Origin of the sequence: Dysgonomonas sp. UBA7710 (assembly GCF_002482385.1) — a bacterium.
In the GTDB taxonomy this organism is placed as follows: domain Bacteria; phylum Bacteroidota; class Bacteroidia; order Bacteroidales; family Dysgonomonadaceae; genus Dysgonomonas.
On record NZ_DLFW01000047.1, the window covers coordinates 20,405 to 78,075 of the forward strand.

37 protein-coding genes and 1 pseudogene (1 of these 38 cut by a window edge) are annotated in these 57,671 nt (G+C 40.6%); 27 read left to right on the forward strand and 11 right to left on the reverse strand.

Features of this window, described 5'->3' with window-relative positions; genetic code table 11:
- The first annotated feature begins 104 nt into the window (after positions 1 to 104).
- Positions 105 to 1,082 carry an adenosine kinase gene (locus tag B3317_RS15890; RefSeq protein WP_291113374.1) on the forward strand — a complete coding sequence of 326 codons (978 nt, stop codon included), beginning with the start codon at positions 105 to 107 and terminating at the stop codon, positions 1,080 to 1,082.
- A 140-nt stretch (positions 1,083 to 1,222) separates the two neighbouring features.
- Here B3317_RS15890 and B3317_RS15895 read toward each other — a convergent pair whose 3' ends face one another.
- The gene (locus tag B3317_RS15895) at positions 1,223 to 1,801 is read right to left on the reverse strand and encodes an FISUMP domain-containing protein (RefSeq protein ID WP_291113376.1); all 579 of its coding nucleotides are present in this window, start codon (positions 1,799 to 1,801) and stop codon (positions 1,223 to 1,225) included.
- A 463-nt stretch (positions 1,802 to 2,264) separates the two neighbouring features.
- On the opposite strand from B3317_RS15895, the gene B3317_RS15900 reads away from it, so the two are divergent.
- The 4 genes from B3317_RS15900 to B3317_RS15915 all read left to right on the forward strand — a co-directional run bounded on the left by B3317_RS15900 (position 2,265) and on the right by B3317_RS15915 (position 6,765).
- A complete protein-coding gene (locus tag B3317_RS15900) occupies positions 2,265 to 2,981 on the forward strand; it encodes a helix-turn-helix domain-containing protein (RefSeq protein ID WP_291113378.1) in 717 nt (238 codons plus the stop codon).
- Between the two features lie 539 nt (positions 2,982 to 3,520).
- Complete coding sequence (locus B3317_RS15905; protein WP_291113380.1) at positions 3,521 to 4,738, forward strand: hypothetical protein; 1,218 nt, start codon at positions 3,521 to 3,523, stop codon at positions 4,736 to 4,738.
- 39 nt (positions 4,739 to 4,777) lie between these two features.
- Positions 4,778 to 6,130 carry a dihydrolipoyl dehydrogenase gene (gene lpdA / locus B3317_RS15910; protein ID WP_291113382.1) on the forward strand — a complete coding sequence of 451 codons (1,353 nt, stop codon included), beginning with the start codon at positions 4,778 to 4,780 and terminating at the stop codon, positions 6,128 to 6,130.
- Between the two features lie 98 nt (positions 6,131 to 6,228).
- Positions 6,229 to 6,765, forward strand: a complete 537-nt coding sequence (locus tag B3317_RS15915; RefSeq protein ID WP_291113385.1) for a DUF4251 domain-containing protein — start codon at positions 6,229 to 6,231, stop codon at positions 6,763 to 6,765.
- A 16-nt stretch (positions 6,766 to 6,781) separates the two neighbouring features.
- Here B3317_RS15915 and B3317_RS15920 read toward each other — a convergent pair whose 3' ends face one another.
- Complete coding sequence (locus B3317_RS15920) at positions 6,782 to 7,651, reverse strand: NAD kinase (protein ID WP_291113386.1); 870 nt, start codon at positions 7,649 to 7,651, stop codon at positions 6,782 to 6,784.
- Between the two features lie 376 nt (positions 7,652 to 8,027).
- Between B3317_RS15920 and B3317_RS15925 the strand changes: the two genes are divergently transcribed.
- The 22 genes and pseudogenes from B3317_RS15925 to B3317_RS16030 all read left to right on the forward strand — a co-directional run bounded on the left by B3317_RS15925 (position 8,028) and on the right by B3317_RS16030 (position 42,257).
- Positions 8,028 to 8,762, forward strand: coding sequence for a pyridoxine 5'-phosphate synthase (locus B3317_RS15925; protein ID WP_291113388.1), 735 nt, complete (start codon positions 8,028 to 8,030; stop codon positions 8,760 to 8,762).
- Positions 8,763 to 8,786: 24 nt separating this feature from the next.
- The gene (locus B3317_RS15930; protein ID WP_291113390.1) at positions 8,787 to 9,629 is read left to right on the forward strand and encodes a TonB family protein; all 843 of its coding nucleotides are present in this window, start codon (positions 8,787 to 8,789) and stop codon (positions 9,627 to 9,629) included.
- Positions 9,630 to 9,635: 6 nt separating this feature from the next.
- Positions 9,636 to 10,178: a DJ-1 family glyoxalase III gene (locus B3317_RS15935; protein WP_291113392.1), complete on the forward strand. Its 543-nt coding sequence runs from the start codon at positions 9,636 to 9,638 to the stop codon at positions 10,176 to 10,178.
- 66 nt (positions 10,179 to 10,244) lie between these two features.
- Positions 10,245 to 10,925 (forward strand): DedA family protein, encoded by a 681-nt coding sequence (locus tag B3317_RS15940; RefSeq protein WP_291113394.1) that lies wholly within the window; start codon positions 10,245 to 10,247, stop codon positions 10,923 to 10,925.
- A 105-nt stretch (positions 10,926 to 11,030) separates the two neighbouring features.
- The gene (locus B3317_RS15945; RefSeq protein ID WP_291113396.1) at positions 11,031 to 12,332 is read left to right on the forward strand and encodes an NAD(P)/FAD-dependent oxidoreductase; all 1,302 of its coding nucleotides are present in this window, start codon (positions 11,031 to 11,033) and stop codon (positions 12,330 to 12,332) included.
- 390 nt (positions 12,333 to 12,722) lie between these two features.
- Entirely contained in the window at positions 12,723 to 13,568 is an 846-nt protein-coding gene (locus B3317_RS15950; protein ID WP_291113398.1) for a hypothetical protein, read from the forward strand.
- A 477-nt stretch (positions 13,569 to 14,045) separates the two neighbouring features.
- The gene (locus B3317_RS15955; protein ID WP_291113400.1) at positions 14,046 to 17,432 is read left to right on the forward strand and encodes a SusC/RagA family TonB-linked outer membrane protein; all 3,387 of its coding nucleotides are present in this window, start codon (positions 14,046 to 14,048) and stop codon (positions 17,430 to 17,432) included.
- A 12-nt stretch (positions 17,433 to 17,444) separates the two neighbouring features.
- Positions 17,445 to 19,319 (forward strand): RagB/SusD family nutrient uptake outer membrane protein, encoded by a 1,875-nt coding sequence (locus tag B3317_RS15960; RefSeq protein ID WP_291113402.1) that lies wholly within the window; start codon positions 17,445 to 17,447, stop codon positions 19,317 to 19,319.
- A gap of 98 nt (positions 19,320 to 19,417) precedes the next feature.
- Positions 19,418 to 20,908 carry a glycoside hydrolase family 10 protein gene (locus B3317_RS15965; protein ID WP_291113404.1) on the forward strand — a complete coding sequence of 497 codons (1,491 nt, stop codon included), beginning with the start codon at positions 19,418 to 19,420 and terminating at the stop codon, positions 20,906 to 20,908.
- Entirely contained in the window at positions 20,908 to 21,270 is a 363-nt protein-coding gene (locus B3317_RS15970) for a hypothetical protein (RefSeq protein WP_291113406.1), read from the forward strand. Before B3317_RS15965 ends, B3317_RS15970 begins: the two co-directional genes overlap by 1 nt.
- A 590-nt stretch (positions 21,271 to 21,860) precedes the next feature.
- Positions 21,861 to 25,049 carry a SusC/RagA family TonB-linked outer membrane protein gene (locus B3317_RS15975; protein ID WP_291113408.1) on the forward strand — a complete coding sequence of 1,063 codons (3,189 nt, stop codon included), beginning with the start codon at positions 21,861 to 21,863 and terminating at the stop codon, positions 25,047 to 25,049.
- Between the two features lie 46 nt (positions 25,050 to 25,095).
- Positions 25,096 to 26,919: a SusD/RagB family nutrient-binding outer membrane lipoprotein gene (locus B3317_RS15980; protein ID WP_291113410.1), complete on the forward strand. Its 1,824-nt coding sequence runs from the start codon at positions 25,096 to 25,098 to the stop codon at positions 26,917 to 26,919.
- 135 nt (positions 26,920 to 27,054) lie between these two features.
- Positions 27,055 to 28,221, forward strand: coding sequence for an exo-beta-N-acetylmuramidase NamZ family protein (locus B3317_RS15985; protein ID WP_291113412.1), 1,167 nt, complete (start codon positions 27,055 to 27,057; stop codon positions 28,219 to 28,221).
- A gap of 45 nt (positions 28,222 to 28,266) precedes the next feature.
- Positions 28,267 to 29,730, forward strand: a complete 1,464-nt coding sequence (locus B3317_RS15990; RefSeq protein ID WP_291113413.1) for a sodium:solute symporter — start codon at positions 28,267 to 28,269, stop codon at positions 29,728 to 29,730.
- 39 nt (positions 29,731 to 29,769) lie between these two features.
- The gene (locus B3317_RS15995) at positions 29,770 to 30,630 is read left to right on the forward strand and encodes an ATPase (protein WP_291113414.1); all 861 of its coding nucleotides are present in this window, start codon (positions 29,770 to 29,772) and stop codon (positions 30,628 to 30,630) included.
- 85 nt (positions 30,631 to 30,715) lie between these two features.
- Positions 30,716 to 31,537: an N-acetylmuramic acid 6-phosphate etherase gene (gene murQ, locus B3317_RS16000; RefSeq protein ID WP_291113416.1), complete on the forward strand. Its 822-nt coding sequence runs from the start codon at positions 30,716 to 30,718 to the stop codon at positions 31,535 to 31,537.
- 99 nt (positions 31,538 to 31,636) lie between these two features.
- A pseudogene (locus B3317_RS16005) lies at positions 31,637 to 32,821 on the forward strand (serine hydrolase domain-containing protein); the annotation flags it as partial.
- Positions 32,822 to 32,836: 15 nt separating this feature from the next.
- Positions 32,837 to 34,708, forward strand: a complete 1,872-nt coding sequence (locus B3317_RS16010; protein WP_291113417.1) for a PQQ-binding-like beta-propeller repeat protein — start codon at positions 32,837 to 32,839, stop codon at positions 34,706 to 34,708.
- A 29-nt stretch (positions 34,709 to 34,737) separates the two neighbouring features.
- Positions 34,738 to 37,740 (forward strand): xanthan lyase, encoded by a 3,003-nt coding sequence (locus B3317_RS16015; protein WP_291113419.1) that lies wholly within the window; start codon positions 34,738 to 34,740, stop codon positions 37,738 to 37,740.
- A 239-nt stretch (positions 37,741 to 37,979) separates the two neighbouring features.
- Positions 37,980 to 39,185: a C40 family peptidase gene (locus tag B3317_RS16020; RefSeq protein WP_291113421.1), complete on the forward strand. Its 1,206-nt coding sequence runs from the start codon at positions 37,980 to 37,982 to the stop codon at positions 39,183 to 39,185.
- A gap of 128 nt (positions 39,186 to 39,313) precedes the next feature.
- Positions 39,314 to 40,459, forward strand: a complete 1,146-nt coding sequence (locus tag B3317_RS16025) for a dipeptide epimerase (RefSeq protein WP_291113423.1) — start codon at positions 39,314 to 39,316, stop codon at positions 40,457 to 40,459.
- A gap of 355 nt (positions 40,460 to 40,814) precedes the next feature.
- On the forward strand, positions 40,815 to 42,257 hold the full coding sequence (locus B3317_RS16030) for a transglutaminase-like domain-containing protein (protein WP_291113425.1): 1,443 nt from the start codon (positions 40,815 to 40,817) through the stop codon (positions 42,255 to 42,257).
- Between the two features lie 141 nt (positions 42,258 to 42,398).
- On the opposite strand, the gene B3317_RS16035 is transcribed toward B3317_RS16030, so the two are convergent.
- The 9 genes from B3317_RS16035 to B3317_RS16075 all read right to left on the reverse strand — a co-directional run.
- Positions 42,399 to 43,970 carry a calcineurin-like phosphoesterase family protein gene (locus tag B3317_RS16035; RefSeq protein ID WP_291113427.1) on the reverse strand — a complete coding sequence of 524 codons (1,572 nt, stop codon included), beginning with the start codon at positions 43,968 to 43,970 and terminating at the stop codon, positions 42,399 to 42,401.
- Between the two features lie 17 nt (positions 43,971 to 43,987).
- Entirely contained in the window at positions 43,988 to 44,485 is a 498-nt protein-coding gene (locus tag B3317_RS16040; protein WP_291113429.1) for a hypothetical protein, read from the reverse strand.
- A 29-nt stretch (positions 44,486 to 44,514) separates the two neighbouring features.
- On the reverse strand, positions 44,515 to 45,966 hold the full coding sequence (locus tag B3317_RS16045) for a SusD/RagB family nutrient-binding outer membrane lipoprotein (protein WP_291113431.1): 1,452 nt from the start codon (positions 45,964 to 45,966) through the stop codon (positions 44,515 to 44,517).
- Positions 45,967 to 45,984: 18 nt separating this feature from the next.
- Positions 45,985 to 49,182, reverse strand: coding sequence for a SusC/RagA family TonB-linked outer membrane protein (locus B3317_RS16050; RefSeq protein ID WP_291113433.1), 3,198 nt, complete (start codon positions 49,180 to 49,182; stop codon positions 45,985 to 45,987).
- A 174-nt stretch (positions 49,183 to 49,356) separates the two neighbouring features.
- Positions 49,357 to 50,844 carry a UxaA family hydrolase gene (locus B3317_RS16055; protein ID WP_291113435.1) on the reverse strand — a complete coding sequence of 496 codons (1,488 nt, stop codon included), beginning with the start codon at positions 50,842 to 50,844 and terminating at the stop codon, positions 49,357 to 49,359.
- Between the two features lie 366 nt (positions 50,845 to 51,210).
- Positions 51,211 to 51,630 (reverse strand): HIT family protein, encoded by a 420-nt coding sequence (locus B3317_RS16060; RefSeq protein WP_291113437.1) that lies wholly within the window; start codon positions 51,628 to 51,630, stop codon positions 51,211 to 51,213.
- A gap of 72 nt (positions 51,631 to 51,702) precedes the next feature.
- Positions 51,703 to 53,145, reverse strand: a complete 1,443-nt coding sequence (locus B3317_RS16065) for a tagaturonate reductase (RefSeq protein ID WP_291113439.1) — start codon at positions 53,143 to 53,145, stop codon at positions 51,703 to 51,705.
- Between the two features lie 27 nt (positions 53,146 to 53,172).
- Positions 53,173 to 54,396, reverse strand: a complete 1,224-nt coding sequence (locus B3317_RS16070) for a DUF4861 family protein (protein WP_291113441.1) — start codon at positions 54,394 to 54,396, stop codon at positions 53,173 to 53,175.
- A 141-nt stretch (positions 54,397 to 54,537) separates the two neighbouring features.
- Positions 54,538 to 57,671, reverse strand: partial view of a hybrid sensor histidine kinase/response regulator transcription factor gene (locus tag B3317_RS16075; protein ID WP_291113443.1) — the 3' portion only. 1,288 nt of this gene lie beyond the right edge of the window; 3,134 of the gene's 4,422 nt are visible here — the last part of the coding sequence; its start codon lies off the right edge, out of view; the stop codon is at positions 54,538 to 54,540.

A 57,671-nucleotide genomic window follows, 5' to 3' on the forward strand; every position in this document is an offset into this window, starting at 1 on the left:
CTAACCGACTGAGCTAAGGAAGAGTGTTTTTCTCTCAAAAGTGACGCAAAAATAGGCCTTATTTCTGAATTATGCAATATCTTTACACAAAAAATTAAAGAAGAATGACAAAAGTATTAGGAATGGGCAATGCCCTTGTGGATGTTTTAGCAGTAATAGAAAACGATAAGATACTGGAACTCCTCGAATTACCGAAAGGGAGCATGCAACTTATCGACGAAATGAAGCTGGAAATAATATCTAAAGAAATTAATAAACTTAACAAAAGTATTGTTTCCGGCGGCTCCGCTTCCAATACAATAGTAGGACTTGCCAATCTTAATATCGAAACAGGGTTTCTCGGTCGCATAGGCTCCGACTTCTATGGTACATATTATAAAGAAGACCTGAAGAAGCATCATGTAAAGTCACATCTGACCGAAGTGAATGAAGCTTCGGGCGTAGCATCTACATTTATTTCCAAAGACGGAGAACGTACTTTCGGCACTTATCTGGGAGCGGCAGCATTACTCCATGCTGATGAGTTGGAAGCAAATGATTTCAAAGAATATGATTATTTCTATATCGAAGGATATCTGGTACAAAGCCACGACCTGATAAAGAAAGCCATCGTACTGGCAAAAGAAGCCGGAGCAAAAATCATTCTGGATATGGCCAGTTATAATGTTGTGGAAGCCAATCGTGATTTCCTGCTCGAAATTATACCTCGATATGTGGATATCGTTTTTGCAAATGAAGAAGAGGCAAAAGCCCTGTTCAGCCTCGAACCTGAAGAAGCTGTTTCTGAAATAGCGAAGCAGGTAGATACAGCGATTGTAAAAACAGGGGAAAAAGGCTCGTGGATCCAACAGGGAGATGAAAAAGTATTCGTTCCCGCACTTAAAGTAAATTGCGTGGACACAACAGGAGCAGGCGACCTGTATGCAGCAGGTTTTATATATGGCCTAATACATAACTGCCCGCTTTCCGCTTGCGGACGGATAGGGACATTACTCGCTGCAAATGTAATAGAAGCTATCGGAGCTAAAATAGAAGAAAACAAGTGGAGCCAATTACATCAGGAAATTAAGAAATTAATATAGAATAACAGCATTATGAAGGATACACTGGAAAACAAAGTCCAGTCCGTGTCATATTTGATAGAGCAAAAATGTTTACTATGCAACACACAGACGGGACGTCTGCGCGGGCAGAGTATTTTTACTCATACTTTTTTCAAATGTTACCTTTTCCGTTTTACACATCTTATGCTCATTTTCAGCCTGTTGTCTCCTACGCCGACATTAATGGGGGAGCCACACTGAAACATCATGCGCCCAACGTAAGTCAGAAAATCCACAGTTTTACCATTATCAGCCTTGGCCCAGTAGGACCCTATTAAGCCTTCCCCTGACACCTTACCATTCAGGGTTATTATCCCGGCAGCCGGAAAGACCAGCTTGCTGCGATCATCATCCGCTTTGAATACCAATTCCTTTTTAGTATAATTAAAATCAGATCTGCCAATACCAGATAAAGAATCCAGCGCCATAAAATGCGCCAATGTTGGCAATTGCCATCCTTCTGGACAGGGGTTAACGGTTCCTGGCCAGGAAAAAAGCTCTTCTCCGGGAACTTCATTATTTTTCAGGTTTACAGGCGCCCACCAATAGCCTCCAACCTTTACCGCTATATAATCCCCCGAATAGTTATGATAAATGTACATATTATCCAATACACCGATTAAATTTTTACCGTTATTTGATTGACAATAAATACAAGGCACAAATAATAAAAACAGATAAAAAAGCGAATATTTCATAATTTGGAATTTTACAACTGCTTAATAAAGCAACAAAAATCAGATTAATTGAATGTCAATGATAGAATGATAATTAATTCAATATGAACATAATAAGTTTAATTAATGCAAGGTGCCGGTTATATGTTACTATTATAAGTATCATACAAATATATTGTGCAATTTTGTAGAATTTTTGAATTTTTACCCGGGCCCATAAATTTTTTCATATCTAAGTATCGCAGCAGGGGCAATAAGCCGTCGGCGCGAGCATTTTGTTGTATCATTCTATAAGTAGCAAACCCGCTAACGCGGACTTCCAGTTACGTGTCTTGTTCGATAGAGCAAAAATGTTTGCTGCGCAACACACAGACGGGACGTCTGCGCGAGCAGAGGTTATGTCAGCATAACTAAAAATTTATCAAAACCAAATATCTTTATCTATATAAGAAACTGATTATTAACATTAATATTTAAGTATCTTATGAAGTATAAAGAAAAAACGGCATCGGAGATTATCCGGATGATAGAACAGTACCTTTGTAGCATTTCCGAAATATGCAAAACATTCAAGATCAGCCGGAAAACATTTTACGAATGGAAGAAATCGAAGCCGGAGTTTGGCGAAGCGGTAGAAGAAGCTATTGACCACCGGGAAGATGTGATGATAGCCTCTGCACGGATTGGACTGAAACAATTGCTCGAGGGATACATGCAGAAAAAGGAGAAGATCACCTATGTTCCCGATAAGAACGATCCGGCGAATGATGTGGAAAAATGCCGTGTGGTGGAAAAGAAATTCTGCCCGCCGAGCATCCGCGCTATAAAGTATGTCCTCGACCGGGAGGAAAGAAAAAAAGACAAAGACCGTTTGCTGGCATCGGAACGCCGTCCGCTGGTCATAGAAGTACAGGACGAGGAAACAAGGCGACAACTGATGATATTGAAAGGGAACGGTTTCCGTTCGGGCGGGTCGCTCAATCCGGAAGTAGTGGCGGCCGTGGATAAGAAACTGGAAGAGGAGAAAAAAGTGAAAAGTGAAGAACTGAAAATGGAAAGTGAAGAATTAAAAGTGGAAAATGAAAAATTAAAAAATGAACAGGATAAATTGCAGGCACAGCCGGCTGCCGCTCCGGTAGAGAAGCCCAAGGTGAATCTTTATCCGTTTCTGCCGCCGGGATATACATCGAGAACGGATTGAGAAAGGGGTAAATAATAAGTGAAAAACGAAAAGTGAGGAACGAATTGAAAATCGACGGAGCCAAAAGTGAAGAACGAAAAATTATACGAGATACAAGTTGTTAACTGCTAACTGTTGACTGTTAACTGAAAAGTTACCTTTTTTATAAGTTACGGGTTGGCTGGCGCCCTGTTTTGTTTCACGCAAAGACGCAGAGACGCAAAGTTTTTACATCTTAAGAGTCGTTGACTGATGACTGAAAATACTGTTACTTTTGTTACCTTTTTGGGAATAGTTACAAGTAGACAAGACACGGGATACAAGTTGTTAACTGCTGACTGTTTACTGTTAACTGAAAAGTTACCTTTTTTAAGAGTTACAAGTTGGCTGGCGCCCTGTTTTGTTTCACGCAAAGACGCAGAGACGCAAAGTTTTTATATCTTACGAGTTGTTGACTGATAACTGTTCACTGATATTTCTGTTACCTTTGTTACTTTTTAACAATACATAATTAATAAGCATAAAATAAAGCCTATCTTTAAAGGATAAAATTTGAGATTATGAAGCGGACACTGTTTATATTCACCTTATCTTTCATCATATCTTTTCCTGCACTGGCCTGTACTACTGCCATTATTTCGGGTAAATGCACGGCCGATGGCCGTCCGTTGCTCTACAAGCACAGGGATACAGGCAGCCTGCAAAATAAACTGATGTACTTCTCCGATGGTAAATACAGTTATGCAGGCATTGTAAACAGTTCGGATAAGGCAGGCAAAGAAGTATGGGGAGGCTATAACTCCACCGGATTCGCCATAATGAATTCGGCTTCTTACAACCTCAACCCCGATGAAGCCGGTAGAGACGAGCTCGAAGGCGTGGTTATGAAACTGGCATTGCAACGCTGTGCCACTCTGGCCGACTTTGAACGCCTGCTCGATTCATTGCCGAAGCCGATGTATGTAAGCGCCAACTTCGGAGTGATAGACGCGCAGGGTGGCGCAGCCTATTATGAAACAGGAGATTATACATATAAAAAGTTCGACGCCAACGATACCAATACCGCCCCTCTGGGGTATATTGTCCGCACAAACTATTCTTTTTCCGGCGATAGGGAACGCGATAAGGGCATAAGCCGCTATCAGGCTGCCGAACCTCTGTTTTATCAGGCATCGTTATCAAATTCTCTCTCATACAGATTTTTATTGCAAGATGTATCCCGCCATCTTACACACGGATTGACAGGGGTAAATCTATATGACCTGATACCGGAGAATACCGTCAAACGGATGTTCGTACCCTTCAGGGATTTCATCCCCCGCTATAGTACATCATCTGTCATGGTTATACAGGGTGTAAAGGAAAAAGAATCCCCCTCCCTAACCACTATGTGGACGATACTGGGTTCACCGCTTACAGCTGTTGCAATACCGGTATGGCTGAATGAAGAGAACATCTGTCCTTCCGTACTTCTGGCTGACGAAACAGGCAATGCAAAACTTTGCGACTGGTCGCTCCAACTGAAAAAACAGCTTTTTCCCATCACGCGCGGAGAGGGTACAGACTATATAAATCTTACAGCACTAATTTCGGCAAATGGAAATGGTATTATGCAAAAGATTCAATCTCATGAAAACAAAATACTAAATAATGCTGACACACTACTTGATAAATGGAGAACCAATGGATATGATTCAAGAGATCTGAAAGATTTCTGCCATCAAACAGATTTATATATTACAGACCTGTACTCTATGACATTCGCTATCCGTAAATAAAAGAAAGATAATAATAAACCTTTAACTACCTAAATTACTATGCTGTACGACATTGCCATTATCGGTGGAGGCCCTGCCGGATATACTGCCGCTGAAAGAGCTGCTGCAAACGGTTTAAAAACTATTTTATTTGAGAAAAATACATTAGGCGGTGTTTGCCTGAACGAGGGATGTATCCCGACCAAGACACTGCTATATTCTGCTAAGACATTAGACAATATAAAAAATTCGGCAAAGTATGGTGTGTCTGTCGAAGGGCAGCCGGGCTTTGATTTAAGTAAAATAATCGCCCGCAAGCAAAAGACCGTTCGTAAACTGGTAGCAGGTATTAAACAGAAAATGGCTGCTCACGAAGTGGAAATTATCGGTGCGGAAGTGCATCTTATAGGAGAAGATAACAGCCGGAACATACTACTGGGCAATGATGACGAAACATACACAGCAAAATATGTCCTGCTCTGCACAGGCTCCGGGACAATAGTGCCCCCCATCAAGGGATTGGATACCAGTGGTTACTGGACATCGAAAGAAGCGCTGGATAACAAAGATGTGCCCCAATCGCTGGCAATCATAGGCGGAGGAGTTATCGGTGTGGAATTTGCCTCATTCTTTAACAGCCTCGGTGTAAAAGTCAGCGTCATAGAAATGCTGCCCGAAATACTCGGCGCTATGGATAAGGAATTGTCCGCCATGCTCCGTACCGAGTACTCAAAAAGAGGCATTGATTTCTACCTCGGTACAAAAGTCGTGGAAATAAGAGGCGGTGAGGTAATTATTGAAAAAGACGGGGAGCAATCATCTGTCGAAGCAGCACAAATACTGTTAAGCACAGGCAGGCGTCCGGTTACAGCAAACCTGAACATTGACAAGCTAAATATCGAGATGTACCGCAACGGAATAAAAGTGGACGAATTTATGAAGACATCGCATCCCCGCGTATATGCCTGCGGAGATATTACAGGTCATTCACTACTTGCCCATACTGCTGTGCGTGAAGGGGAAGTGGCCGTAAACCATATTCTCGGCAAAGCGGACAGAATGAGTTACAAAGCGATTCCCGGAGTAGTATATACCAATCCCGAAATAGCCGGAGCAGGACAAACCGAAGAAGAACTTACTGTAAAAGGTATAAAACATACTGTGCTGAAATTACCGATGGCATACTCAGGACGATTTGTGGCAGAGAACGAGTTGGTTAATGGAATGTGCAAATTAATAATCGGTGAAAACGAAAAGATCATAGGTTGCCATATGCTGGGTAATCCGGCTTCGGAACTGATTGTTATCGCAGGCATAGCCATAGAGAAAGAATTTACAGTTGAAGAGTTCCGTAAAATTGTATTCCCTCATCCTACCGTGGGAGAAATTATTCACGAAACCTTATTTATATAAAATTGAGGACCAACACTTTGATTCCAGATATAAAACTCTGCTAAAAAAGTAAACCATTTGTTCGGAGGTTTTGTTATATTCTAAAAACAGGAAAGATTATGAAAGCAATTGTATTTCTATTATCATCAATTATGCTAACCTTTGCAGGATGCAAAACCCAGCAGGACCCGCTCAAAGCTGCGGCCGAAGAAGCGGAACAGAGAATGTGGTATGAAAAGGCAGTGCAGGCGCTCAACGACAGGGAATTCGTATTGGAAGCCGAGCGTATCGATTTTAAATACGGACGCTTTGTTTATGTAACAGCCAATACGAATTTTATCTCCATGCACGGAGATAAGGCAACGATCCAGATGGCATTCAATTCCCCTTATGCCGGCCCTAACGGAATAGGCGGTATAACAGTGGACGGTAGAGCGTCGAACATAAAAATGCAAACAGACAAGAAAGGAAATGTAACCTTTAGCATGACAGTACAGGGAGTAGCCGTATCGGCGACTGTTACGTTACAGCTGACTAATGGTACTAACCAATGTAATGCAACCGTAAATCCTAATTTCAACAGCAATACAATAAACTTCAGGGGAGAATTGTATCAGGAAGCCGATTCGAATGTATATAAGGGTCGATCTTTATAGGGATATATAATAAGTCCTAGCTTTGTCGCGGATCAACACCCCACATGAGTTTGTTACGCAATGTGTTATAAAACGTATTCTCTTTGCGCTTTATAACCCTCAGAGTAAAATCGGCTTTCTTTATTATCAGTTTGGTTCCCGTGGTAAATATATTGGAACGTCCATCCAGTGAGATAAGGAAATTCTGGTTACGGCTTTCAACCTCCAGCGTAAGTACACAATCGTCTGTCACCACCAATGGCCTGTTACTAAGACTGTGAGGAGCAACGGCAGCTATCACAATATTAGCTGCTGTCGGAGTCATTACCGGACCACCTACACTCAATGAATAAGCTGTGGAGCCGGTCGGTGTCGCGACAATCAACCCATCCGCTTCGTATGATGTCAGGTATTCATCGTTAATATGGGCGTGCACAGTAATCATGGATGCCGTATCCTGCTTCAATATCGCGATTTCATTCAATGCATAGTTGAAGCCAAGATAATCTCTGTGTTCGGTAGACAATTGCAACTGGCTGCGATGCTCTATCCGGTAATTCCCGGAGAAGACGTCGGCAAATGTAGCTTCGAGATCTTTTTCTCCCACATCGGCAAGGAATCCCAGCCGTCCAGCATTAATACCTAATATCGGAATATTTTTCTTTCCAATAATAGAGGCTGTACGGAGAAATGTGCCGTCACCACCGATACTGATAACCAGATCGGCACTGAACTCATCATTTGCGATGGTACCTGCAATATCGTATTGTAGATAGAGTACGTCTTTAAGATAATTGTAAAATTTCTCCTGAAGATATATTTCAGTCTTATTGTCCAATAGAATTTTGAACAGTTTTTCTATCTGCTCTTTCTTTTGATGCTTGCTTCCGAATATGGCAATCTTCATTATCTTATAATTTTGAGGTCAAAGACCTATTTATTACTTTTATATCTGCAACAGCAGTAGCCGATTATGATTAAACAAGGTTGCATTAAATACTTTCTTTGGCTTACTTCTATGCCAAACAAATAAACAGTCAAGCTGTTAATAAAATGGAACTGATACGCACTATTTCACCAATTCGTATTACATTTGTATGATATATCATTGTGCAAAGTTGCTAAAAAGTTTTAACTTAATAATGATAGATTTTAGTATTTGATGTTTGAGAGATCGTATTTTAAGTAAAAGGAAGTATTTAATGATATAATCTAAAATTATAACTTACTATCATTGTTTTACTTAATAAATAATAAACAGGTCTGTGACCTTAATAGTTTTTATGACCAAGCTTAGTGTAAATATAAATAAAATAGCGACTTTACGTAATGCGCGTGGGGGAAATATTCCTGATGTAGTGAAAGTAGCCCTCGATTGTGAAATATTCGGAGCACAAGGAATTACCGTACACCCTCGTCCGGATGAAAGACACATCCGATTTAAAGATGTGTATGACCTGAAAGCCAAAATCAAAACCGAGTTGAACATAGAAGGCTATCCCTCTCAAAAGTTCGTAGACCTGATTACAACGATCAGACCCACACAAGTAACACTTGTTCCCGACAAACCAGATGCCATAACATCGAATGCAGGATGGGATACCATAGAAAATCAGCAATTACTGTCCGAGTTGATTGATGAATTCAAGGCTGTTGGTGTACGGACTTCCATTTTCACCGGAACGGATCTGAAGATCATAGAATTTGCTGCTAAAACAGGTACAGACCGTATAGAGTTATACACAGAGCCATATGCAAGTGACTATAGTAAAGATAAAGAGGCTGCAATTGCCCCTTTTATAGAAGCTGCTAAATATGCAAAAAAATTAGGCCTTGGCGTAAATGCCGGACACGATCTGAGCCTGGAAAACCTGCATTTTCTATATAAGAACATACCCTGGCTCGACGAAGTATCTATAGGGCATGCGCTTATCAGTGATGCTCTATATCTGGGATTGGAAAAAACTATAAAGTCTTATAAAAACTGTTTAAAAGAAACTCCCGAATTATTGGATTAAGATATGGAGGCACAAAAAGATAAAATGATAAGTATAATAGGAACGGCAGGTTTTCATCTGTTGATCATCCTGTTCCTGTTGTTTTACTATTTGAAACCATCGCCGGTCATACGTCATTCCGACGAATTGGGTGGAGTGCCCGTTATGTTTGGTAATGTAGCCAACGCAGGCGGTGATGATGAACCTTTTGGCAGAGGAAATGGGAATCAGGGTGCAGCGGAAGCAACCTCTCCGAATGTAGTGGAAGATCCTATTCCGATGGTAGAGAATACCACTGTCAAAACAAAACCGGCTGTAACCAATACGGAAAAAACAGCCGTCACTCAGGACTTTGAAGAAACGGTCGCTATAAAAGAAGCTAAACGGAAAGCCGAAGAGAAAAAACAACAAGAGGCGGCCGAACAACATAAAAAAGCCGAAGCCGAACGTGTCGCCCAACAAGAAGCAGCTAAAAAAGGCCAGATAAACAACCAAATGGCAGGTCTGTTCGGAAATGGAACAGGCAGTGGCAGCCGTGGTGAAGGAACGGGTGAAGGCACACAAGGCGTACCGACAGGGAATGCCAGCTATGGTAAAACATCCGGTGTAGGAGGCTGGGGCTCTTTCGATCTCGGAGGACGCAGTCTTGGTAGCGGTGGTCTTGTTAAACCCAACTATTCGGTTGACGACTACGGTACAGTAGTTGTCGATATACTTGTTAATGCTAAAGGTGATGTCGTAGAAGCGACAATAGGGAAAGGAACCAATACCCCGAATACCAATCTGCGCAATGAAGCATTAAGAGCGGCGAAGAGAACGAAGTTCAACGCGGTATCTTCCGTCATTAATCAAAAAGGAACAATCACATATAAGTTTAATCTAAATTAAATTGGTATGAAGACTATATTTATATTTCTCACAACCGGATTTGAAGATATTGAAGCGATTGCTACAATCGATATCCTGCGCCGGGCTGAATTGAATGTGAAATCGGTATCTCTGACCGACAGTAAACAGGTGATGAGTAGTCATCAGATATTGGTTACAGCCGACTTAATGTTCGACCAGGTAGATTTTTCCGAAGCAGAGCTGCTGATATTACCGGGTGGAACAACCAGGTTTAATGAGCATGAGAATATGAAAAAAGAGCTGTTGGCTTTTGCCAATAAGGGCGAAAAGGTAGCTGCAATATGCGCTTCGCCGATGGTATTAGGCGGCTTGGGATTACTGGATGGCAAAAAAGCAACCTGTTATCCCGGCTTCGAACAATACCTGAAAGGTGCTACCCTGCAAACAGATAAATCTGTTGTCGTAGACGGAAACATCACAACAGGCCGCGGTCCCGGACTTACAATTGACTTTGCACTGAATCTGGTAGAACAACTAGCCGGTAAGGAAAAGCGTGATACCGTAGCTGCCGGATTATTAGTAAAATAAAACAGGAAATGATGGGATGTCTGTTCCATCATTTTCATTATCTCAAATATAACTCAAACTTAGAAAATGGAATTTTTACATGAAGTATGGAACTTCTTCCTCAATCTGCTAAGAGACACCGGCGGCACGCTTGATATGCTGGTAACCGACTATGGAGTATGGGTTTATGCCATATTGTTTTTGATTATTTTTTGTGAAACAGGATTGGTTGTCACTCCTTTTCTTCCGGGTGATTCTTTATTATTTCTGGCAGGAGCGATAGCTGTACGACCCGACAATCCTCTCCATATCTATTTTCTCATTGCCATACTTATAGTTGCTGCAATCATCGGCGATGCAGTTAATTATACCATAGGACGTTTCTTCGGGCAAAAACTTTTCAGCAACCCGAAATCCAAAATATTCAAACAGGAGTATTTGGAAAAAACAAACCAGTTTTACGCAAAGCATGGAGGTAAAACCATTATACTAGCCCGTTTCGTACCGATAGTGCGCACATTTGCGCCTTTTGTTGCAGGTATGGGCAGAATGAGTTATAAACATTTCTTCTCCTACAATGTTATAGGAGGTATAGCATGGGTTGTTATTTTCTGCACCCTGGGTGCCCTCATCGGACGTTTAGAATGGGTTGAAAAGAATCTTGACAAAGTAGTTATTCTTATTGTGATAGTATCCATTCTACCGGCAATATACGAGGTCATAAAAGCTAAGTTAGGAGCAAGAAAGGCTGCAAAAGCCAAAGGATAAAGATATATATACATCTTAAACTATTACCACTGACACTGACAGGAGCCTGAGTGCTCCTATCGTGATAGTGGTTTTTTATTTAATAAAACCATAAACTAGCATTGTATGAACAATATAGCAAACATACCCGACAAAGGGACAAAAAAGAGGCTGGTCATCATCGGCGGTGGATTTGCAGGTCTGGAACTAGCCAAAAAGATAGACAAAAAACAGTATCAGGTCATATTGATCGACAAGAATAATTACTATCAGTTCCAACCTCTGTTTTATCAGGTAGCCACCGGAGGACTGGAACCCAGTTCTATTTCCTACCCTCACCGTAAGAATTTCCAGAAGAATAAGAACTTCCACTTCCGTATGTGTGAAGCTCAGAATGTTGACCCGGAAAACAAAGTAGTACAAACAAATATAGGTGATATTACATATGACTATCTGGTTATATCGACAGGCTGCGATACCAATTACTTCGGAAATGACAGTCTCAGAGAAAGCACTTTTGCCCTGAAATCGGTCTCAGAATCCTTGCTACTCAGAAACAGAATATTGCTTAGTTTCGAAGAGGCCCTTAGTACCGATAACGATGAAGAACTGAAAGAGATCCTATCATTTACCATTGTCGGAGGAGGCGCTACCGGCGTGGAGCTGGCTGGGGCATTGGCTGACATGAAGAAATCTATCCTGCCTAAGGATTATCCCGAAATAGATTTCACAAAGATGGAAATTCATCTTGTAGACGCCTCCCCCCGATTACTCTTTGCTATGTCGGAGCAGGCATCAGAAAAAGCTGCCGACACTCTGAAAAACCGGGGTGTAATCATCCATCAAGATATATCTGTAAAATCATATGACAGGCCATTTGTAGAACTCAGTGACGGGACTAATATCCGCACACGCAATGTACTCTGGGTTGCAGGAGTAAAACCAAATAGCCTGAAAGGGCTGGCCGAAACAGCATATAATCGCGGCCGGCTTGCCGTTAACGAATACAATCAGGTACAAGGCTATGATAATATATTTGCTATAGGTGACACATCCCTTCTTATATCGGAAAAAAGCCCCAAAGGACATCCGCAGGTAGCACAGGTGGCGTTGCAGATGGCAAAACGCCTCGCGAAAAACCTCAACAGTACAACTGACAGCAATAATTGGGAAAAATTCACTTATATAGATAAAGGCTCATTGGCTACCATCGGTCGCAATGCAGCCGTTGCGGATTTAGGCAAATTCCGGTTTGGAGGATGGTTTGCCTGGTGGCTCTGGCTGTGGGTACATATACTGTCAATTGTAGGTATGAGAAATAAAGTATCTGTTTTCATAGACTGGATATGGAGTTACCTCAACTACGATGTGTCTTTACGCCTGTTTATCAAACCGAAATTCAATAAGATGTATAAAGAAGAACTGTAAACAGTTCTTCTTATATGAATCTTATATTTATCATATTTATTCTAAAATGTAACAAAAATAACAGATCCGACTAAAGAGTAAAGAATTCTTTAGTCGGATCTGTTCTCTAAAACTTGACAAAGTTGACACATTTTTCAGTTTTTCAATTACTGATTTTATATTTTGTCTCTGCTACTTTTCTTTCTGCCCGGATAATTTTATCAAACATATCAAAGAACACTAAGCCATAACTTCTCCATATAGATAAAGTTTCTTTAAAATATACATATTATATTACCATATCCCGGCTATTCGATTTCCTTATATTATTTATATATTTGCATATAAGAAGATTTCTATTATTGATTTCAAAATACAGAGTTCTATTTTTTATATAAACACTATACGACAATGATACTTTTGGCTGAAAGCGGATCCACTAAAACCGAATGGTGTTTAGTTAGCAAAACAACTGTTTCCGAACACTCCTTCACTGACGGGATAAACCCATATTTCGAATCGAGAAAAGAAATCAGCCATACTATCAGATTACAGTTACCCGAAATATTTTTCAAAACAAAAATCCAATCCATATACTTCTATGGAGCCGGATGCTCATCTGTTGAGAAAAAAAGTGTAGTGAAGGCATCACTCGAGTCCCAATTCCGTACCCCCGCATTTGTAGAAAGTGACCTGTTAGGTGCCGCACGTTCACTGTTCAATAAGCAGGCAGGAATAGCTTGCATTTTAGGAACGGGTTCAAACTCCTGTTTCTATGATGGGGAAGAAATTACTAAAAACGTCCGTCCTCTGGGTTTCATACTCGGTGATGAAGGCAGCGGGGCTTTTCTCGGAAAAGCATTTCTTTCAGATTGCCTGAAAGGATTGGCTCCGGATGAATTAGTTACCCCCTTCTACAAAAAATACGGGATCGACCCGGAACAGATTCTGGATTATGTCTATAGTAAACCTTTCCCAAACAGGCTTTTGGCTGTCCTCTCCTTCTACCTTTCCGAAAATCTCGGACATCCTTATGTCTACGATTTAGTTTATAACAGTTTCAGGGCGTTCTTCGAAAGAAATGTCTTGCAGTATGATTGCCAGAATTACCCGGTACGTTTCTGCGGATCTGTTGCAAAAAAATATTCAAGTATGCTGAAGCAGGTCTCGACCGATCTGGGTATAGTTATTGACAGCATTACAGAAAATCCTGTTGAAGGATTAATTCAATATCACCGAAGCAATCTAAAATTCTAATTTATGTATATGACAATTAATAAAAGTTAAAACAGAATACCTTTTCTATTTTTCTCCTATTTATTCAAATATATTAATTTATATTTGTTAGCATAATATTATTTAGTAGTGCTAAGATAAAAATTAAGAAAGTACTAGTTCTGAATTACTTCATAAACAAAACATAGACCGTTGAAGTAAAAACACTCTCTATTTCAGTATGTGAATTTATATTAATTTAAGTATCTAAACATTAATAATTCTCCTCTGCGGATACACCGCAACAACATATTAGATCGGCATCACGAACCTTGTTTTATTGGCTATTATGCTATAAAAAACACTATTTAGATCACTATAATCCAGCAAATCTCTTTCAATTATTACTTAAATTAAACCTATGTTACTATGACCGCATTAAAACAAGCAAAAAAAAAGTTTTATAAAAAACTTTTATGTATCCTCTTTGCAGGATTAATACTATCCACCGCGGGGAGTATGAATGTGCAAGCAAGCCCCGGCAAGTCAAATGAGCCCTCAGACTTACTGCAAGCAGTGAGGACTGTAAAAGGAACAGTGAAAGACCGTACCGGAAACCCTTTAATAGGAGTAAGTGTTACTATCAAAGGTACAACCACCGGTACAATAACAGATATCGATGGAAAATATTCGATCAATGCAGCAGCTAACCAAACTATCAATTTCTCTTATATAGGATTTAAACCTATATCTATGCTTGCTAATCAAACCGAAATCGACGTAATTATGGAAGAGGATTCTCAAATAATGGACGAGATTGTCGTTGTTGGTTATGGCACCCAAAGAAAAGAAAACCTGACCGGGGCTGTGGCCTCTGTCGATGTAGGTAAAACATTGGATAGCCGTCCTATAGCAGATGTAGGTCGCAGTTTGCAAGGATCGGTTCCCGGATTGTCGATTGTGATACCAAGTGGGGAAGTTGGTTCTGACCCTATATTCAGGATACGTGGTCAGATAGCTTCTATCAATAGTACTGCAAGTAACAGTCCTTTGATATTGTTGGACAATGTGGAAATTCCGAGTATTACTTTAGTAAATCCGGACGATATCGAATCCATAAGTGTTTTGAAAGACGCGGCTGCTTCATCTATTTATGGTGCAAAAGCAGCTCTTGGGGTGATTTTAATTACAACAAAAAAAGGTGCTAAAACTGATAAAATAACCGTTCAGTATTCTAACAATTTTTCGTGGTCAAAAGTGGCTAAAGATATTGATATGGCTACATTGGATGGTCTTGAGTACGCCATGTTGGCGATCGAAAGGGTCGGTACTAACATGACGGGTGCCTTTTGGAAGCTGGACCGGACGAGTTATGAAAAGTCAAAGGCATGGATTGCAAAATATGGAAACAGTGTAGATTCAAACGACCCAATATTATATGGCAGAGACTGGTATGTTAATGGAGCTAATAAAATGGGAGTGCGTATGTATAATCCTTATGATTATATGATTGAAGAATGGACACCAACACAAACTCATAACCTGTCGGTTAATGGAATGTCGGGTAAAGTAAATTATAATATAGGGTTGGGCTATTTTGATCAGAAGGGTTTAATGAAAACAGCTAAAAAAGATGAATTCCAACGTTATAATGCTACTGCAAAAATAAGTTCTGAGATTAATAAATACATTACCATAAGAAGTGGATTTTTATTCTCTCAGCGAACCAAATATTATCCTTATATAACTAATTCTACAACTGCTGACCCTTGGTTATATCTATACAGATGGGGGCCGTTACAGCCATTCGGCACAGAAAATGGCAATCTTGTTAGAAGCCCCGCATCCGAAGCAGCTCAGGCAAATACAGCATCTCAGCAGACAAATTATCTGAATGTAAATCTTGGCGCCACTCTTAATTTTACTAAAGATTGGAATTTGGAATTTGATTATACATTTGCCAACAACGAATATTTGCAGGATAGACCGGGGACACGCTATACTGCAGCAGATTCTTGGTCGGCTGCGATACCTAGAACGGATGAAAACGGCAATCAGATCTATGTGAATGAAAACGGTGATATTGTTCCTGCCGGAACTACCGGAGCTATGCAAGCTTATCAATTACCTGTAAGTACTTATACTTCAAAAGGGGCTAATCCGGATCATATCTATCGTGAATCGGAAAATAAACAGCAACATACTTTTAATTTATACAGTACTTATAATTTGAATTTGGCAGATTTTCACCAGTTTAAGTTTATGGCGGGCTTGAATGCCGTAAAATCGAAGACAAAGAGCCATTGGGCACAAAAAACAGAATTACTGGATATTACTAATCCTCAGTTTGATATGGCTACCGGTACACAAACATCCGGAGGTAAGACCTATTGGGAGTCACAAGCCGGTTTTTTTGGCCGTGTTAATTACGCATTCCAACAAAAATACCTTTTAGAAGGCAATTTACGTTATGATGGAACTTCTAAATTCCCTACCGATCTGAAATGGCGTTGGTTTCCGTCTTTTTCTGCAGGTTGGCGTGCCAATGAAGAGGCATTTATGGAATGGGCGAAACCGACATTAAATTCTTTGAAGTTCAGAGGATCATGGGGAGTCATTGGTGACCAATCGGTATCATCTGGTTTGTATATGCCGACCTTAGCATATAGTACTTCTACCTGGCTTGATGGAACTACTAAATTCCCTTATTATGGAACTCCGTTACCCGTAGACCGATATATCACATGGCAAGATTTCGAAACGCTGGATTTTGGTGTGGATGTTGTTGTTTTTAATGGACTTAATATCACTTTTGATTGGTACCAGCGTTATACACGAAATATGATTACACCGGGTCTTACATTACCATACACATTTGGCGCTCCGGCTCCTGTCGGTAATTATGGAGAATTAAGAACAAGAGGCTGGGAAATAACCCTTGATTATAATCATAGATTTGCGAACGGATTAAGCATAAATGCTATGTTTACTTTATCTGACGCCGAAACCTATATTACCGATTATGATGAAAGCGCGATCAAAGGTACCGCTGCCGATTCATATTGGAAAGGGAAACGCTATGGCGATATCTGGGGATACAAAACAGATCGTTTATATCAGGCGGATGATTTTGAATATAATCCGGACGGTTCTTTTCAGACTATTATAGTGGATGGCAAAACTATGAATAAACTTAAAGGAGATAATCCTGTATATCAGCCATTCGTTCAAAATTCTGCTGATTTTAAATTCGGCCCCGGTGACGTTAAATACAAAGATTTGGACGGTGATGGGAAAATAACGAATGGCAGCAATACGGCCGATGAACCGGGCGACCTTGCTGTGATAGGCAATACAACGCCTCGTTATAACTATGGCTTCCGTGTGGGAGCCGATTATAAAGGATTCGATGTACAACTATTTTTCCAAGGTGTGGGTAAACGTGATATCTGGGGAGACGGAGCGTTAGCCATACCCGGCTATAATGTATCAGATGGAGCTATGTCCCAAGCGATTGCAGGTGATTTTTGGCGTGAAGACAGAACGAATGCTTTCTATCCGCGACCTTACAATATAGGTGCTGTAGCCGGAGGTTCCACGGCTTCTAATAATACCCACGTGCAAGATCGTTATTTATTGAATATGGCCTATTTAAGACTCAAGAACGTGACTTTTGGTTATAGTCTGCCTGCAAACATAATTAGAAAAGCGTATCTGACCAAAGCACGAGTGTATATGTCGATGGAAAATATACACACATGGGATCATTTAAGAGGTTTGCCTATTGATCCCGAAGTGATTAATGGTTATTCAATGTATAATACATCAAATTACAATTCTGGAAGAACTGGTGTTGGAGCGCCTATGTTTAAGAATGTATCGTTTGGTGTTCAGTTAACTTTCTAAAATTAAACAATTATGAAAATAATCAACATGACAAAGAAAGCAGCATTTACATTTGCTTTACTGTATATATTTCTTATATCCAGTTGTAGTGATTACTTGGATCGTCCGCAGCTGAATAGTCCGGATGATGGAACATATTGGACACAAGAGGGTAATGTGCGTCTGTTCGCAAATGAATTTTACACACAATTCTTTGTGGGATACAATTCGAGTTGGACTTTGGATTATTCACACTTCAAAGGATACGTTTTCAGCGATGATGTAGTTTCAAAAAATGTGCAGGCTTTATTCGAGACCAGCGTACCCTCTACATTGGGTAGCAATAGTAATACATCGAATGCGAATGGTGTACTGAGTGCTCCCGCGTGGCGTTCCCAATACGCCGGACCTACATGGTATTTCGGATGGATACGGAAATCAAATCTTATGATTAATCGTATAGAAACACGAATGCAAGGCATTCTTTCGCAGGAAGCGTCAAACCATTGGCTTGCAGTAGCACGGTTTTTCAAAGCGCTAGACTATTGTCGTTTAGTTAGTGTATTTGGCGATGTGCCTTATTTCGAACAAGAATTTACTACTGCAGATAAAGATATCATGTACAAAGACCGGACTCCTCGCAACGAGGTAATGGATAATGTATATAATGAGTTTAAATATGTGTTGCAAAATCTTCGCGAAAATGATGGTAATCAAACTTTAAACAGAGATGTAGCCGCTGCGTTTATATCGAGATGGATGTTGTTTGAAGGCACTTGGCAAAAGTATCACAATGGTGATCAAACGAGAGCTAAAAAATACCTTGAGTTCGCAGTAGAAGCTTCCGAAATTGTAATGAATTCAAGTAAGGGTTATTCAATAGCTACGGATTTGCGTACACTTTTTGGTTCCGACAATCTGGCAGGGAACAAAGAATGTATTATGTACAGGCATTATGATGCTTCCCAATCGGTAACACACTGTATAGCTTCTTATAACTGTAGTTATGAAGCTCAGGATTTGTCGGCAAACCTTGATGTAGTGAAGGCATTTATTTGCAAAGATGGAAATGTCTGGCAAAATTCGACGGTAACAGATGCGAAAAAATTTAACCTTGCCAATCTGATAAAAACACGTGATCCACGCTTTGAAGCTTCATTTTTTGATCAATTAAATGAAAGAGCGGCAGCTTTGCTCTTTACGGTAAAATTTGTAGACCGGGAAGGACCTAGGCTTACACCACCGATACCGGCCAAATATTATAGTAATACTAATACAAATGATGCTCCGGTTATTCGTTTAGGAGAAATTCTTTTGAACTGGATAGAAGCAAAAGCCGAATTGGCTACAATAGGAGGGGCAGCGATTACTCAGGCAGACATAGACAAATCCATAAATGTTTTGCGCAACAGGCCATTGGATCAGGAAGCCATTAACAAAGGGGTGGTTAAAACCGCTCCAATGAATCTAAGTGCATTACCTAACGACCCTGCACGCGATGCTGATGTCACTCAATTAATTTGGGAAATCCGTCGTGAACGCCGTATGGAATTGTATATGGAACCTGCTCGTTTATTAGATATCAAACGTTGGAAGAAAATAAATTATATGAAAGGTTCTGTTAAGCCAGACATCTTGAAAGGCATTTGGGTAGACATTCCTAATGAGATACCTTCGCTAGTTGCTGAAACAAAAAAAGGTATAACACAGGTCATGAAAGAAGATGGGACTATAGTTAAATTTGACGGTACCAATGCCGCTGCTATGGTCGGATATTATTTGCCTGAAGGAGTGAAAGACCGAGATGATTTTACAGATAGAGTATATTTGTCTCCTGTGGGAAAGAATCAGATCGACTTATATGCCGGTCAGGGTTATACATTGACTCAATCGCCGGGTTGGCAATAAAAACCCTATATATAATTAAAACACTTCCCCATCTCTTCAATGGGGAAGTGTTTTTCAATCTTTATAATTTAAAATATATACTTACTCACTTTGGATATATGCAAAAACTTGGTTTATTTTTAATTCTACTGATGTTTTCGGCCTATATTGCACATGCCCAAACAAATAAAAGAGCATTAAGAGGCGTGTGGATTGCTACCGTTGACAATATCGACTGGCCTGCTAAACAGGGACTTTCTTCGGAAGAGCAGAAGCAAGAGATGATCTTTTTACTTGATAAAGTAAAAGATTATAATATGAATACTATTATTTTTCAGATAAGACCTACAGCAGATGCTTTTTATAAATCCAGCTATGAACCTTATAGTCATTGGTTGACGGGAGTGCAAGGAGGGTATCCTGGATATGACCCATTACAGTTTACAATCGATGAATGCCATAAGCGGGGATTGAATATACATGTGTGGTTAAATCCCTATCGTATAAATAACGATACGGTTGCCTATAATACATATGCTAAAGATCATATAATCAATAAACATCCCGATTGGGTGATAAACTATGGCAAAGCAAAATACTTCGATCCGGGATTAGACGGAGTTCGTGAATTTACGTGTAAAGTAGTGAAAGATATTGTGAACAATTATGATATCGATGCCATCCATATGGATGACTATTTTTATCCATATAAAATATCGGGACAAGAATTTCCCGACTCCCTAACCTTCGTGAAATATCCAAGGGGTTTCGGGAATAAAGAAGACTGGCGGAGAAATAACGTCAATCTTATCATCAAAGAAATAAATGAAACTATAAAGTCGGTAAAACCCTGGGTTGAATTTGGAATCTCACCTTTCGCTATCTGGAGAAATAAGACAGAGGACCCGAGAGGATCAGAAACAAAGGCCATGACAAACTATGATGGTCTGTATGCCGATATACTGTTGTGGCAGGAAAAAGGATGGATTGACTATGTCCTTCCTCAACTTTATTTTAATATAGGATATCCAATTGCCGATTATGCAATATTATCTGATTGGTGGTCAAAATATAATTATGGGGCTAATGTTTATGCGGGTCTTGCTCCTTACAGGGTATCTAAAAAAGCGAAACAAAAAGAATGGCATAGCTCTAAAGAGCTTATTCTTCAGATAAACAGAAATATGGCGGACCCTAATATTAAGGGTGAAATCTATTTTAGCGCAAAGTCTTTATTTGATAAGCCGGAAGTAAATTTAGAAAAGCGTCTAGTGAAGAAAGAGTATAAATCATTAAGCATTTCGCCCGAAAATAACAGGATTAAGCGTATTGAACCTGAAAATCCGTTAAATGTTTCATTACAAACAGAGGACGAACACAACATTAGACTGAAATGGCAGCGAGGTAAAAATGCCAAACGTTTTGTTATCTATAAGTTTAAAAGAAATAAGCCTGTAAATAGAGACAACCCGGAAACGATTATTGCCGTGACAGGCCTGAGCGAAATCGTATTACTATATAAAAATAAGAAAGATTTAAAAAAATACCGTTATGGTATAACTAGTCTTAGCCCTTCTCATTCCGAGAGTTCTATTGTCTTTTTCGATTAATGAGAAAGGTAAATAAGCATAGTTTGCTTTTACCTTTCAGCGACGATCTCAACAGATGGGCAAAATTCGAATACTTGGACACAGGTACTTCAAACAATCCTAATAAAACAGTACTTGGCGCATGGATAGACAAAGCGGATTATCCGGGAATAGCCGCAGCCGTAAAACTGTTCGACCCCGAAAATCCGGTAGCGACCCCAACCAAGGGATACATAAGTTATTTCAGCATCAGTTCTCCGTTAAGATCTTTTGTGAAAGGAGATATAAAGTCTGAAAGGAATTATCTACGTTCCATACCGGCCGCTCAAATAACGATCTATAAAGACAAGGGATATACTTTAACCCAGAATCCGGGCTGGTAAATACACCCTTATATAATATGGAGAGACACGTCTTGTAGTAGGGCGTGTCTCTCTATTTCATGGAATATTCACCATTTTCTATTGCAAGAGTATACAAAAGATAACCATACGCATTCCCCTGCGGTCCATCACTCAATCCAGCGCGCACAAATAAATTAATTTTTGTATAAGACATCTAATAATAGTTAATTAAAGAATTCTTTTTTCATAATTCCTGCTTTATTTAAATATATTAATTTATATTTGTTAGTGCAATATCCTATAGTAATTGTAACATAAAACAGAGAAAGTACTTGGTTCTAAATTACTTCAATTGACAAGACAATCATCAGCGAAGTAAAAATCTTCTTTATTTTTAAATGTGAAAATACACTAATTTAAGTATCTAAACATTAATAATTCTATTGGCGGATATACCGCAAGACGCATAATATTGACATCACGGACCTTGTTTTATAGGCAATTATGCTATAAAAAACACTATTTAGCCAGACCTATTAAGTAAGCGCTTTCAATTATTATTTAAATTAAACCTATGTTACTATGACCGCATTAAAACAAGCCAGGAAAAGTTTTATAAAGAAACTTTTGTGTATCCTCTTTGCAGGATTAGTATTATCTACCGCAGGGAGTATAAATGTGCAGGCAAACACGGGAAAATCAGAAGATCCTACAGATTTGCAACAAACGGTAAAACTATAACAGGAACTGTTATAGATAGAAATGGAGAACCCCTGGTAGGCGTAAGCGTCACAATAAGGGGCACAATCACAGGGACAATGACTGATGGATCAGGCAAATATGCTATAACAGTACGGGACAACAATCAGGTACTGAATTTTTCATACATAGGATTTAAACCCCTTTCTGTTGCGGCAAAAAACAGTGTGATTGATGTTACTATGGAAGAAGATGCCCAGATGATGGATGAAGTTGTTGTAACAGCGATGGGGATAAAGAAAGAGAGAAAGGCATTAGGATACTCCGTGCAGGATATCAACGCTGATGAACTAATGAAAAACAAAAGTACAAACATACTTAATTCACTTAGCGGTAAAATAGCCGGATTGAATGTTACACAAAGTAGTGGTGCTGCCGGAGCTGGAGCAAGCATAATTATCCGCGGAGGAACATCGCTCGAACGCGATAACCAACCACTCTTCGTTGTCGACGGAATGATATATGACAATACTACCGATGCCGGAGGTAACAGTGCTTTTGATGGTGCCACACGTGTCAATTCAACTAACAGCAACCGTATTATGGATATAAACCCTGAAGATATTGAGAATATATCTGTATTGAAAGGGCCTGCCGCATCCGCTCTGTACGGCTCGCGTGCTGCAGCCGGAGTTATCGTAATCACAACGAAAAAAGGGCAGGAAGGACAAGTAAAAGTGAATGTAAATTCAAAGTTCAGTACTTCATGGGTGAATCGTTACCCGGAACAGCAAGACCGTTACAAAAGAGGCTATTATAATCAATCGGGAACTTTGGACGATTATACAATGAACTCATGGGGAGCTCCATTCAAAGAAGGAGAACAAGTTTATAATAACATGGAAGATTTCTTTCAAAACGGAAGTACATGGGACAATAATGTAAGCATATCAGGAGGTAGCAAAAACAGTAATTATTTTCTTTCCGCTTCCCGTTACGACCAAACGGGTATTATTCCTGAAACCGGATTTGAAAAAACAACATTCCGTTTTAATGGGGAACAAAAATATGGTATACTCACTACGGGAGCAAATGTAGCCTATTCAATAGGATCGGCAGATAAGGCGCTGACCAGTACAGGACTGACAGGCTCCGGTGGAACAGGTGCTATATCTTCCGTTTACAGATGGGCAAGAAGTGATGACATGAAACACTGGCTCAACGAAGACGGCACCAGATACCGTATGTTTGAAGGGCTTCAGCTTCCTGCTGCAGACGTAGATAATCCATACTGGATTGTAAACAGAAATCCTATTACGGAAAAAACGACCCGTTTTACAGGAACTATAAACGCAAAATTGAATATTGCCGAATGGTTTAACATTGCATATATAGCAGGTACAGACCGCTATACGACTAATACAAAAAGGATAATCGGCGCAAATGGCGGTGTAGACCTGATATATCAGAAAGGGATGTTATCTGAAAACGACAGAACTTATGAATATTTATCATCAAACTTCATGATGAATTTCACAAAGAAATTCGGGGATCTTGATTTCAATCTATTACTGGGACATTCCGTTGAAGATACCAAAGTAAAAACCAACAGATACAGAGCATGGAACTTTGTTACTGAAAACTTTTACAATATAAATAATACTGCGAATGAAGACCGCCGCATAGCTCAGGGAAACAGCAGAAAGAGACTGGTTGGAGCATACGGAGAACTCAGAGCAGGATACAAAAACATGCTTTATGCCACTGTTACAGGACGTAACGACTGGACATCGACACTTCCTATTGATAACAGATCTTACTTCTACCCTTCTGTTAGCGGTAGCTTCCTTTTCACAGAAGTGATGCCAAAGAATGATATCCTGTCCTATGGAAAGGTAAGAGCATCATGGGCCGAAGTAGGTAAAGATGCCGATCCGTATGTAACGAATACATATATAGACCCTCCATTCCAAACAATCGGTGGGACTGGTATACAAGATGCATGGACACATGGTAACGACATTCTGGTTCCTGAAAAAACAAGATCTACAGAGATTGGTCTCGAATTAGGCTTTCTGAATGGCAGATTAGGTTTCGACATGGCATACTATTCAAATAAGAGTATAAATCAATTGCTTAGTCCGAGAACATCCCAGGCCACAGGCTATATATTCATGACCACAAATGCGGGTGATATTACAAATAAAGGCTTTGAAATATCCATTAAAGCCGAACCGATAAAAACAAAAAATTTCTCATGGAACACAATGCTCAACTTAGCTAAGAACAAAGGGAAAGTTAATAATTTATTACCGGGAATAGACGTACTTTATGTAACTGACGTACAGGTAGGAAGCGCAAAAGCAGCTTCATTCAATGGCGGAAACTTCATGGGAATATCAGGTTCTAAATATAACAGAGATGAGGCCGGAAACATCATTCTCGATTGGGAAAGTGGTATGCCGACATCAGACGGAAAAGAAATATACGACATCGGTAACCGCGAACCTAAATTAACCGGTGGTTTTACCAATACATTCCGCTATAAAGATTTTGAACTGTCTTTCCTTCTCGATTTCAGAATCGGTGGAGATATCTACAACGGAACAGATTATTTCATGACAGGTATAGGTATGAGCAAAAGAAGTATGGATCGCGAATCGCTTACGTTATCCGGTGTAGCTAAAAATCCGGATACACAACAAATGGAATCGAAAACATACACCTTCCAGGCAAATAAATTCTATCTGAAAGGACAGGAAGTTGCCAGTGGAACAGCTAAAGCTGAAAGTGGTTACCAGATTATACAGAAATACTGGGATACATATTACAACTATGAATCGGCAAACTATATGACCAATACCAACTGGTTGCGTTTACGATCGTTGTCTTTGTCGTACTATATGCCTAGCAAGGTACTCAATAAAACTAAATTTATCAAAGGAATGTCGATCAATGTGACAGGCACAAACCTCCTGTTATTCACCAACTATAAAGGTATGGACCCGGAAACAAGTGCCGCAGGATCCGGAGCAGTCGGTTCCAGTAGCGTTGGTATAGACTACAATGGTGTACCTGCAACAGCAGGAATGTCTTTCGGTATTAACTTAACATTCTGATTTCATATCCGAATATATCTTATTATACATTTTAATAACACATACAATGAAAAAAATAATATATATCTGTTTAGGCTTATTATTGATAGGGATGAGTGCCTGCAATGATTATCTGGATATAAACGACAATCCTGATAACCCCAACAATACCGTGCCTACTCCCGATCTACGGTTAAGAGGTATTCTGCAAAACTTTGTAGACAGCTATGAATCATCGGGAACCAGAGGTTGCTGGTTTACAGGAAATATCGGAAAATCTTACGGGACAGCAGCGAATGATTATCTCATCAAATGGGATCCGCAATCAGCCTCTACCACATGGCCATATCAGGCATGGTTTATATATACAGCTGCCAATCTGAAACCATTGATTGAAAAGGCTACAGCAGAAGAAGCATGGTCATATGTAGGTGCAGCAAAACTGATACACGCATGGGGATTTATGACAATGACTGATGTATATGGTGAAATGCCCTATACTGAAGCCCTTACCAATGTAATCACTCCGAAATACGACAATGGGGAAACTATATTCTACGGATGTCTGGCTATGCTGGACGAGGCAATCGCCGAATTCCAGAAAGATCAGCCTGCAACTGCAACATCTTTTGCCAGTGGAGACTTGTGGAATGGAGGGGATAAGGATAAGTGGCTAAAACTCGCTTATGGTCTCAAAGCCCGCTGGCTGAATAACTTATCGAAAAAGAGTATATATGATCCTGACGCAATATTGGCTGCTTTGGACAAAGCACCTAAAAGCAACAGTGAAAGTACAATTATGCGTTACGTGAATTCCGCGAACGAAGATGAATCCGCTATACGGGCTTTACAACATCAGAATTTATCAAATACGACTTCACGTATTACAAAATGGTACCTCGACCTGTTGACAAATACCTTTACAGGAGGTAGCGGAGTAGTAGACCCTCGTACCGACCTACTTGTTCCAAGCGGACAATATATGATAAATAATGAATTGAAATATGTACGTGCCGTAGGTGTAGATTTTATAAAGAGTGATATCCGTACTAAATCGGGCCCTGTAGCTTTCGATATTTATTCCAGGACACAGGATATGAACGGAAATGTTTTCCCTGAAGCTAAAGATATTTGGTATAACGCCACCCAGCTGGTAGACAGAAGAGGTGACTCTATATACACACCTATCTATTCCGAATTACTATCATGGATCAAAGCTTCACCCGGAGATGTAAATGACGACCGGTATATAGCAAACCGGTATAATGGAAAAACAGCACGTATCATCTCAACAGGCACATTCTATACCCGTGCCGATGGTCCGGGTCACCTGCTTGCATATCCTGAGATGTGTTTTATCAAAGCCGAAGTTCTTTTCCGCAAAGGAGACAAGGGTGGAGCTTTAACAGCGTACAAAGACGGTATCAGAGCCCATATGGAACTAATGAATGATAAATTAAAAGATTATGACCAGAACGTATTCGGAAAGCAGGTGATACCGGCCACTGCCATCGATGACTTCCTGAAAAGTGCTGCTGTTGCACAAAGTGCAGCAGAACTGACTATGGCCAAGATTATGCAACAAAAGTTCATTGCCTGCTCATACTCGTTACAAAACTGGAACGATATGCGCCGCTTCAATTACAGTGCAGGGAATATCAAGGACTTTGGAGTTGTTTATATCGATTTCGATCGTCCATATGAATTCAACAGTTCCAGCAAAACCCATTTCCCGACAGACGACCCGAAGAACGAGCGTTATTGGATACGGAGATTTCAACATTGTACAATAGAGACAGGTTATAACTCTGAAAACCATGCCGCTTCAAACCCTGAGGCTAAGTTACCTACAGTGAATTCGCTTCCGGTATGGTGGGATACAGCCGATTAAAATTTGTTTAGCATACGATCTCGTTACTCAGATTAGTAACAGTACATCAGAACAAGGGGTGAACAGCCTGTGTTTGCCCCTTGCTTTTCTTCAACATCTGATTATTTTTGATTATAAACCGAATATCAATAAAAAATGAAAGTACTCAAATCATTAATTCTTCTGCTGTTTCTTTCTCTTTCCGGTTTTGCCCAAAGCAATAAGGTAATAGTAGGTGCAGAATCGACAAATGAATATTTCCCTATCCTGAAAAACAAGCGTGTAGCGATAATGTCCAATCACACAGGTATGGTCGGGAAAGAACATTTAGTAGATATATTGGTAAAAAACAAAATCAATATGATATGTATCCTGTCTCCTGAACACGGATTCAGGGGGAATGCCGATGCCGGAGAACACGTTTCGAGTTCTGTTGACGAAAAGACCGGAATACCGATACGTTCATTGTATGACGGAAAGGATCAAAAACCAAGTCCGGAGACAATGGACTCATTTGACATCCTTATCATTGACATTCAGGATGTAGGTCTGAGATTCTACACCTACTATATCACCATGGCCCGGCTAATGGATGCATGTGCCGAATATAACAAGAAAGTAATCGTTCTGGATCGTCCGAATCCGAACGGACACTATATAGATGGGCCTATTCTGGATATGAAACACAAATCCGGTGTGGGATGGCTGCCAATACCTGTGGTACATGGCATGACATTAGGCGAACTCGCCCTGATGATAAACGGAGAAAGATGGCTGCCCCAATCCCGTGTCTGCGATGTGACTGTTATTAAATGTAAGAACTATACACATCAGACATTGTACCGGTTGCCAGTCGCGCCATCTCCCAATTTACCGAATATGAAGTCGATATATCTTTATCCATCCACATGCCTGTTCGAAGCCACACCTGTGAGTTTGGGAAGAGGCACTGAATTTCCATTTCAGGTATACGGACATCCGAATATGACAGGATATTCATTTTCATTCACACCCCGAAGCATTCCGGGTGCAAAAAATCCACCTCAACTCGACCGTGAATGTTTCGGCGTAGACCTGAGAAATATACCGGATGAAGAAATATTTAAGAAAGGTTTTGACCTGTCATACATCATAGATGCTTATAAAAACTTAAATTTGGACGACCATTTCTTCCGCCCGTTTTTCGAAAAGCTTGTAGGAGTATCTTACATACGGAAAATGATAATGGAAGGACGATCGGCTGATGAAATAAAAGCAATGTGGAAAGACGACGTTGAAAAATTCAGACAACAGCGCAAACCATACCTTTTGTATGCCGAATAATTAACATAATATAATCTTCGACCAAGAATAAATACTTATACCTGTATGGATCCAATATTAATACTTATTACCATTATCGCCTATTTTGCCGTTCTGTTCGGAATATCGTATATAACGAGCCGTAAGGCCGATAACGAAAGTTTCTTTGTCGGCAACCGGAAATCATCGTGGTACATCGTCGCTTTTGCCATGATCGGATCGGCTATATCGGGCGTTACGTTCGTATCCGTACCCGGTATGGTGGCTGTAAACAATTTTGCTTATTTGCAAATGGTTATCGGTTTCGCAGTAGGGCAATTCATTATTGCATTCGTACTGATTCCTCTATTCTATAAAATGAACCTGACCTCCATTTATGAGTACCTTGAAAACCGTTTTGGAATATCCTCATATAAGACAGGCGCATGGTTCTTCTTCATTTCCAAGATGCTTGGGGCGGCAGTGCGCTTATTCTTAGTGTGTGCCGTACTTCAATTTCTCGTATTCGAACCATTTGGTTTACCTTTTATTCTCAATGTAGCAGTATCTATTGCCCTGGTTTGGCTATATACCTACAAAGGTGGCGTAAAAACACTTATCTGGACCGACTCGTTCAAGACCTTATGCCTCATTGTATCGGTAGTTATGTGTATCTATTATATCGCTTCCGATATGGATTTCAGCTTTGATGGCATGTTATCGTCCATCTATGACAATAAATATTCGCAAATATTCTTCTTTGACGATATTAATGACAAAAGATATTTCTTCAAACAGTTTCTCGCGGGAGTGTTTACGGTGATTGCAATGACCGGACTAGATCAGGACTTTATGCAAAAAAACCTTAGTTGCAAAAATCCGAAAGACTCCCAAAAGAATCTTATCGTAAGCGGTGTGCTTCAGATTGTTATTATTTTACTATTTTTAATGCTTGGAGTACTTTTGTATATGTTTGCAGCAAGCAATAGTATAGCTATTCCGGAAAAGAGCGATGAATTATTCCCTATGTTGGCCACAGGTGGGTATTTCCCTGTCGTAGTAGGAATACTATTTATCATTGGTCTCATTTCAGCGGCCTACGCAGCTGCGGGTTCGGCGTTGACATCCCTGACCACATCTTTCACTGTCGACATATTAGGCAGTTCTAAAAAAGGGTCGGACAGTACGACAACCAACAAAAGGAAAAAAGTACACATGGCGATGGCCATTGTTATGGGAATAGTTATTATTGTTATTAATTTATTGAATAATACGTCGGTAATAAATGCAGTCTATGTATTAGCCAGCTACACTTATGGGCCGATATTGGGGATGTTTGCTTTTGGTATATTTACCAAATTAACAGTGAAAGACAAATACATACCACTTGTAGCAATCCTCTCACCACTACTTTGTCTTATAATAGACCTGAATTCTGAGAAGTGGCTCAACGGTTATTCCTTCAGTTATGAATTACTGATAATGAATGCGGCATTTACATTCATAGGTCTGTTATTATTAACAAAGAAGACAAAGGTTGAAAAAGAATAAGAGCAATTAAGATAACGATAACGTAAAGAACAACAAGATATGATTTTATTAGCAGATGGCGGTTCGACCAAGGTTGACTGGTGTTTAATAAATAAGGGTCAACTGGTAAAACAAATTTTCACAAAAGGAGCAAATCCATTCTTCTGCACACGCGAAGAAATCAGCGAAGAATTAAAAATCTCACTTGCTCCCGATATGTCCGGCTATAAAATAGAAGCCATATACTTTTACGGAGCGGGCTGTGCCTTCCCGGAAAAGAATGAAATAGTAAGGGCTGCTATTGCCGATAATTTCAAAGTGGAAAATATAGAAGTAGGAAGTGACTTACTTGCCGCAGCCAGAGGATTATGTGGTCACAACAGCGGTATAGCCTGCATTATCGGAACAGGATCGAATTCTTGTTTTTATGATGGGGAAAACATTATTTCAAATGTTTCTCCATTGGGTTATATCCTGGGTGATGAAGGAAGCGGTGCCGTGTTAGGCCGTTTGTTTATAGGCGCATGTCTTAAAAATCAATTGACACCGGGAATAAAAGAAAATTTTCTTAGCCAATACAATCTGACTCCGGCCAATATTCTCGAAAAAGTATACCGTCAGCCCACACCAAATAGATTTCTGGCCAGTTTGTCTCCGTTCATTCTCGGGAATATCAATGACAACACAGTATATAATCTGGTATATAATGCATTTAAAGACTTCTTCATCAAAAATGTAATGCAGTATGAATATAAAGATTACGATGTACACCTCACCGGGTCAGTTGCATTTCACTATCAGCAAATACTGAGAAAAGCGGGTGAAGATTTAGGGCTGAAAATCGGCAAAATTACACAGTCCCCGATGGAAGGTCTCATCACATATTATAGTAGCCAACAGGCCGTAAGTGCAAATATATGATTTGCATTTCAAGATTTAAAGATTTCATAATTTAAAGATTAGGCGATTTAATTCTTAATTCTTAATTCTTAATTCTTAATTAAAAATGTCCTTTATAAAAATAACAGAACAGCCATCATTATACGACAACCTGGAAAATAAATCTGTCCATGAACTTCTGACAGATATAAATAAAGAAGACCAGAAAGTTGCTTTAGCCGTAGAAAGAGCTATACCTCAGATAGAAAAACTCGTATCACAGATCATACCCCGTATGCAACAGGGTGGCCGCATCTTTTACATGGGAGCAGGTACAAGCGGAAGACTGGGTGTATTGGATGCATCAGAGATACCGCCTACATTCGGTATGCCGAATACACTTGTGATAGGTCTTATAGCAGGAGGAGATACAGCTTTGCGGAATCCGGTAGAAAAAGCCGAAGATAACCTGGAGGCCGGATGGCATGACTTACAGGCATATAATATCAACGAAAAGGACACGGTAATAGGCATTGCGGCATCGGGAACAACCCCTTATGTTATAGGTGCTTTGCGCGAAGCCCGGAAACATGGAATCCTGACAGGCTCCATTTCCAGCAACCCTGATTCTCCTCTGTCGCAGGAGGCGGATGTCCCGATAGAAATGGTTGTAGGCCCCGAATTTGTAACCGGCAGTTCCCGTATGAAATCGGGTACAGGTCAGAAAATGATATTGAATATGATTACTACCTCTACCATGATTAAACTGGGACGGGTAAAAGGAAACCGCATGGTAAACATGCAACTATCCAACGATAAGCTTATAGACAGAGGAACCCGTATGATTATAGACGAATTGGGACTGGACTACGAGCAGGCGCAACGACTCTTGTTATTGCACGGGTCGGTAAAAAAGGCAGTGGATGCTTACAAAGCCGATCATCTGTGATTGACTTTTAGGCATCAGTATTATTATGAACTACCTCGTGGCAAAACTGGCGAGGTATCAATCTTCATAACCCAAATAAAGTAAAGGAGGTCTGACATGATGAAAAGAATAATAATTCTTCCTATATTATTAACCTTGGCATACAGCACGCTTTTCGCTCAGTCTCTGCCATTGGTTAACCCTAAAAAAGCAGGCTTGGATAAGTCCAGGCTGATATATGCAGACAATGCCATTAACCAGTCTGTTCAGGATGGGGATATCCCCGGAGCTGTACTAGCTGTGGTAAGACATAAAAAACTCGCCTATCTGAAAGCCTATGGTAATAAACAAGTTTATCCTGAAACAGTAGCAATGACTACAAATACTGTTTTTGACCTCGCATCATTAAGCAAATCCGTATCTACGGCAATTTCTACAATGATACTGCTGGAACGGGGACAGTTGAGGCTAAGGGACCAGGTAGCTATGTATATTCCCGGATTCCAGCCATGGACAGATACTATAACAGGACGAAAAAGGAATATAAGGATTATCGATTTATTAACCCATACCTCAGGGCTTCCACCCTATGCTCCCGTAGAAGAATTAAAGAAACAATATACTGTTCCGAATCCCGATGGATTAATTACCTATATATCGAATGTGAAACGTAATAATGAGCCAACAAAAGTATTTGATTACAGTTGCCTCAACTTTATAACCCTCCAACGCATCATCGAAAATATATCCGGCATGAGCCTGCAAAACTTCGCCAGACAAAATATATTCAGTCCGCTGGGGATGAAGCATACCGATTACAATCCTACGGGTGAAACACTCGACTGGACGGCTCCGACCGAAAAGCAGGCTGACGGTTCGGTACTGAAAGGAAAAGTGCACGACCCGCTGGCCAATATAATGAATGGTGGGGTTTCGGGTAATGCAGGCGTATTCTCCAATGCGGAAGATATTGCCATACTTGCCGCAATGCTGCTGAATGACGGAGAGATTGACGGTATACGCATATTAAGCCCTTTAACTGTCCGTGCCATGCGCTCCGTACCGAAAGGGTTTGAGGGATTCGGCCGTTCACTGGGATGGGATGTATATTCGGGCTATGCCAGCGACGGAGATTTATTCGATGTATCCGCATACGGGCATACAGGCTATACGGGAACATCTATTACTATAGACCCCGACTCCGGTACTGCGGTTATACTGCTTACCAACAGGGTACATCCCGATGATAAAGGCGCTGTATCACGTCTTCGCGAAATAGTGGCAAATGTTGTAGCTGCATCTATTATAAAGGTTAAGTAAATGAATATTTCAGCACACATAATAAGAAAGTATATCATTCTTTCCCTCTTATTGCTAATATCCATAGCTTTCAGGGGACAGGACTTTCGTTTTGCCGTAGTGACCGATATTCATCTCAACCGCAACAACCCGCTCCCGGAAGAAGACCTGATAAATACGGTCAACGATATTAATACAAACAAGGATATAAAGTTTGTTCTGGTAACGGGAGACATCAGCGAATCGGGGGATTACCAATCTTTGCGAAAAGCAAAAGATATACTGGACCGGCTAAACGTAAAATACTACGCCATATCCGGCAACCACGAAACTAAATGGAGCGAATCGGGTGCTACCGATTTCGGGCATATATTCGGCTCCGAACGCTTTGATTTTGAGTATGGAGGTATCCGCTTTTTCGGATTCAATACAGGTCCCGTTATCCGTATGATGGACGGGCACATAGCCCCGCAGGACATTAGCTGGCTGAAACAGGAACTAGCTGCCATGCCATCCGGACAGCCTGTGATTCTGGTCACCCACTATCCTTTGCTCGACAGCGATGTAGATAACTGGTGCGACCTGACCGACGCTGTCCGTAGCTATAACATCAAATCCTTTATCGGCGGGCATTACCATAGCAACAGGCTATTTTCATACGACGGAATTCCAGCTTTTATCTGTCGCTCCAATTTGCGGGACAAACAAGACAATACCGGAGGATATTCCATATTCAATGTCACCTCTGATTCCCTTATCGTATATGAACGAAAGATAAAACAAGAACCTGTAAGATGGGGTGCATATTCTCTAAAAAAGGTATATTATAGGGCGGATAATAAAACCTGTTCAGGTTATGACCTTTCCGTTAATAATGAATACCCACAGGTAAAAGAAGTTTGGACAACATCGAACGGGTCCGCATTCTATACATCTCCCGTAATATCGGGAGACAAAGTTTATGCCGGCGATGATTCCGGCGTATTTTCCTGCTATTTCGTAAAGGATGGTACAAGAGACTGGAGTTTCACTTCGGAAAACCGTATCGTGGGCACTGCCGCAGTTTACAAGGATATTGTCATATTTGGTTCTGCCGATAAAAACATATACTGCCTCGATACTAAAAAAGGAAAGCTGCGGTGGAAGTATAACGCCGATAAAGCTGTATTAGGCTCTGCCAGCATCGATAATGGTATTGCTTACATTGGAGCCAGCGATAATACATTCAGGGCCATCGATATCAAAACAGGAAAATTGGTATGGGAATTCCCTGAAGTAAAAGGATATATTGAAACGCACCCGTTGATTTACAAAGACAAAATCTTTTTCGGTGCATGGGATGAAACTATGTATGCTTTGGACAAACATACAGGCCGGTTGCTTTGGAAATGGGCAGAAGGCAGGAAAGGAATCCTTTATTCTCCGGCTGCAGTATGGCCTGTCGCTGCGCATAACAGAGTATTCTTCACAGCTCCCGACCGCGTGATGACCGCTGTTGATGCCAATACGGGAAAAACTATATGGAAGATGTCCGACTGGAAAGTCAGGGAAACCATCGGCTTATCGGAAGATAAAGAGCGGTTATACAGCAAAACAATGCAGGACAGCGTCGTCTGTTATTCCGCTACAAGTGGTAAACCGCAACAAATTTGGGCGACAAATGTAGGTTATGGATACGATCATGCACCGTCTATGCCTGTCGAAAAAGATGGTGTAGTATTTGGAAGTACCAAAAACGGAATCATCTTCGCTATTGAAGGAAAAACGGGCAAACTGCTCTGGAAACACAAAGTTGGAAATTCTATAATCAATACCGTTTATCCGTTAAACGGTAAAGAATGTATTTATACAAGTGGCGGAGGGCTGGTAGGGTTACTTCGTTATGAAAAATAGATAATAGATAACATATAAAATTAAAAATTATGGGAAGCCGTAAGATAACGTTATTTATATTTTTCTCCTTTATCCTGTCTCTTACATCCACCGGGATAAGGGCGCAGGAAATAACAAAAGATGTGACTGATAAGATCGGTGAATATCTAACCAAAACCATTAATCAGCAAACGCGTATACACCCTGTAACAATTGACTCTGTCGACATACAGAAAAAAAAGATCCGGCTGTTTGCCAATGTCAATTTGTCCTTTGGGGGCTTCGACAGGCAACTGGTAGACGGCATATACGCAGGGGTGAAGGAATATCTGCCGGATAATATGAAAAATTATCATGTCGAACTTTTTTCCGACAAGTACAAAATAGAAGACTATATTCCGCTAATCAGGAAAGAAAAATTTACCAACAAAGTTGATAAGCCGTTAATAACACGCCTGTCTCATCCTGTAAAGAGCAGCAAAGGCCTTCAGAACCGCCATATCGCCATGTGGCAAAGTCACGGCTGGTACTACGAACAGAAGCTGTCCCGCTGGGAATGGCAGCGTGCCCGCGTCTTCCAGACAGTAGAAGATTTATACACGCAAAGCTATGTTTTACCATACCTTGTCCCTATGCTCGAGAACGCGGGAGCAAATGTTTTCCTGCCACGCGAACGGGATACACAAAAGCATGAAATAATTGTAGATAACGATAAATCCTTAAACAACTCTGTTTATAAAGAAACAGCAGGAAAAGAAGCATGGACAAAGGGGGACAGTACCGGATTCGCCCAGCTGAAAGAAGTTTATCTGGACTTGGAAAATCCATTCCGGGATGGTACATACCGGCAGGTGAAAACGATAAATAAAGGAGATGAAAGCGTTTGCGAATGGTTGCCCGACATTCCGGAAAAAGGAAAATACGGAGTGTATATATCTTATGCCAGCCTGAAAAACAGCAGTGAAGACGCCCGTTATACCGTGTATCACACCGGAGGAAAAACAGAGTTCAGCATCAATCAGACTATGGGGGGCGGCACGTGGATATTCCTCGGATTCTTCTCCTTTGACAAAGGTAAAAATGAGAATTGTAAAATCACCTTATCCAACAAAAGCGCGAAAAGCGGGCGGATAATTACTGCCGATGCTGTAAAGATAGGGGGAGGTATGGGAAATATCGCACGTACCACCGATCCCGAAAATCTAAAGCAACCCGATGATACGACTGTATCTAAATTTCCGCCGATAAAGTACGAACTGGAAACGAGCAATCATCCCCGCTATACAGAAGGAGCGCGTTACTGGCTGCAATGGGCAGGTGTTCCCGACAGCGTGTACAGATGGACAAAAGGGAAAAGCGACTATACGGACGATTATCAGAGCCGTGGGTTATGGGTAAATTATATGGCGGGAGGATCTCCTGTTATCCCGAAGGGGAAAGGATTGAATATCCCACTGGATATGGCAATGGCTTTCCATACTGATGCGGGCACAACCTACAATGATTCTATCATAGGCACGCTGACCATCTGCATGACGCATATAAACGATGAGATATTCGCGAACGGCACTCCGCGTATTACTTCCCGCGACCTTACATCCCTCATCATGGACGAAATAGTGAAAGACATACGCACCAGATATGAGCCGGACTGGACACGCCGCCATATATGGAACCGCAATTACAGCGAAGCCCGCATGCCGGAGGTGCCGACTATGTTGCTGGAGTTGCTCTCCCATCAGAATTTTGCCGATATGCGCTACGGACTCGACCCGGCTTTCCAATTTACGGCAAGCAGGGCTATTTATAAGGGAATACTTAAATTTATTGCTTATCAGTACAACTTCGATTATGTAGTGACGCCGTTGCCGATAAAATCGTTCAGTACCGAGTTTACAGGAGATACTCAGGTGAAACTGCAATGGTTGCCGGTAAACGACCCGTCGGAACCGACCGCAACACCAAACAGTTATATCGTTTATACCCGTACGGATAATAACGATTTCGATAATGGTATATTGGTAAAGGATAACCAGACGACTATCGATATAGAGAAGGATAGGATATACAGTTTCAAGGTAACGGCAGTAAACGAAGGCGGTGAAAGTTTTCCTTCCGAAATATTATCCGTTTGCAGGAAATCGAATGAGAAAGGAACTATCTTTGTTGTCAACGGGTTTCAACGGGTATCTGCTCCCGACAGCTTTGCCAGCAGTGACAGCATTGCCGGATTTTTAAGCTATAAAGACCATGGAGTGCCCAATAAGAGCCAATATAACCTTATAGGCAGCCAGTATGAGTTTCGCCGCAAAATACCGTGGATGGACGATGACGCAGCCGGATTCGGAGCAAGTAATTCCAATTATGAAACGACTGTAATTGCAGGTAACACATTCGATTATCCGTTTGTACATGGTACATCCATCGTAAATGCAGGCTACTCCTTCGTGTCTGCTAATACGGAAGCCGTAATGAACGGTCTGGCTGATATGAACAATTATAAACTGACAGACCTTATATTAGGAAAACAGAAACAAGCAAAAATCGGACGTGGCGCATTTCCCCCACGGTTTAAAACCTTCCCTGACGAATTACAGTCGAGAATAACAGATTATTGCAACCGGGGAGGAAACATATTTATCAGCGGCGCCTATGTGGGTACAGACCTCTGGGACAACGAATTTGTAAATGAAGAAGACAAGGTATTCGTGCAAAAGGTATTAAAGTATAAATGGCGGACAGGGCAGGCAGCGGTAACAGGAAAAGTCAAAAGCGTGGCTTCACCTTTCACACAGCTCACAGGAACTTACAGTTTCTACAATCAACTGAATTCGGATTGTTACGCAGTAGAATCGCCTGACGCCATAGAGCCTGCGGATGCAAACAGTTTCACCGTATTCAGGTATAGCGAAAATAATCTGAGTGCGGGAATAGCTTCTGATGATAATTATAAGACCTGCGTTTTGGGTTTTCCTTTCGAGACAATCAGGGAAACACCTTTGCGTGACCAACTGATGAAAAACATTCTGGATTTTATGTTTAATAGAAAATGATTAAGTAATGAATAATATTTATTGTCGCATTTGTTTTATAGGAGGGTGTTTCAAAAGTAAAACTACACTATCAAAGTGTTACTCTCTTTGTCATCCTGAGAGAAACGAAGGATCTCGACTCTGAGAAACGAGATGTTTCACTCCGTTCAACATGACAAAGAGAAAGTGAAAAATACTTTTGAGACAGCCTCCCACAGCCAAAATATATCAATAAACGCTTTTATTTAATAATAACTAATATGAGAATCAACAATATAACAAAACTGGTTGCAGCAGCTTTAATTCTCTTATCTGCCTGTCAGAATAAAGAAGAAAACGCACCTTATCCCGAACTTGATGCTCTCGTAGACAGTGTCAGAATGAAGCATGTACCGGACAGGCGGGATAATGTATATGACATCAAAATTGTAGAGAATGAAGGCAAGCCTGTCATAAAAGGGGTGACTTCTCTGGAAGAAGCCAAAGCCGATTTGCTGGAACAGATCCGGAAAAGTAATCCGGCGGCAATAGACAGCATCAGTGTATTACCTGATGAAACGGTCGGAGAAAAAACATATGGAGTGATTAACGTTTCGGTAGCAGATGCACGCATGGGTGCAAGTTATGCCGCTGAAATGGGAACCCAGCTATTACTGGGAGCGCCTATACAGGTTTTGCAACACGACGACTGGTGGAGGATAAAGAGCGCGGAAGGCTATGTGGCATGGACGACCGGCAGCTCATTTGTAAGAATGACAAAAGATGATTTCAATAAATGGATAACTGCAAAGAAAATCATTTTCACAGATGATTACGGCTTCGGATATGAAAATCCTGATGAAAAGAAACAAAGGGTATCCGATCTTGCATTCGGCAATATGCTGAAACTGGAAGCCGACAACGGACGTTTCTATAAGGTATCTTATCCTGACGGCCGCATCGCTTATATATTGAAAAGCCAGAGCAAACCCTATGAAGAATGGCTGGCATCAGTCAGACTGACAGAAAAGAGCATTCTGGAAAAGGCTCTGTCTCTCAAAGGTATCCCGTACACGTGGGGCGGTACATCCGTCAAAGGCATGGATTGCAGCGGATTTACCAAAACAGTGATGCTGATGCATGGAATTATTCTTATGCGGGATGCTTCCCAGCAGGTAAAGACCGGCATTCCTGTGGATATAAGCAATGGTTACGAAAACCTGCGTCCGGGTGACCTAATGTTCTTCGGAAAAAAAGCGCAGGACGGAAAAAAAGAACGAATACGCCATGTTGCCTTTTACAAAGGTGATAAAGAGTTCATCCACGCTTCGGGATATATAAGGATAAACAGTCTGGATTCGACCAAAGCAAATTATGACGAACTAAATACCCGCGAGTTTGTACGGGCGTCGCGAGTTATCGGTGCTGTGGATACTAAAGGAATCTGGAGTATAAATAATAGTCCGTTATATAAGGAGCAGAGATAATTAGCGAATTAGCATATTTGAAAATCAGCAAATGGAGCGCAAGCGGCAATATCATTTGCTAATATGCTAATATCCGAACCTGCTAATTATTTTTTATTTTTCGTTTTTCACTTTTAATTTAATAATATATGGCACAATCAAGACGTGATTTTCTGAGAAAGACAGCATTGGCCTCTCTTGGTGCCGGTCTGGCTGCCGGCTCCCCATTGAGCATATTCGCACAGAAAGGTAAAGACAAGGTGGCAGGCAGCAAAGGAAAAATGAAATTCAGCTTCAGACCTTTCGACCTGCAATTGAGACATGTATTTACTATCGCTAATTTTTCACGTACAACAACCCCTGTTGTATTAACGGAGATCGAATATGACGGTATTACCGGATACGGGGAGGCCTCTCTCCCGCCCTATCTGGGAGAAACGCAGGCATCTGTTATGGACTTCCTAAAAAAAATAGACCTGAGCCAGTTTTCCAGTCCGTTCGAGCTCGATGATATACTCACCTATGTAGATAAAATAGCGGAAAACAACACGGCGGCAAAAGCATCTGTGGATATAGCCCTGCATGATCTTGTGGGTAAGATCATGGGACAACCGTGGTATAAAATATGGGGGCTGGATAAGTCGAAAGCACCGTCCACGACTTTCACTATCGGAATAGACACCGCCGATGTGGTGAAAGAGAAGACCAGGGAAGCCGCGCCGCTTTACAATATTCTGAAAGTAAAGCTGGGACGCGACAATGACAAGGAGATGATAGAAGCTATCCGTACAGTGACCGACAAGCCTATTGCCATAGACGCCAATCAGGGCTGGAAAGACAAACATCATGCACTGGATATGATATACTGGCTGAAAGAAAAAGGGATAGTAATGATAGAACAGCCGATGCCGAAATACAACCTCGACGATTCGGCCTGGGTAACAGAAAGGAGTCCCCTACCTGTTTTTGCGGATGAATCTTTCCAACGGTTGAATGATGTATTGCGGCTCAAAGGCGCTTTTACGGGTGTAAATATCAAACTGATGAAATGTACGGGAATGCGGGAAGCATGGAAGATACTGACGGTAGCCCGCGCAGCTAATATGCAGGTAATGATAGGTTGTATGACGGAAACTTCCTGTGCTATTTCGGCAGCGTCCCAATTATCCCCTGCTGTGGATTGGGCAGACCTGGATGGAAACCTGTTGATAAGTAACGATATTTATAAAGGGACGACTGTTGTTGACGGGAAATTGATATTGAATGATTTGCCGGGAATAGGGATAGAGAAGTAGTATCGAACAGGAGCCAGTCATAAAAATCTCTCGCAAAGACGCGAAGGAAGTATTTATCATTTAAGAAAAAATTTATCTATATACTAGAATTGAATAGACTGAACAATTGCATTTTAGACATAAAAAGTAACATCTGAATAAAATTGAAAAACGTGTTACTTTTGTTACTTTTTTATTTAAACGCAAAGTAAAAAAGTAACAATGAAAAACAATACAAAAGTGTCAAATTTGTCAAGTTTTGTGAGTGTACCGGTAAACACTACTAACTGATGACTGCTAACTGTTCACTGTAAAAGCTGTTACTTCTGTTACTTTTTAACTATAAATAGTTAACGAAACAAAAAAAAGAAGATCTATGAAACACTTATATCTTATAATAATCACACTGGCAATATGGGGATGCAATACCCAACGACCCAAGCCTGTGAGTCTGGAGCAGATAGATACGGAAGAAAAGGCCGGAAACTTTACGAAAGCCTCTTATCTGATCGACCTGTATATTGCCGGGAATAGACCTTCTGCCGATACAATCTATGACCTCAACCGGAGAAAGGATAAGATGCATCGTATAGCTCTGGACTTCAACAAGGACAAAGAACCGGTAATGGAATATATCAGGAAATATTATCCTGATGTAAATGATGATATGCTAGTCAAATGGGAAGTAAATAAATCTCTGGAATATATGGTTATAGACGGTCAGAAGAGATATTTCAGCCGTGGAGCAAGCAACCTGTTCCGTCTGGATAAAGATGCTATCGCAAAGAAAAAGGAAGTAGATAAACCGGGGACAGACGCAAAGGAAGAAACTCTGAAAGTACATCTGCCGGAAATAATATCTGTATTGGGAAAAACAGGAAAAACCCAAATGCCTCCCGTTGCAATGAGAGTAAAATATGAAGTGACGCTGAAACCGAATGCAGTACCCGAAGGTGAAGTTGTAAGATGCTGGCTTCCGTACCCGAGAGAGGATGAGCGCAGACAATCGGAAATAAAGTTGTTGTCGGTAAATGACGATAATTATATTATATCCCCGTCTGAATATGCACACCGCACATTATACATGGAGAAAGTTGCGAAGAAAGACGAGCCTCTGAAGTTTGAGATAGAATTCTCTTATAAATCGGCGGCAGAATGGTTCAATCTTGAGGGCAAAGAGATCAAGCCATATGATACAAATAGCGACCTGTATAAGACATATACTTCCGAACGGGCTCCCCATATCGTTTTCAGTGATTCTATCAAAGCCATATCGGAACGTATCATCGGCAACGAAACAGACCCTTATCAGAAGATGAAAAAGATATTCACATGGGTAGATGAAAATTTCCCATGGGCGGGCGCACGGGAATACTCGACAATAGACAATATCCCGGCCTATGTACTGGCAAATAATCATGGCGACTGCGGACAAGTAACATTGTTGTTCTTAACGCTGGCACGCTATAATGGCATCCCCGCACGCTGGCAGAGCGGATTTATGATGCATCCGAACGGACTGAACCTGCACGACTGGAGTGAATTCTATATAGAAGGTACCGGCTGGATACCAATGGACCAGTCATTCGGTATCAACAGGTTTACAGATGATGAAAAAGTCAGGTACATATATTCTAACGGGATGGACGCGTACCGCTGGATAGTCAATAACGATTATTCCCGGCCTCTGTTCCCCGGAAAGATTTACCCACGAAGCGAAACTGTGGATTTTCAACGTGGCGAGTTGGAATGGAAGGGAGGAAACTTATACTTCGACAAATGGAGCTGGGACTTTGATGTCACATATACTAATAACTAACCGGAAGGTTATTCACTGAAACTAACATTTTTTTTTAGGGTTCTCACAGAAAAGGCTTTAGCCATATACCCGTACAGGTCAGACTAAAGCCTTTTTATCTATTCGTTCTTTGACGTCTTGTTTACTACCTGCAACAGATTATTATTCCATAATCTTATACTCACTTTTCTGTGTATATGTACGGCCAAACATATCAGTTGCCCGAACCTCTATCTCGTGAATTCCTATGGATAAATCCGTCGCTATATTCCCCATCCAGATATGAGTTGATAAAACCGGATTCGAAGGACGTTTTCCCTCTTTCAATTCATCTGATAAATCCCAGCTGAATACATTATTCAAATAAGCAGGATCAGCAGTTTCGGTCCAGTCCATCTGCTTCCAGTCTCCGCCGTCAATCCGGTATTCAACGGCATCATTCTGTGTCCCCATAAAGAAATTCGCATAAATTTTAGATGATGTCCGCTTTTTATATCCTACTACTTTCGGATTAAATATCTGGATTTGATAATCTTTGCTTTTACCTGCTACTTTATAATCAATTGTATATTGGTTTCCACTAATATTGAGAAAAGCATATCCCCTCGGAGTACCATCTCTCATAGTACCATCAGGTACCCCCTGTTCGGTTATATCGCCGGAATACCAGTCTCCGGAAGTAGTACCGGCATTGTACTCGTGCAAAGGCTTATGCTGAAGCCAACCATCCCGTACCCCATAGAAATTATGCTGCTGCGTATGCATATGTGCCGAAATAGCCAGTACATTAGGATAATCCTTGAACAGAGAAAATAATTTTTGCCTGTCTTTCAGTCTGAATGAGTTATTTTCATTCAGCAAAGGAATGTGGAAGACTAAAACTATCAATCGGTCTTTATTAACGTATTTCAAATCGTTTTCGATAAAATCCAACTGGTCTTTACGAAATCCGGCCCAGTATTTCTCCACTTTGCGGGGGTCCGGATAAAGAATATCATCAAGGATAACAAAATGAGCTTTACCATAATTGAATGAAAAATTTGCAGGTCCGAAATTCCTCTCAAATGTTTCGTCTGACAGGATATCGGTTTTGGCATCGTAATTCATATCATGGTTACCAATTACGTTATACCACGGTATCCCTACATTTTTTACCGCCTTTTTATAAGGAAGGTGCAAATCGAGATTATCACCTGCAATATCACCTAAACTTATACCAAAGCTCACCCCTTTTATATCCTCTACTTCCGAAACAATACCTTGTGCAAAATATTCTACTTCTTTTTCAGAATAAGGTTGCGGATCACCAAACAACAGGGCCGTGAAATTATCCGTTTCCGAAAATGGCAGCAACGGAAAATCAACGGATTCAGGCAAGTTTCCGGTAGCAGGTACACCCTGATATTTAAAGGACTGAGGCGAACCATCAGGCTTGTGAATATAATAGAACCGAGGCAGGTTGTCTTCATTCAGCGGAGTCTGATAACCGGTAGGTTTTATTACAAATATTATGTTATCATCTCCTACCGGCAATTGGTAATAACCTTGATTATCCGTTTTTACGACATCCACACCATTTGAAACTAATATATCCGGCAGGCCTTTTTCCTGTTTATCCTTTACTCCGTTCTTATTGGTATCTTCAAATACAAATCCTTTGACTGTGGACAAGGTTTGCGCTTGTACATCCGCAAATAAGATTATGCCTAATATTATTAACAGGTATCTTTTCATTGATTTACATTTATACATTAGTTTCTCGCCTCCATCTTAGTATTGTAATTTAGCAGATTAACCTGCTCAAAAATAGTTATAATATCTTCCGTCTTTTTGGCTCTATTTAAGGCTCTCTCAAATGCGGCACTGTCTTCATAAAATACAAAGTATGCAATGTCCAGATATTTTGACAATCTGCTCACAGCCTCGTCTTTCGATAGTAATTGTTTTTTAACGGCTTTCTTATAATACTTATCCATTTTCTCGACAGACTGCAAAATATCGGGTTTCTGTACTTCAATCTCAGAGTTATTAAGGCCTACCTTCGTTTCGTAACGTAGCAGATATATATTCTCCACAGCCTGCAGTTTACGGGCAATAAGGTCTCCCAGTTCATGCGAAGAATAATCTTTTATATCTTCGACCTTAATACCATCTCCATAAACATCGTATTCGAAATTCGGGGTTGTCTGTGCCTGCAATGACAATATTGTGCAGACAAATACAAATGATAAGCAAACAATCTTTTTCATATCTATTTCATTTTATAAGTTAGTATCGTTTATTTTTCCCACCACGATCTTATGTTGATATTATCACCACCCATATTCTCTGCGGCTTTTTGGTAATTAGTACTATTCATTCGCTTTATTTTAGGTGGATATTGGTATCGTACGGGCATCTTGCCATTATTCAGTAATCCTCCATTATCAGGGAGTACAGGTAGCCCCGTCCTTTTGTATTCGAACCATTGCTGGTAGTCATTGAAGAACAAGGTAAAATATTTCTGAAGCATTATCCTTTCGAAAGTATCATTGTACGCAGCATTTACATTACTGAAATAATTAGCCGGTACTACTCCGCCCCATTGCTCGATAGCTGCTTTAGTACCTTCTTCATAATAGGTCTTTGCATCTCCTGATATTATATTCTTATATGCTAGTTCTGCCATAATAAACTTAACTTCGGCATAAGTCATCAATACAATATTCAGGGGAGCCTTTGCTAATGCCTGATTTAGGTTAGACGGAGTATAATTGAATGTCTGAGTAATAGGACTACCACTTGGGATTCCTTTATATCCGATATTCTTTCCATCCAAGTCCTTCGCTTTCGAAGCCCATATAGGCAATCTTGGATCGTCCATAGCCACAAGGTTATCTATAAAAAATTCTCCTGCAGCCCGTCCTGTAGTAAAATCCTGCGGTCTGGAAATAGGAGGTAACTGGGGAGCCAATCCTGACAGAGCTAATATAGCCCCGTCTGCATTCTTCTCAAAAACAGGGTATTTAGCAGGATCATTCACCATCTTATTCAATTCTGCATATACATTCATTTCCGAATCCCTCTTGGAAATACGCAACAAACAGCGCATACGCAAAGAGTTGCAAAACTTTTTCCACTTCAGTATACCTTCTGTCTCAGTATTGGCATTATAGAGAAGATCTCCTATATAGGTCAATTTCTGTGATGTAATGAACATCTCATTTGCCGTCTCCAGGTCTGATATAATACGGGTATAAATTTCCTTCTGTGTATCAAACACGGGTTTTAATATCCCTTCTTCAGCTCGCGAAGCCTCTTTCATCGGTACATCGCCAAACGCATCGGTCAAATTTGCGTACAACCAGCTGTTCAGGGTCAGAGCGATTGCCTGTGAATTCGGGTCTTTAAACTTTATGGAAGCCTCATACATCTCTTTTACTGATGTCAGCCAATTATAATAAGTACTCCATACACCTTCACCGGATGTTTCCGTCATATAGTAATGTGCCCTGTCTGTTCCACTACTTGGATGATTTAAAGAAACTTGCATAAAATCGAAAGTCACATCATCAGCTCTCAGGTAATTGTAACTGGCCATTTCATATAAAATAGGACTTAACAGTGAGCCTTGTGATATTTCATCTATTCTGTTCGGGTCTTTGTTCAGTTCCTCAAATCCACTGTCACAAGCTGTAAAGCTGGTACCCAGTACACATAACACTATCGATATTTTGTCTAACACTCTCATTTCTTAATCTTTTTCATATTAAAATTTAACATTCAGGTTTATCCCCATAGTACGTGAAGAGGGCATTTGCCCCATTTCAGTTCCCGGAACAATTGTAGAACTATTTAACGCTGCCGCTTCCGGATCGAACAGAGGATATTCCTTTGTCCACATCCACAGATTACGACCAAATAAAGCTACTGCAAGAGAATTCAGCTTCAGTTTCTTTGTTATCGACGACGGGAAGTTATATTCTACCCTTGCTTCCCGAAGTTTTATGAATGTGGCATCGAATGAGTTTGTCTCCACATTTGCCCGGCGATAATAGTCTGCATAATATTGGCTTACCAGCACTCTGGTTGTATTTGGAGAATAAGTTCCATCTCCGTTAGCCACAACACCATCTCCTACCAGTTTACCATCTTCTGAGTCACGTCCGTAAAGGGTATGTTTCAATTTACCTTGTTCTGTCATTTTATGATGCGACTGAGAATAAACCAGACCACCATATTGTCCATCTATAGAGAAAGACACACGCACATTCTTTATTGTAAATTCATTTTGAAGACCGGCTTTCCATCCCGGATATGCATTACCTACATACTCTACATTTTCGGGTTTTGCCGTCAATCCTGTAGCAGCATCGTATATGACTTTACCTTCCGGATTGCGGAGCAACTTATAACCGTACATATCTCCCATAGACCCGCCTACTTTCGCATAATAATATACAGTTCCGGCTTGCGCTATCATCTGATCTTCATCATTATCCAGATCTTCAGAAAGTTCCATTATCCTATTCCAGTTCTTCGCCCAATTAAAGGAAGCTTTCCATTTGAAACTACGTTGTTCCATCAAAAGCCCGTTCAACACTATTTCCAGCCCCTGATTTCTTACTTTTCCGGCATTGATTGTGGCTTTGCCATACCCTGCTGTCGGATCGATGGGTACATCTATAATCTGGTTCTTCGTATAATTCTGGTATCCTGTAATATCTATACCGAGCCTGTTTTTAAACATCCGGAAATCTATTCCAGCTTCATAGTTAGTCGATATCTCAGGCTTTAGGTTCGCATTATATAAAGTTCCCGGTCTTTCAGCAGCACCCGAAAATTCACTTACAGAGTAATACTTTGCTGTCTTATAGGGGTCTGTATCATTACCTACCTGTGCCCAGGATAATCTCAATTTAGTAAAAGAGATCTGAGAAGGCATTTTAACTACATCCGACAGGACGAAACTACCACTGACAGAAGGATAAAAGAATGAATTGTTCTCAATAGGCAACGTACTCGACCAGTCGTTACGCCCGGTCACATCCAAATACAAGAACTTCTTATAATTAATGGTAGCTGTTCCATACAAGCTGTTAACCTGCTTATCCCGGTTTGTAGACCGCATGGTCGCATTTGTGAAGCCGTTGGACAATTTATACACACCCGGAGTCACCAGGCCTGTGATATATCCGGCCTTATAACGGTATTCACTCTTTCTCATATTGCCTCCGGCAGAAACTCTCAGCCCTAAATCCCGGTTAAACTGCTCTCTGTAAGAGAAAAGAAAGTCTGTATTTATCTCAAAGTAGTTAATATCCTCTTCTTTATAATAACCTGTAGCAAAGTTGGCCGTATTATAGGGACGATGCTGTTCCCTCGCCTCATGCGACATTTCTATACCTGTCCTCACCAGTAAGTCGAACTTCCTTGAGAACTGATACGTCGCACTCGCTGTACCCAATACCGAATTCTTATCCGTAGGATTTTCCATCTCATAGGCTATCAGATAAGGATTGTCTATATAGCTGCTGAAAGGATGTATCTGTTCTACCTGATCCTTATCTTTCTTCCAAATCGGACGGTACCAAGCCAGATCGACATTAGGATTCTGGAAGATCATGAAATAGGAGATAGACTGGTTATTATAGCCCGTTCCCGGCAGATTATCACTATTCCTGTTGGTAAAACTCACCTTAGACGAAAAGCGGAGCTTGTTTGTTATTTTATAGTCAAACGAAGTAGAAACCGATGTCCGTTTGAAGCCCGTATTAGGCATCATCCATTCATTGTTCTGATGTGTAAATGATGCCCTGAAACTCGCCTTATCCGATGCACCTTCAATGGATATACTATTGGTGAAATTTGTTCCGGTTCGCCAAAAGTCCTTTATATTATTCTTGTAGGGTTGCCATAACTGCCGCTCCAGACTCTGTCCTTCAACATTAGGGTCATACTGGAAATACATCTGTCCATCGAATTTAGGACCAAATGCACTACTGGTAGAACCGGTATTCGTTCCGTCTGCCGATGCCCCATATGAATAATACCAATTACCGTTCTTATCCTTAGCTTGTGTTCCTTGCCCGTATTCATACTGATAATCGGGCCATTTCAGGACATTATCGATACTGAAGTTGGAACTGAATGTCACGCCTATCCCTTTCTGCTTCGAACCTGATTTTGTAGTTATTATCAAAGCCCCGTTTGCGGCACGACTACCGTACAAAGCTGCAGCGGAAGCACCTTTCAGCACTGTTATAGATTCAATATCTTCAGGATTCAGATCACTCACAGCATCGCCATAGTCGACAGGAATATCGCTCCCCGAACCCGCACCATATGAGTCGGCCCCTGTACCTGTAGCCGAACCTCCGATCGGAACACCATCAATCACGATAAGGGCATTGTTCCCATCCATGTTCATGGAATTATCTCCACGTAATGAGATACGGGATGTTCCTAATGGTCCTCCACCGGGGCTAATTATACTCAAGCCAGCCACTTTCCCGGAGAGGGCCGTAGCCCAGTTATTAGACTTAGAGTCATTTAAGGATTGTCCTTCAATATTCTCAGTAGCAAATCCAAGACCTTTTTCTTCCCGCTTGATGCCTAATGCCGTCACAACAACTTCATCTAGTTGCTTCTGGTCTTCTTTTAATGTAATCGTATAGTGTTTATTGCTCTCTATCGCCATTTCAACCGGCTGATAGCCTATATATGAAATGCTCAGGATTCCCGTAGCCGGAGTTTCCAGAAAGAACTTACCATCCATATCCGTTACCGTACCGGTAGAAGTTCCTTTAACTTTTATTGTGGCCCCGATTACAGTTTCGCCACTCTCATCCTTAACCACACCGGTTATTGAGGTTGCCTTATTCTGGGCATTCAGCATAGAAATACCAAGCAGGAAAAAGAGTATAAGAATGGCTTTCCTGTTTGGTTTCGTCAGATTTACTTTCATCCGTTTATTTTTATTAATGATTAAAAACTCACGGGTAAAAGTATCCCTCTATGATTACAGATTCGTTAACACAAAGTTGTTATATGATTAAATTTTGGTAAAAGCTGACCGGGGTAATAACAGACTCCAGCCAGCTCTTCAAATATATACATTAATTAAAATATTGCCTCTTGATTACAGAGTTACTCCCGACTTAAATATGGCTATTTCCTTAAAGCCTGTCTCTTCATGTTTCAGATGCTTGCCATCACAAACTTCGACCGTAAAGTTGATAAAATCATTCAAAACGGTTTCCATACTACGCCCTTCGAGCAAGGTTCCGGCATTGAAGTCTATCCAGTTCTGCTTGAAATTATACAACTTACTATTGGTGGATATTTTCATTGTAGGAACAAAAGCACCGAATGGAGTACCGCGGCCTGTTGTAAACAGCACTATCTGACAACCCGACATAGCCAGAGCCGATGCGGCTACAAGGTCGTTACCCGGTGCATTCAGCAGGTTAAGGCCATGTTTTACTACCGGCTGGCCATAATCCAGCACATCCACGACTTCCGAATTGCCACCTTTTTGGGTACAACCCAGCGATTTATCTTCAAGGGTAGTAATGCCCCCGGCTTTATTCCCCGGTGAAGGATTTTCATATATCGGCTGGTCGAACTTGCGGAAGTAATGCTTGAAGTTATTGATTAACAACACTGTATCATCAAAAACTTTTTTTGTCTCCGCACGGTTCATCAGGATAGTTTCGGCTCCGAACATTTCGGGCACTTCGGTAAGGATACTTGTTCCCCCCTGTGCTATCAGCCAGTCGGAGAACTGCCCGACCAACGGATTGGCTGTAATGCCGGAAAAGCCGTCGCTACCACCACACTTCAATCCTACTTTCAGTTTCGATAATGGAAGTGGTTCGCGTTTGTCGTTACGCATATTCTCCACCAGTTCCTTCATCAGCTGAAAACCTGTTTCTATTTCATCCTGTACTTCCTGTGCAATAAGAAATTTAACCCGCTTATCGTCCCATTCGCCCATTACTTTTTTGAAGTCCTTCTGCTGATTGTTTTCACAACCGAGGCTCATTACCAATACGCCGCCTGCATTAGGATGTTTGGCCAGTGCCGCCAATGCCTTCTGGGTATTGACATGATCGTCACCAAGCTGGGAGCAGCCGTAGTTATGAGTATAGACACGTATATCGTCTATATGGGAAACATCCAATTCGCTTTTTATACGGTTAATGATAGCTTGTGCCTGTCCATTGACACAGCCTACGGTAGGGACAATCCACAGTTCGTTGCGGATACCCATTTCGCCATTGTAACGCAGATAACCGTTTATTGTGAGGTTACTCTTCTTTATATGCAGTTTCGGATGAACCGGAACATAAGTATATTGGAGATCATCATGCAAATTGGTCTTTACATTATGAGTATGTACATGCTCTCCGATATGAATATCAATTGTAGCATGCCCTATCGGATAACCGTATTTGACAACGTCTTCATTCTCTTTTATTTCGTCTATTGCGAATTTATGACCTGTGGGGATCGCATTCTTGATAGTGACTTTTTTGCCGTCTATATCCAAAATGACACCTTCATTCAGGTCTTCTATTGCCACACAAACATTGTCTGCAGGGGCTATTTTAAGATATTTATTCATTTCTGTTTTCTCCTTCTTTTTCTATTATTAGTTGACAAAGTTGACACTTTTTCAATATTTTTTTAGTTGTCACTTTTTACTTTGTATAAAAGGTAACAAAGGTTACAACCTTTTCAGTTAACAGTGAACAGTCATCAGTTAACAACTTGTATCTTGTATCTCGTATCTTGTATCTTGTATCTTGTATCTTGTATCTTGTTTACTCGTAACTTGTAACTGTTAAAAGGTAACAAAAGTAACACTCTTTGCATACTTTTCTATTTTGTCGCTTTTCAGTAAGCAACGGCTTTGCCGGACATTGTATCAAAGAACTGTAAGGCGGCGGTTAAAAACCGGAGCTCCATTATATAGATAAAGTTTTCAGTTTTAGATCAATCTACTCCTGACAGAAGCCAGTATATCCATATATTCTTCATCCGACAAATAAACCTTCCGGGGATTCATCGTAAAAGTAGAACCAAAATCCGGGCCATCCGTATATTTAGGTACTAAGTGCATATGCAGGTGGGGCAATTTGTCGGAGTAAGCGCCATAATTTATTTTAGCAGCGGCGAATATATCTTTCAATGCCTTTGCTACTTTATTGACATCCTGCATATATGACAAAAGTACATTATCATCCAGTTCGTATAATTCCTTTGCATGACCTTCATAAGCGACAATACACCGTCCCAGATAGGTTTGTTCCCTGAAGAGGTATACGGTAGAAACATCCAGTCTACAAATTTCAATCATCAGATCGTATTGAGTCTGATTTTTATTGCAATATAAACAATCGTTATTCATAATCGTTCATATGTATATTGTTGATTGTGGGCAATGAATTGATCCCATTACCCACAACTACTAAATTTATTATCAATTAATTAAAGACTGTAATGCAGCCGGCATACCTTCACTTAAGATCAATTCCGCATCCTTGGATACTTCGTCGATAAACTGAGGCACTTCGGAGAAGTTTTCTTTCCACATTTCCTTATTGTTCACAATGGCCGTTACCCATCCTTTAATATTGTTTTTATCGTATGTCTTTTGAATAAATTCGATAAACTCAGGGGTATCATTCGGCGTGAAGTTTTTTGCAGCAGACTGTCCTGTATAAAGCACCAGTAGCGCAGCAAAAGAGAATGTAGTCAGTTTTGCATTCTTATCCAGTTTCTTACAACAGTCATATACAGTAGGATAATCCCGCGTCTCCCATTTTGAAATGGAGTTTAAAGAGATATCTTTCAGATAATGTTTCAGATACGGATTGTAGAAGCGTTCCAATATTTTGGCGGCAAAGGCTTTCAGTTCTTCCGGATCTTCGCCGATACATGGCAATACTTCTTCGGCCACCATCTTATTGATATATTTCTCTACTTCGGGTGTATTGAATGCATCCATCACCGTTTCGCAACCAAGCTGGAGAGCCACAGGCACCATAGCTGTATGGGAGCCGTTAAGGATACGTACTTTCTTGGCGCGGAAGGCTTTGATATCATCCATAAACAGGACATTCAGCCCGGCTTTGTCTAACGGAAATTTCTCTTTAATGATGCTGTCGCCACCAATAGCCCATACGTGGAAATATTCACCTTTTACGACAAGGTTATCATCGAAGCCGATCTCAGCCTTGATTTCATTGATATTCTCACGAGGGAAACCCGGTACAATACGGTCTACCAATGTATCATAAAAATGGCATGCGGTATTTACCCACTCGATAAAACCCGTTTCCAGATTATTGAACCTAGCGTGTTTAAGTACATATTCGCGAAGTGTGGAGCCGTTATCTTCGATCAGTTCGCAGCAGATAATAAGAAGACCTTTATCTTTTGCACCATTAAATTTCTTATATCGTTTATGTAATAAGGCCGTCATTTTAGCAGGGAACGATTTCGGAGGCTCTGCCGTAAGGTCGTCTCCTTCTTCGTAGCGAATACCGGCTTCTGTGGTATTGGAAATTATCATTTCAAGTCCATCACTCAGAAATAGCTTTTCGTATTCCGCATACTGGCTGTAAGGATTCATGATATCCATGATGCTTTTTACCAAAGCAACTTCTTTTACAGGCTTCTTGTCTTTTATACCTTCGAGGTAAACATGGTACATGCTGTCCTGGTCTTTGAACATCTTTACCATATTCTCACCACCGCCTATCGGCTGTACGGCGATGATACCATGGTTCATTACACCTGCGTTGTTTGCCTTGTCGATCATCCAGTCTACAAAGGCCCGAAGGAAGTTCCCTTCGCCGAACTGAAGGATTTTTACCGGTAAGTCTTTTTTTTCTACTGTTGTTTTATTAAGTGGCTTCATGATATAAGTTGTTATTATAGTTGATTCTTAATTCTTAATAGTATATGTTATCGGATTATTCAAGCGGGCCAGCACCTCATCTATACATTTCATAAAATCGTCTTTGGTGACAACCGGCTCTTTGTCCAGTTCCCATGTAGGCATAAAATAATATTCCACATAGCCGTTATCAGGTTCAAGTACCAATACATGATTCAGTTCATCGCTTGTTATCTCCTTAATTTGCCGTGTGTGCGCAAACACAACAAGACCCTGCATATCGTTATTCAGGCTTTGCTTACCAAAAGTAGCTATGTAAGACCATTTACTGTCCTTATTATTGCTAACGATAAGTTCCGCGTCTTTTATTTTTATAATCCCTGTTGCAATATCGATATTTTTATTCACGAGCAACTCCATACGTGAAGCACGGCTACCTGCATCGATGGAAATGAGTGAAGTAAGATCACATTTTTCGCCGTTGGCATCCCATCCGTAATAAATTGTTTTTACCTGCGACCGTATTTTACCATCGGCAGGAATAAAACAGGTCATACTGTCTTTCTTTTCTACACGGACAGCTTTTTGTCCGTTCCAGACAGCGATAGTTCCAATTCCCAGAGCGGTTCCAACTTTCATATTATCCATTCCCCAGTCTGCCATCCGGTGATAATTATCAAATCCATCGACACCTACAGCAGGAAGGACAATATCCGAAGTCTTTTTACCGAATACATCAATCGCATTACGGTTATCCAGATAGAAACGGAAAGCAACTTTATCGCTCTCCCAACCCGGACCTTCGTATTTGATATAATAGGAATGATCCCTGAACGTTCCGGGTAGACTTATATAATTGGGTTTCACCCACGAGTAACCACCTTCGTATTTATGTCCTTCGAAGTGCCCGCCTATTTTGTGAGATAATTCCGCATAGCTACGCTTGGGATAAGCATCGGCCGTACCCGGCCGTACCGAAATAACAATTTCACTATTAGCATTGATTCTACTTACGGGCAGTATTGCCAGTTGCCGCCCTTTTACATCCGTAATTATTTCAACGGGAACATCCGTATTATTTATGGTCGCCATGTAGTTTCCTAAAGAGAGATTCAGTTCATTAACCGGGATTTCCAAAGTATAATCAATAACGGCCTGTCCCGAATTATTCTTCACGGAAATGCTTTGCGCCGACAAGAAAATGTTTATCTGTAAGAACAAAAACAGACAAATAAAAAATGACTTATTATACATACTAGAATAATTGTTCATTGGTCTTTTTTAAGGTTAGAAATTCTTATAAACGGTGTAAAAGTAAACATTATTCTGCTCCTATAGCAAATATAGGAGTAACGAATCAAATATAAAGGGGTATTTTTGACTTAATTAGTTTCACCCCGTATATTTACATTATTATGAACGATTTTTCAGGTTCTTATACTCGCTTGGAGTCATCCCATAAACGTTCTTGAAACACTGCGAAAAATATTTCGTGTCTGATATGCCTATCATAAACGAAACTTCTTTTATTGTATATTGCTGCGTTTCTATCAATTTAGCGGCATGCTTTATTTTTATATCACGGATAAACTCGATAGGCGAAAGCCCTGTAAGGCTTTTCAATTTCTTAAAGAACACCGTCCGGCTCATAGCAATGGCATTTGCAAGATCATCCACGACAAAATCACCATTATCGATATTTTCTTCCACCACCTCTTTTATCTTCCTGATAAATAATTCGTCCTGAGGAGTAATCTTGTGTCCGGATTCTTCTTTTTTCTCCGGTCCGGTGATATCCAAAGGCCTGCCCGCAGAATAAACGTCGTAAAGCCGTTTACGCTGGCGAATGATATTTTCGATTCTAGCGCGCAGATATTTTACACTGAACGGCTTGGTTATATAATCATCAGCACCATAATCCAGACTATCGAGTTTACTTTCCATATCGGTCTTTGCAGTAAGCAGGATAACAGGGATATGACTGATTTCGGTAGTAGACCGTATCTTTTGTAATAGTTCGGTACCATCCATCTCCGGCATCATAATATCACTCACTATAAAATCAGGGACATTTGCCGCGGCTTTATCATAACCCTCTTTTCCGTCCGGAGCATCCACTACATTATAATAAGGCTCCAGTATATTAACAATAAAACGCCTTAAATCGGAATCATCTTCTACGACCAGTATAGTCTCTTTCGGATTTTCTTTCTCTATCGCTCCGTCCGGTCTTCCGGGCATAATTTCTCCGGCTGATTTTTCTTTAGCATTATCGGATTCCGGCTTTTCTGTAACGGTATCTTTTGCAACAAAAGTAAAAGAAACATTCGTATCATCTTTCAGATGTTCAATCCCTGTAGGGAAAAATACGGTAAAGACAGAACCTTCATTTTCTTCGCTATCTACTACAATTTTAGCATGGTGTTTATCTGCTACTTCTTTAACAATGGACAGACCGATACCTGTACTCGGTTTGTTTTTATCTTTATTAAATGACGCAAAACGGGTAAACAATTTATTCAGGACATCTTTAGTCATCCCTCCGCCTTCATCTTTCACCTGAATGGCAACAGTATTATCTTTTTTATTACTAAAAACACTGACTTCTATCGTTTTGTCATCAGATGTATATTTGAACGCATTGGACAACAGATTAAATATTAGTTTTTCTACATTATCACGGTCTATCCAGATTTTTTCATCTCCGGCACGGTTATTAAATTCCAGTCTTATATTCTGGTATTCGGCCGTTTTCGAGAAGTTATTACAAATATCTGACACATAATCCCCAAACTGTGTCTCCTGGATATTGAGCTTCATTTTCTGTATTTTCCTGAAATCCAATATCTGATTCACCATACGCAGCATCCTGTTAGAGTTTTTCAATACCAGTTGCAATTGTGATTTTATATCGTCCGGAGTGCCTTCATTCTCTATTATATTCTCCACAGGCGATACAATCATAGTCAGCGGAGTGCGTATTTCATGTGAAATATCCGTAAAGAAGCGGGTTTTCATTTCGGTTTCTTCGTGCTCCAGCTTCACTTTATCCCGCAAACGGTAAAATACAAACAGGGTACGCAATATAGCGTACAGGACAGCAATAATGAGAATAACATACAGGAGATATGCCCAGCCTGTCTGCCAGAAAGACGGTGTTATTTCTATATTTAATATATGTTCATTGTCCATCCATATACCATCGCTATTTGTAGATTTCACCCGGAAAGTGTAATTCCCCGGCGACAGGTTTGTATAATTGGCAATCCGTTGTTTGGATGTAATAATCCACTCCTGATCAAAACCTTCCAGTTTGTAAGCGTAATTTATTCTTCTGGGTTCTATATAATCGAGGGCGACAAACTCTATATTGATAAAATTTTGTTTATGGTTCAGCTTTATATGATCCAGATCATCAATATTTGCTTTCAGTGGGGATTCTTCTCCGATAGGAACGTCTTTATTGGCAATCTGGAATTTTGTTAATGCAACATACGGCGTAAATGTGCTTTTATTAATATTCTCCGGATCGACAGACAATACGCCTTTCGAATAGCCGACATATACGATTCCCGACTGAGCTGTACACCTGGCCCCTTCCGAAAAATTCTGACCTTCTATCTGCCTGTTTATCTCGCTATAAGTTTCGAATGATTTCTTTTCCGGATCGAACTTGGTGAGATTGCCTTCCGATGTCACCCAGAGATTCCCTTTCTTATCTTCTGTAAGAGTCAATACGACATCCGAGGGTAACCCATCCTTAATAGTATATGACAGGAACTTAGCAGGGAAACCATTTTCATCTACAGCTTTAATCTCATTTACCCCGCCACCGAAAGTTGCGATATAAGTTTCACCTTTCCGGGTTGTATAAATATCGTAGACGTCATTTTCGCTAATGCTTTCATTATCCCCCGGTATCCGTGTATAAAACTTGTAATCGATAGTATTCACCGAACCGAAACCAGACGAAAACATGATAAGTCCCAATGTTGTACCCACACATATATTCCCGTATTTATCGGCACTCATTGCCCTGATCTGTGAACCATATTGAAACGGATAATTCTGAAGGTCGTTCCTGTGATTCAGGAAGTGATCTTTTGCTTCATCCAACAAGTTAAGTCCGCCACCGTACGTTCCCACCCAGATTCGCTTCTTATTATCCTGAAATATAGCATATACACTATTGTTGCTCAGGCTGTATATATTATCATCGGAATGTTTATATTGTATTATCCTGTATGTATTATTTACCGGGGTAAGCTTGTATATCCCCTCACCTTTTGTTCCTATCCAGATATTCTTAGCGACATCTTCCATTATACAATACGCCACACCTTCCAGGGGCTTACCGTATCCTATCTTTCCATTGCTGCATATATATCCCTGCTGTGTTAATGATTGGTCATAGACAAATATTTTTCCTCCTTTTGTAGATACCCATAAATTTTTATTACTGTCTTCGAATATACTGCGTATATCATTATTTATCATGGAATGGATATTCGGATCGACTATTATCGTCTTAAATACTTCATCGTTAA

What these genes read in the sequence shown, in the direction of transcription:
- B3317_RS15940 (WP_291113394.1), top strand. Translation starts at nt 10,245, where the DNA reads ATGGAATTTTTACATGAAGTATGGAACTTCTTCCTCAATCTGCTAAGA.
- lpdA (WP_291113382.1), top strand. Translation starts at nt 4,778, where the DNA reads ATGCTGTACGACATTGCCATTATCGGTGGAGGCCCTGCCGGATATACT.
- B3317_RS15980 (WP_291113410.1), top strand. Translation starts at nt 25,096, where the DNA reads ATGAAAAAAATAATATATATCTGTTTAGGCTTATTATTGATAGGGATG.
- B3317_RS15935 (WP_291113392.1), top strand. Translation starts at nt 9,636, where the DNA reads ATGAAGACTATATTTATATTTCTCACAACCGGATTTGAAGATATTGAA.
- B3317_RS16015 (WP_291113419.1), top strand. Translation starts at nt 34,738, where the DNA reads ATGGGAAGCCGTAAGATAACGTTATTTATATTTTTCTCCTTTATCCTG.
- B3317_RS15905 (WP_291113380.1), top strand. Translation starts at nt 3,521, where the DNA reads ATGAAGCGGACACTGTTTATATTCACCTTATCTTTCATCATATCTTTT.
- B3317_RS15965 (WP_291113404.1), top strand. Translation starts at nt 19,418, where the DNA reads ATGCAAAAACTTGGTTTATTTTTAATTCTACTGATGTTTTCGGCCTAT.
- B3317_RS15915 (WP_291113385.1), top strand. Translation starts at nt 6,229, where the DNA reads ATGAAAGCAATTGTATTTCTATTATCATCAATTATGCTAACCTTTGCA.
- B3317_RS15995 (WP_291113414.1), top strand. Translation starts at nt 29,770, where the DNA reads ATGATTTTATTAGCAGATGGCGGTTCGACCAAGGTTGACTGGTGTTTA.
- B3317_RS15955 (WP_291113400.1), top strand. Translation starts at nt 14,046, where the DNA reads ATGAATGTGCAAGCAAGCCCCGGCAAGTCAAATGAGCCCTCAGACTTA.
- B3317_RS15985 (WP_291113412.1), top strand. Translation starts at nt 27,055, where the DNA reads ATGAAAGTACTCAAATCATTAATTCTTCTGCTGTTTCTTTCTCTTTCC.
- B3317_RS16040 (WP_291113429.1), bottom strand. Translation starts at nt 44,485, where the DNA reads ATGAAAAAGATTGTTTGCTTATCATTTGTATTTGTCTGCACAATATTG.
- B3317_RS15945 (WP_291113396.1), top strand. Translation starts at nt 11,031, where the DNA reads ATGAACAATATAGCAAACATACCCGACAAAGGGACAAAAAAGAGGCTG.
- B3317_RS15960 (WP_291113402.1), top strand. Translation starts at nt 17,445, where the DNA reads ATGAAAATAATCAACATGACAAAGAAAGCAGCATTTACATTTGCTTTA.
- B3317_RS16020 (WP_291113421.1), top strand. Translation starts at nt 37,980, where the DNA reads ATGAGAATCAACAATATAACAAAACTGGTTGCAGCAGCTTTAATTCTC.
- B3317_RS15895 (WP_291113376.1), bottom strand. Translation starts at nt 1,801, where the DNA reads ATGAAATATTCGCTTTTTTATCTGTTTTTATTATTTGTGCCTTGTATT.
- murQ (WP_291113416.1), top strand. Translation starts at nt 30,716, where the DNA reads ATGTCCTTTATAAAAATAACAGAACAGCCATCATTATACGACAACCTG.
- B3317_RS16050 (WP_291113433.1), bottom strand. Translation starts at nt 49,182, where the DNA reads ATGAAAGTAAATCTGACGAAACCAAACAGGAAAGCCATTCTTATACTC.
- B3317_RS16070 (WP_291113441.1), bottom strand. Translation starts at nt 54,396, where the DNA reads ATGAACAATTATTCTAGTATGTATAATAAGTCATTTTTTATTTGTCTG.
- B3317_RS15990 (WP_291113413.1), top strand. Translation starts at nt 28,267, where the DNA reads ATGGATCCAATATTAATACTTATTACCATTATCGCCTATTTTGCCGTT.
- B3317_RS15890 (WP_291113374.1), top strand. Translation starts at nt 105, where the DNA reads ATGACAAAAGTATTAGGAATGGGCAATGCCCTTGTGGATGTTTTAGCA.
- B3317_RS16010 (WP_291113417.1), top strand. Translation starts at nt 32,837, where the DNA reads ATGAATATTTCAGCACACATAATAAGAAAGTATATCATTCTTTCCCTC.
- B3317_RS15950 (WP_291113398.1), top strand. Translation starts at nt 12,723, where the DNA reads ATGATACTTTTGGCTGAAAGCGGATCCACTAAAACCGAATGGTGTTTA.
- B3317_RS16060 (WP_291113437.1), bottom strand. Translation starts at nt 51,630, where the DNA reads ATGAATAACGATTGTTTATATTGCAATAAAAATCAGACTCAATACGAT.
- B3317_RS16055 (WP_291113435.1), bottom strand. Translation starts at nt 50,844, where the DNA reads ATGAATAAATATCTTAAAATAGCCCCTGCAGACAATGTTTGTGTGGCA.
- B3317_RS16065 (WP_291113439.1), bottom strand. Translation starts at nt 53,145, where the DNA reads ATGAAGCCACTTAATAAAACAACAGTAGAAAAAAAAGACTTACCGGTA.
- B3317_RS15900 (WP_291113378.1), top strand. Translation starts at nt 2,265, where the DNA reads ATGAAGTATAAAGAAAAAACGGCATCGGAGATTATCCGGATGATAGAA.
- B3317_RS15930 (WP_291113390.1), top strand. Translation starts at nt 8,787, where the DNA reads ATGATAAGTATAATAGGAACGGCAGGTTTTCATCTGTTGATCATCCTG.
- B3317_RS15920 (WP_291113386.1), bottom strand. Translation starts at nt 7,651, where the DNA reads ATGAAGATTGCCATATTCGGAAGCAAGCATCAAAAGAAAGAGCAGATA.
- B3317_RS16035 (WP_291113427.1), bottom strand. Translation starts at nt 43,970, where the DNA reads ATGAAAAGATACCTGTTAATAATATTAGGCATAATCTTATTTGCGGAT.
- B3317_RS15970 (WP_291113406.1), top strand. Translation starts at nt 20,908, where the DNA reads ATGAGAAAGGTAAATAAGCATAGTTTGCTTTTACCTTTCAGCGACGAT.
- B3317_RS16025 (WP_291113423.1), top strand. Translation starts at nt 39,314, where the DNA reads ATGGCACAATCAAGACGTGATTTTCTGAGAAAGACAGCATTGGCCTCT.
- B3317_RS16045 (WP_291113431.1), bottom strand. Translation starts at nt 45,966, where the DNA reads ATGAGAGTGTTAGACAAAATATCGATAGTGTTATGTGTACTGGGTACC.
- B3317_RS15925 (WP_291113388.1), top strand. Translation starts at nt 8,028, where the DNA reads ATGACCAAGCTTAGTGTAAATATAAATAAAATAGCGACTTTACGTAAT.
- B3317_RS16030 (WP_291113425.1), top strand. Translation starts at nt 40,815, where the DNA reads ATGAAACACTTATATCTTATAATAATCACACTGGCAATATGGGGATGC.